At 58.0% G+C, this 41590-nt stretch carries 37 protein-coding genes; 15 read left to right on the top strand and 22 right to left on the bottom strand.

The genetic code is table 11. The features are described 5' to 3' along the window. Positions 1–309: 309 nt before the first annotated feature. On the bottom strand, positions 310–600 hold the full coding sequence (locus GEAM_RS23065) for a hypothetical protein (RefSeq protein ID WP_128124571.1): 291 nt from the start codon (positions 598–600) through the stop codon (positions 310–312). 78 nt (positions 601–678) lie between these two features. Here GEAM_RS23065 and GEAM_RS02960 point away from each other — a divergent pair, with 78 nt between their 5' ends. Together GEAM_RS02960 and GEAM_RS02955 are read left to right on the top strand one after the other, a co-directional pair. Beyond that, on the top strand, positions 679–1305 hold the full coding sequence (locus GEAM_RS02960; protein ID WP_034788026.1) for a response regulator transcription factor: 627 nt from the start codon (positions 679–681) through the stop codon (positions 1303–1305). Positions 1306–1416: 111 nt separating this feature from the next. Then, positions 1417–4899 (top strand): response regulator, encoded by a 3483-nt coding sequence (locus tag GEAM_RS02955; RefSeq protein WP_167333521.1) that lies wholly within the window; start codon positions 1417–1419, stop codon positions 4897–4899. Positions 4900–4916: 17 nt separating this feature from the next. Here the strand turns inward: GEAM_RS02955 and GEAM_RS02950 are convergent, their stop codons facing one another. Further along, entirely contained in the window at positions 4917–5207 is a 291-nt protein-coding gene (locus GEAM_RS02950) for a hypothetical protein (RefSeq protein WP_051899385.1), read from the bottom strand. 187 nt (positions 5208–5394) lie between these two features. On the opposite strand from GEAM_RS02950, the gene GEAM_RS02945 reads away from it, so the two are divergent. The 3 genes from GEAM_RS02945 to GEAM_RS02935 all read left to right on the top strand — a co-directional run bounded on the left by GEAM_RS02945 (position 5395) and on the right by GEAM_RS02935 (position 7319). Further along, complete coding sequence (locus GEAM_RS02945; protein ID WP_034788022.1) at positions 5395–5664, top strand: hypothetical protein; 270 nt, start codon at positions 5395–5397, stop codon at positions 5662–5664. 153 nt (positions 5665–5817) lie between these two features. Next, complete coding sequence (locus tag GEAM_RS02940; protein ID WP_034788020.1) at positions 5818–6444, top strand: YbhB/YbcL family Raf kinase inhibitor-like protein; 627 nt, start codon at positions 5818–5820, stop codon at positions 6442–6444. Between the two features lie 20 nt (positions 6445–6464). Beyond that, positions 6465–7319, top strand: a complete 855-nt coding sequence (locus tag GEAM_RS02935; RefSeq protein WP_034788017.1) for a helix-turn-helix transcriptional regulator — start codon at positions 6465–6467, stop codon at positions 7317–7319. Positions 7320–7421: 102 nt separating this feature from the next. Here GEAM_RS02935 and GEAM_RS02930 read toward each other — a convergent pair whose 3' ends face one another. Then, positions 7422–7649, bottom strand: coding sequence for a hexameric tyrosine-coordinated heme protein (locus GEAM_RS02930; protein WP_034788015.1), 228 nt, complete (start codon positions 7647–7649; stop codon positions 7422–7424). A gap of 144 nt (positions 7650–7793) precedes the next feature. On the opposite strand from GEAM_RS02930, the gene GEAM_RS02925 reads away from it, so the two are divergent. Then, on the top strand, positions 7794–8435 hold the full coding sequence (locus GEAM_RS02925; protein ID WP_210435869.1) for a hypothetical protein: 642 nt from the start codon (positions 7794–7796) through the stop codon (positions 8433–8435). A 104-nt stretch (positions 8436–8539) separates the two neighbouring features. Here GEAM_RS02925 and trpC read toward each other — a convergent pair whose 3' ends face one another. Continuing rightward, entirely contained in the window at positions 8540–9325 is a 786-nt protein-coding gene (gene trpC / locus GEAM_RS02920) for an indole-3-glycerol phosphate synthase TrpC (RefSeq protein WP_034788039.1), read from the bottom strand. A 318-nt stretch (positions 9326–9643) separates the two neighbouring features. On the opposite strand from trpC, the gene GEAM_RS02915 reads away from it, so the two are divergent. Continuing rightward, the gene (locus tag GEAM_RS02915) at positions 9644–10090 is read left to right on the top strand and encodes a cupin domain-containing protein (protein WP_229333761.1); all 447 of its coding nucleotides are present in this window, start codon (positions 9644–9646) and stop codon (positions 10088–10090) included. 163 nt (positions 10091–10253) lie between these two features. Continuing rightward, positions 10254–10985 (top strand): Type III secretion system effector HopBA1, encoded by a 732-nt coding sequence (locus GEAM_RS02910; protein WP_084674032.1) that lies wholly within the window; start codon positions 10254–10256, stop codon positions 10983–10985. Between the two features lie 57 nt (positions 10986–11042). Here the strand turns inward: GEAM_RS02910 and GEAM_RS02905 are convergent, their stop codons facing one another. Continuing rightward, on the bottom strand, positions 11043–12026 hold the full coding sequence (locus tag GEAM_RS02905) for a hypothetical protein (RefSeq protein WP_034788012.1): 984 nt from the start codon (positions 12024–12026) through the stop codon (positions 11043–11045). 36 nt (positions 12027–12062) lie between these two features. Next, entirely contained in the window at positions 12063–12515 is a 453-nt protein-coding gene (locus GEAM_RS02900) for a CesT family type III secretion system chaperone (protein WP_034788011.1), read from the bottom strand. Positions 12516–12830: 315 nt separating this feature from the next. Between GEAM_RS02900 and GEAM_RS02895 the strand changes: the two genes are divergently transcribed. Then, positions 12831–13247 (top strand): hypothetical protein, encoded by a 417-nt coding sequence (locus GEAM_RS02895; RefSeq protein ID WP_034788009.1) that lies wholly within the window; start codon positions 12831–12833, stop codon positions 13245–13247. On the opposite strand, the gene GEAM_RS02890 is transcribed toward GEAM_RS02895, so the two are convergent. The 13 genes from GEAM_RS02890 to ssuD all read right to left on the bottom strand — a co-directional run bounded on the left by GEAM_RS02890 (position 13244) and on the right by ssuD (position 28775). Further along, positions 13244–14584 carry an LLM class flavin-dependent oxidoreductase gene (locus GEAM_RS02890; protein ID WP_051899384.1) on the bottom strand — a complete coding sequence of 447 codons (1341 nt, stop codon included), beginning with the start codon at positions 14582–14584 and terminating at the stop codon, positions 13244–13246. The genes GEAM_RS02895 and GEAM_RS02890 overlap by 4 nt on opposite strands. Before the next feature lie 10 nt (positions 14585–14594). Next, on the bottom strand, positions 14595–15587 hold the full coding sequence (locus GEAM_RS02885) for an ABC transporter permease (protein ID WP_150385419.1): 993 nt from the start codon (positions 15585–15587) through the stop codon (positions 14595–14597). After that, positions 15580–16608 (bottom strand): ABC transporter permease, encoded by a 1029-nt coding sequence (locus GEAM_RS02880; RefSeq protein WP_034788007.1) that lies wholly within the window; start codon positions 16606–16608, stop codon positions 15580–15582. Before GEAM_RS02880 ends, GEAM_RS02885 begins: the two co-directional genes overlap by 8 nt. Next, positions 16605–18146, bottom strand: coding sequence for a sugar ABC transporter ATP-binding protein (locus tag GEAM_RS02875; RefSeq protein ID WP_034788006.1), 1542 nt, complete (start codon positions 18144–18146; stop codon positions 16605–16607). Before GEAM_RS02875 ends, GEAM_RS02880 begins: the two co-directional genes overlap by 4 nt. Next, positions 18136–19155, bottom strand: a complete 1020-nt coding sequence (locus GEAM_RS02870; RefSeq protein WP_051899383.1) for a sugar ABC transporter substrate-binding protein — start codon at positions 19153–19155, stop codon at positions 18136–18138. The genes GEAM_RS02875 and GEAM_RS02870 overlap by 11 nt, the downstream gene beginning before the upstream one ends. Before the next feature lie 79 nt (positions 19156–19234). Next, complete coding sequence (locus tag GEAM_RS02865) at positions 19235–20443, bottom strand: acyl-CoA dehydrogenase family protein (protein WP_034788005.1); 1209 nt, start codon at positions 20441–20443, stop codon at positions 19235–19237. Then, positions 20436–21899: an MFS transporter gene (locus GEAM_RS02860; protein WP_034788003.1), complete on the bottom strand. Its 1464-nt coding sequence runs from the start codon at positions 21897–21899 to the stop codon at positions 20436–20438. Before GEAM_RS02860 ends, GEAM_RS02865 begins: the two co-directional genes overlap by 8 nt. Before the next feature lie 185 nt (positions 21900–22084). Continuing rightward, complete coding sequence (locus tag GEAM_RS02855) at positions 22085–22960, bottom strand: MetQ/NlpA family ABC transporter substrate-binding protein (protein WP_034788001.1); 876 nt, start codon at positions 22958–22960, stop codon at positions 22085–22087. Beyond that, the gene (locus tag GEAM_RS02850; protein WP_034787998.1) at positions 22957–23664 is read right to left on the bottom strand and encodes a methionine ABC transporter permease; all 708 of its coding nucleotides are present in this window, start codon (positions 23662–23664) and stop codon (positions 22957–22959) included. Before GEAM_RS02850 ends, GEAM_RS02855 begins: the two co-directional genes overlap by 4 nt. After that, complete coding sequence (locus GEAM_RS02845; protein WP_034787995.1) at positions 23661–24677, bottom strand: methionine ABC transporter ATP-binding protein; 1017 nt, start codon at positions 24675–24677, stop codon at positions 23661–23663. The genes GEAM_RS02850 and GEAM_RS02845 overlap by 4 nt, the downstream gene beginning before the upstream one ends. Next, positions 24674–26083: an LLM class flavin-dependent oxidoreductase gene (locus tag GEAM_RS02840; protein ID WP_034787993.1), complete on the bottom strand. Its 1410-nt coding sequence runs from the start codon at positions 26081–26083 to the stop codon at positions 24674–24676. The genes GEAM_RS02845 and GEAM_RS02840 overlap by 4 nt, the downstream gene beginning before the upstream one ends. Positions 26084–26170: 87 nt before the next feature. Beyond that, on the bottom strand, positions 26171–27589 hold the full coding sequence (locus GEAM_RS02835) for an FAD/NAD(P)-binding protein (RefSeq protein ID WP_034787991.1): 1419 nt from the start codon (positions 27587–27589) through the stop codon (positions 26171–26173). A gap of 13 nt (positions 27590–27602) precedes the next feature. Continuing rightward, on the bottom strand, positions 27603–28775 hold the full coding sequence (gene ssuD / locus GEAM_RS02830; RefSeq protein ID WP_034787987.1) for an FMNH2-dependent alkanesulfonate monooxygenase: 1173 nt from the start codon (positions 28773–28775) through the stop codon (positions 27603–27605). A gap of 274 nt (positions 28776–29049) precedes the next feature. Here ssuD and GEAM_RS02825 point away from each other — a divergent pair, with 274 nt between their 5' ends. Further along, complete coding sequence (locus GEAM_RS02825) at positions 29050–30954, top strand: sigma-54-dependent Fis family transcriptional regulator (RefSeq protein WP_034787985.1); 1905 nt, start codon at positions 29050–29052, stop codon at positions 30952–30954. A 107-nt stretch (positions 30955–31061) separates the two neighbouring features. Then, positions 31062–32009, top strand: a complete 948-nt coding sequence (locus GEAM_RS02820) for a sulfonate ABC transporter substrate-binding protein (RefSeq protein WP_034787983.1) — start codon at positions 31062–31064, stop codon at positions 32007–32009. Between the two features lie 13 nt (positions 32010–32022). Here the strand turns inward: GEAM_RS02820 and GEAM_RS02815 are convergent, their stop codons facing one another. Then, positions 32023–32910: a helix-turn-helix domain-containing protein gene (locus GEAM_RS02815; RefSeq protein WP_084674030.1), complete on the bottom strand. Its 888-nt coding sequence runs from the start codon at positions 32908–32910 to the stop codon at positions 32023–32025. A gap of 271 nt (positions 32911–33181) precedes the next feature. On the opposite strand from GEAM_RS02815, the gene GEAM_RS02810 reads away from it, so the two are divergent. Genes GEAM_RS02810 through GEAM_RS02795 form a run of 4 tightly spaced genes read left to right on the top strand, consistent with a single transcriptional unit; the run spans position 33182 to position 39765 of the window. Beyond that, entirely contained in the window at positions 33182–35299 is a 2118-nt protein-coding gene (locus tag GEAM_RS02810) for a TonB-dependent siderophore receptor (RefSeq protein ID WP_072009854.1), read from the top strand. A gap of 10 nt (positions 35300–35309) precedes the next feature. Next, on the top strand, positions 35310–36401 hold the full coding sequence (locus GEAM_RS02805; RefSeq protein ID WP_034787977.1) for an ABC transporter substrate-binding protein: 1092 nt from the start codon (positions 35310–35312) through the stop codon (positions 36399–36401). Further along, the gene (locus GEAM_RS02800) at positions 36398–38113 is read left to right on the top strand and encodes an ABC transporter ATP-binding protein (protein ID WP_034787975.1); all 1716 of its coding nucleotides are present in this window, start codon (positions 36398–36400) and stop codon (positions 38111–38113) included. The genes GEAM_RS02805 and GEAM_RS02800 overlap by 4 nt, the downstream gene beginning before the upstream one ends. Beyond that, a complete protein-coding gene (locus GEAM_RS02795) occupies positions 38110–39765 on the top strand; it encodes an ABC transporter ATP-binding protein (protein ID WP_051899382.1) in 1656 nt (551 codons plus the stop codon). Before GEAM_RS02800 ends, GEAM_RS02795 begins: the two co-directional genes overlap by 4 nt. 3 nt (positions 39766–39768) lie before the next feature. Here the strand turns inward: GEAM_RS02795 and GEAM_RS02790 are convergent, their stop codons facing one another. Further along, positions 39769–40251 carry a RidA family protein gene (locus tag GEAM_RS02790; RefSeq protein WP_034787972.1) on the bottom strand — a complete coding sequence of 161 codons (483 nt, stop codon included), beginning with the start codon at positions 40249–40251 and terminating at the stop codon, positions 39769–39771. A gap of 296 nt (positions 40252–40547) precedes the next feature. Then, positions 40548–41590 (bottom strand): 2-oxoadipate dioxygenase/decarboxylase HglS (gene hglS / locus GEAM_RS02785; RefSeq protein WP_034787969.1); only part of this gene is annotated, 1043 nt, incomplete at its 5' end.

Below are 41590 nucleotides of genomic sequence, written 5' to 3'. Positions count from 1 at the left end.
AAACTATTTAATATAGATGGCTCATCAACCGCTGATAATTAATTTCAATCCGTGTCGATGTGCAACTATTAAAGTTTATTTAACGAGGCACGACAACTGCGGGAACCCTGATAGATTTGTAGGGGAATTCCGAAGGGCGATTTTAATGACGTAAATCAATGAGTATTTCTCATTATTTTTAAAAAAAATTAATCGTCAGAGTTTTCCTACAAATAATATTCAATCCCCCTACAAAATAAATTCTATTTCCTTTATTTTTTTCGAGAAGTTTCACTATTCAACAGTGACCTTTAATTACCTATAGTGTCGTCAGCAAAAATATTGACTAAGCGCCTCTCTAGGCTTTGCCTTTAATTCTCCATTTGAGCCAGTCAGTAAAAGACGCCAAAGCGCGTTGGGCCCAACAGGATGAGGCGCAGTCACAATGGAAGATGTAAAAACAGGGACGCCAACCGCAAGCTGCGCTTCATTAACCGCTTTTGCACCGAAATCCCCCTCTACAAGCAGGGTTATTACTGATTTTTGAAAGTAATAAAACTTCATAAAAGAGGGATATTTATCAAAATCTTGATCAGCGTTACTAATTATCCTAGTACGCAATTGCTTGCCTTTCGCAAAGCAAGGCTTCGTGGCATAGTTATTTCACTGACGATAACGGATAACTCCAAGTAGGATCCTATGGCCAGAGTACTTATTATTGACGATCACCCCGTAACCCGCCTTGCAATTCGCATACTGCTTGAGAAAGACGAGCACGAAATCGTAGGCGAAACCAGCGACGGCCATGAAGGCATCACGTTGGCTAAGACCTTAGCCCCCGATTTGATCATTGTTGATATAGACATTCCTTCGATCAACGGTATTGAGGTGATTAGCCGCCTGCGCCGCATTAATTTTAACGGGCATTTATTAGTATTAACCGGCAAAAAAGACGGTCACTTTATCAATCTGAGCATCAAAGCCGGTGCTAACGGCTATATTAGTAAAGAGAACAATCTCTCTGAATTAAATGACGCGCTGCGGGCCATTCAGTCTGGGTTCAGCTATTTCCCGATGCCGAATCTCAATAATAAACAGACCTCTTCCATTCCAGATTCCGAAGCCGATGTGGTTTCCCTGCTTTCAGCGCGCGAGTTGCAAATCTTAAAATATTTGGCCAGCGGCATGAAAAATATCGATATTTCAGAAATCATGAAATTAAGCGATAAAACCATCAGCACCTACAAAACTCGCCTGCTGAAAAAGCTGCGTATGACCAACCAGGTTGAACTGGCTAACTTCGCCCGCCGCCATAATCTGGACTAATCAATGCGCAAATATGGAATGTTGCTGCTTCTGCTGATGCTTTTCGGCCACCTCACGGCAGCTTGCGCTGCGCAACGAGTGCATTTGCAGACTAAAACGGAATTGGTGCCAGTGTCAGCCTCTCTTAGCGACCAAGAATGGCGCTGGTTGGGCAACCAGCGGGTGTTACGCGTGGCGGTGTGGTCTCCCGAACAGCCTCCTTTTGTCACCTTCCCAGAGAACGGCATTTTCGAAGGCATTGATGCAGATTACCTCCATATGCTGGCCAACAACCTGAGCATGCGCACTGAAATTCTGCGCTATGACTCCCGCCAAGAGGCGCTCAAGGCCTTGCGCCAAGGCAAGGTTGACGCCGTGCAGTACTCTGCGGGCTTTGCCAACCCTAGCGATACCGACTTTATTGAGTCAGATAATTTCAGTCCCAATTTTCCGACACTAGTCGCCACCGGCGCGCACAACTTCAGTAACACACCCCATAACCAAGTTAAACAATTGGCCGTTGCTGAAAATTACATGTCAGACGACTGGATAAAGCAACAATTCCCGGCGGCGACCATTACTCGTTTCACGTCGGACCAAAGTGCCCTTTCCTCCGTGCTTACCGGCCAACAGCAACTCTATTTAGGCAACCTGACCACCGCGAATTTCCTGATTGAGCGTAACTACAATAATACGCTGGTGATTGTCGATATTCTGCCGAAAGAGGAACAAGGGAACCGCCTGCTGCTGGCGAAGAACAGCAACCAATTGCAGTACGCCATTGATGCCGTGCTCAAGGTGACGACTCAGACGCAGCACCGCACCATCACCAATCAGTGGATAGCGGGTACTAACTATTTTTCTTTCAGCTCGCCTCTGGATCTTACCGAACAGGAGAAGCGTTGGATTGAAAAACACCCGCAACTCAAGGTGCTGGTGAATCCGTTCTATGCCCCTTTCACCTTCAATGACAGCCAACAAAAGCTCTACGGCATTAGCGCCGACGTGCTGCGCCAAATACACCTGCGCACCGGACTGAATTTCACGCCTATATACGATGATGAAATCCCTGATTTCACCGAAAAAGACGAGCCGGATGATGGCGACATGATTGCCTCACTCAGCCCAAGCGATCAGCGTGAATCCACCATGCTGTTCACCCGCCCTTACCTGCAAACGGCTTGGGTTCTGGTGGTCAAAGACAGCCCTGACGCCGAAGTCACGCTGCAACCGGGCATGCGCGTCGCGATGGCGTTAGGCAGTGAGATGGAAACCCTGATCCGCACTCGCTATCCGAGCATCACTATCGTGCCCGCTGGTAATGCCAGTTTGGCGATGCAGATGGTGATTGATGGCAAGGCCGATGCTGCGGTGAATAACCTGATCAGCGGCAACTATATGATTGGTCACTTCTTCGCGGGGAAATTAAAAATTGGCGAGCGTCTGAGCGAAAAACCGGCGCACGTCACTTTCGCCGTTCGCCGCGATGAACCTGAGCTGCAAAGCATTCTGAACAAAGCGCTGGCCAGCATCCCACCGCGCACCATGTCACAAATCGTCAATAAATGGCAGCAAGGCAGCAACGTCACGCTCAACACTTGGACGCTTTACAATCGGCCGTTCTACGGGGTGGTGGCGCTCTCCTGCTTCCTGATTGCGCTGGCCCTGCTGTGGATTTACACCATGCGCCGCGAAGTATCGCAGCGCCGCAAATCACAATCTAAGTTACTGGAAGAGCTGGCTTTCCGCGAAACCTTGCTCAACGGTTCTCCTTCACCGGTTTACGTGGTCAACGCTGACGGCCAGACGCTGAATCACAACAGCGCCTTCGCGGCGTTTTTCACCAAACCCCAGTTAGCGCTTACTACGCTGTCGCTCTATGACCAGCGCCACCCGCTGGCGGTGCTGGCTCCGCATATCTTGCCGTTGATGAAAGAGCAGGTACAGGCGCCGCAGAAGAACTTCACCCATCGCAGCATCCTAAATGACGGCCAGCGGGACAGAGTTATCGACCACTGGGCCACCGCCTATAACGACGCCAATGGCCAGACTGCCGGGCTGATTTGCGGCTGGCAGGATGTGACCGATACGGAAAAACTGCTGCATGAACTGTCTGACGCCAAAGATAACGCCGAGAAAGCCAGTAAGGCCAAAGGCTCGTTTTTAGCTACCATGAGCCACGAGATCCGCACGCCAATCAGCGCCATTATCGGCCTGCTCGAACTGTCGGTGACCGACGGCAAACAGCGCGAGAAAAATGACCCACTGATGCTGGCGTGGGAGTCAGCCCACTCGCTGCTGGGGCTGATTGGCGACATTTTGGATATGGCGAAGATTGAGTCCGGCCAGCTGCAACTGGAACCTGAATGGGTAGACCTCCAGCAGCTGGTTTCTCCAACCGTGCCGATTTTCAACGGTTTGGCTCGACTGAAGAATCTGACGTTGGAAGTCACCAGCAGTGGCGAAACCGACTATAAAGTGCTGATCGACCCACTGCGCTTCAAACAGATTCTGTACAACTTCATCAGCAATGCGCTGAAGTTTACTGAGCAAGGTGGTGTGACCGTCGCCATTAGCGCGGAGATTCTGGATGACGAAAACCTGCAGTTTGACGTCACCATCACCGATACCGGCAGCGGCATCGACAAGCGCGACCAGCAGAAACTGTTCCTGCCCTACTCCCAGTTAAGCGCGGGTAAACAACAGACCGGCAGCGGGCTGGGGCTGTTCATTGCTGCCGAACTGATTCAAAAAATGGAAGGCTTGGTGGATCTCACCAGCGAGCCGGGCAAAGGCACCACGGTAAGTATCAGCCTGATGCTGCCCGCCAAGCCGCTGATTCGGGAGGAAAGCCCGATCAGCAGCACGCCGATCATTACTCACCATGCGCCACTGAATATTCTGATTGTCGACGACCAGCCGACCAACCGCATGCTGCTGAAAAGCCAGTTGGCGCGGCTGTCGCACTATGTCGACGAAGCCGAAGACGGCGAGCAGGCGCTAGAACTTTGGGAAAAAAACAGTTATGACTTGATGATCACCGACTGCAACATGCCGGGTATCGACGGGCTGGAGCTGACGCGGCTGATCCGCGAAGAAGACAGGCAACTGCTGATCTATGGCCTGACCGCTAACGCCCAGCCGGAAGAGCGCGAACGCTGTTTGCAGGTCGGCATGAATGACTGCCTGTTTAAGCCGCTGCGACTGCATCAGTTGGAGAAAATCCTCGCCGAAGTGCAGATCCTTAAGCAACCCGAAGTGCCCGACGACGCACTGGCGAGCTTTATCAATATGCAGGGACTGGTCCAGCTGACCTCGAATAATCAATTGCTGATTGAGGCTCTTCTCACCCGGACTTGCGAGGAGAATCGCAAAGACCAAGTGCTGTTAAAGGAGTATGTCGTCGAGCAAAACTGGCGCATGGCGGCGAAGACGCTCCACCGGCTGGCGGGCTCTTCTCAAGTGGTTGGTTTGACCCACGCAGATTCACTGTGCAGAACGCTTGAAAGCCAGTGTCTGGACAGCCCGATAGCCCAAGATCTGCAAACTCCATTCAGGGAGCTGCATGACTATCTGGACGCGTTCCATCAGGCCGTGCGCCAGCATTTTAGCTAGCGGTTTGCTGCCAACGCTTACTGATAACCAACCTTGTTGGTACACAAGAACGCCAGATGCACGTCGTGGCCGTCATTGCTTTCGCCGGTGATGTCGTACTTACCGCCGCAGAAGTCGTGGATTTTCACAAAGGTGTCCTGTCGGCGGCTACGCTCGAGCGGCGGCAGGATTGACGTGGTGTAGCTGGCTTCGCCGGTAATGCCGCTGGCGTTCAGGGGCCGGTAAACCGACGCGCCCACTGGCTTATCAATGCTGGAACAGCCCGCTAGCAGGCAGGCGGCAATCACCAAAAGGCTGTGAGATTTCATAATCATTCCAAATAAAGTGAGCACTCTCTAAAGAGTAGATAACGGCAGCAATCAGATTAACTTGAATTCGCCTCTTCTATCACTCTGATAGCGAAGAAAGATGTTGCGCCCCATTCCCGTCTTTTTCATTCAGTGGCAATATAGTTACAAACGGGATTATTCAAATTAACAATGAGTCCAACTATCGATGCGCACCTTGCTGTTTTTGCTGAGTGGCTACCTGCTGCTGGCGCTGTTTTATCTGGTGGTTAAATTATTTTCGCGCCGCACTCCCGCCCTGAATAGCTGGGGGCTATGGACCTTTATTGTGGTGTGGCTGGGCGTTGCGCTGGCAAACATGCTGGGCGGTGTGTTGCAGGCGGGCTACGGCGTGGGCGAAGAACTGCCCATTATGCTGCTGATCTTCCTGCCTCCGGCGGCGCTGGCGTTCTATCTTTGGCGTAGATCGCTGGAATAAACCGAGTAAAATCACCTTTCCCGTCATATTGAGTGAAACGGTGAGTAATCTGACGGGTTAAGTGACTCGCGTCGGCGGCATTCTCTTTATACTCATGGCTCACAGTCACGCTTTGTCGGGAAAATCACGCCCCGGCTTATGAAGGATTTATCCATGAAATTGACCAGCCAAAGTTTTGCCAACGGTGCCACTATTCCCGGCGAATTTGCTTTTGCCGTGCAGGATGCCGCCACTCATCTGACACTCTCCAGCAATAAGAACCCGCACCTTCTCTGGAGCGACGTACCGGCCAACACCCAGTCATTCGCGCTGGTGTGCATTGACCCGCACGTGCCAACCAGCCTCGACAATGTGAATCAGGAAGGCAAAGTAGTACCAGCGTCCCTGCCACGCGCCGACCTGTTCCACTGGGTGTTAGTCAATATTCCTGTCGACGTACGTGAAATTGCCGCAGGCAGCCACAGCGACGCCGTTACGCCAAAAGGTAAACCGGCCCTGCCTGCTGAGTCGAAAATGCGTCACGGCATCAATGGCTACACCGCGTGGTTTGGTGATGACGAAAACATGGGTGGCGACTATCACGGCTACGACGGCCCTTGCCCACCGTGGAATGATGAAATCGTTCACGACTACGTTTTCACTCTTTACGCGCTGGATGTTGCTCATCTGGAACTGCCAACCAAGTTCTACGGCCCGGACGCACTGGCCGCGCTGGAAGGCCACGTTCTGGCCTCCGCCAGCCTGACCGGCACTTATAGTCTGAACCCGAACGTGCGCTAAGCCCCTAGGCAGGAGAGAGAATGCAGTCTTCAAATCAAGTAAATAGCAGCGCTCCCCTGCCCGTTCAGTGGCCGGCTGACCACAGTCGGCTATTTTCCATGGCTCAGCCCTACTTGCAGCACCCGCACCAAATCGCCGATTTTCGCTTTTTTGAACCGTCGATCCTGCTGGTACGTTCAGGGCAATTGACCCTGCGCCATCAGCACAACGCTTTTCTCCAGCTCGATAACGCCGAGCACTTGGTGGTGGTTGCCCAGCACACGCTAACCAACGTCAGCAAGCGCCCCGATGGCGAAAAAGGCTTTTTCTCCTCCCTCTATCTGGGATTTTCTCCCGCCGTGATCGCCGCATTTTACCGCGATCACTCGGCGCTGGTCGCAAGCCTCGCGCCACTGACTGGCTTCAAAACCGTGCCGCTGGATGACGAACTGCGCGACACCTTAGAGCACTGCCTGCGCGGCATCGGCCATGGCGAACAGCCTCTGCCCAGCCCCGCCGTGCAGCAGCATCGCCTGACCGGCATCTTGATTGCGCTGGCCGAACGCGGCGTGCTGTTTATGCCACGATCTTCAGAACCCTTGAGCAGCAAGCTGACCGCGCTGATGTCCGCCGCCCCCGAATTTGCCTGGACGGCGGCCAGTGCCAGCCAGCAGTTGGCGATGAGCGAAGCCACGCTGCGTCGGCGCTTGGTGGAGGAGCAAACCAGCTTCCGCACCCTGTTGCAGGATATCCGCATGCACCACGCCATGACCCTGCTGCAAACCACCCGCTGGAGCCTGTCGCAGATCGCCGATGCCTGCGGCTATCGCGCCAGTTCACGCTTTTCCCTGCGCTTTAAACAGCGTTTTGGCTGTTCACCGGCCGACATTCGCTAAGACCCAAACCAACTATTTCCTGCGGCCTGAAAAACGCATAAAAAAATGACTCCGCGCAGTGCGGAGCCATAGCCCTGTTTGCATAATTGTTAATTATTGTTTCTATTTCCAATAATTATTGGCTGCCGCCACTGTCTGGTAGTGAATGGCAATGACCTGCGAAGATGCAATCAATGCATCGGCATCATTGGCATACACCGGACGCAATTTCTTCAGGATTTCTGGGTCTGGCTGGGTCGTTTTCACGCCCCGACGGCTCAACATTACCGCCAACTCATACCCTTCTTGTGGACCTGTCGTTATCAACGTTGTTAACCATTTATCGCTCATATTGCCTCTTTATTTTATTGTTATGTTACAAGTTGCATTTTAGATGCATGTTTAATTTCTTGGCAATTAACATTTTTATTCTAAGATAGAAATACATGCATTTCTAATGCATGTATTAACAATAATGAGACAATAGAGAACCTAATGATGATGGATAAAATGGTTAAGAAAACTTTACTCTTAGCAGTGTTGGCGGGTTGCGCGATGAGCGCGCAGGCGGCGAAACAGGAAGAATACAAGGCACATCTGACCGCAGTAAACGCGGATAAAATCGGTACATCGCCGGTTGGCGACGCCACCTTCAAAGTTGAAGGCGACAAGCTGGTTGTCCATATTAAGATGAAAAACACCCCGCCGAGCATCATGCACTGGGAGCATTTCCACGGCTACCCTAACGGCCAAAACGCCAGTTGCGTGACTGCCGCACAGGACAAAAACGGAGATGGTTTCATTGACTTAGCTGAGACTGAAGCCGTTTCAGGTACCACTATGGTGCCGTTCGATGATGCGCCGCATAAGATGAATATCCCAACCGATAACTACCCGCACGCTGACAAAGACGGCAGCTACGAGTACACCAAAGTCGTCCCACTGGCCGCATTGGAGAAGAAATTCGGCGAGACCTTTAAAGGCGGCAAAATCGATTTGGATAAACGCGTGCTGTACGTTCACGGCGTACCAGACAGCCTGAAATTGCCAGCTACCGTGGCGGGTGAAGTGGGTCATTACACCACCAGCACCACCCTGCCAATCGCCTGCGGCAAGATTGAAAAAGTAAAATCATAAGAGTCCGTTTTGGCGTCAATCCCGTTTTCGCCACCGACTCCATAAAGCAAAAAACCAGCCGATTGGCTGGTTTTTTTGTCGCTGAAGGCGAGCTATTTTTTACATCAGAAGAACAATCTCGCCAGTTCTGCGCCCGGATCTTCGGCACGCATAAAGGCTTCGCCCACTAAGAAGCTGTTAACCTTGGCTTCGCGCAAGCGGATCACGTGTTCGCGAGTCGCGATGCCCGACTCGGTGACCACCATGCGGTCTGACGGCAGCTGAGTCAGCAGGTTAATGGTCGTTTCAATGGTGGTTTCGAAAGTGCGCAAATTGCGGTTATTCACGCCAATCAGCGGCGTGGTCAGCTTCAACGAACGCTCCAGCTCTTCGGCGTCGTGTACTTCCACCAGCACGGACATCCCCAGCTCGTGAGCCTGCGCTTCCAGCTCCTGCATCTGAGCATCTTCCAGCGCGGAGACAATCAGCAGGATACAGTCAGCGCCCATCGCACGGGCTTCCAGCACCTGATAAGGGTCAACCATAAAGTCCTTGCGCAGCACCGGCAGGCCACAGGCGGCACGGGCTTCGGCCAGATAAGCCGCGCTGCCTTGGAAGAACTGCTCATCGGTCAGCACGGACAGGCAGGCTGCGCCACCCTTCTCGTAAGAAGCCGCGATCTCTTTTGGAATGAAGTTCGGGCGAATCAAACCTTTCGAAGGGCTGGCCTTTTTAACTTCGGCAATCACCCCTGCCACGCCTTCATCGCGCTTATTACGCAGAGCCGCCACAAAGTCACGGTGATTTTGCTGGGCAGCCTGCTCGGTAAGCTGCGCCACGGAAACCGCTTTTTTGGCAGCGGCGACTTCTTCACGCTTCACGGCGATGATTTTGGCAAGGATGTCTGACACGGTACTCTCCAGATTCAGGTTATAGGTCTTAGAAATTCTGATTATGCGTAGGGTCGGCATCACGAATGCCTGCGCCGCAGTATATCAATCGACTGCTTGAGCGCCACTCCCCAGCTTACTGCCGATTTGTGACAAAAGTGTTCAAACTAAGCTGCTGATAAAACATTATTATTTGAATATTCTGCCCAAAAACTCCCACACCCTTTGTTGCAGATAATTACACTGCCGCCATAAGCCGTGAGTCCGGAACAGCGTAGAGTGGTTTGTTTTATACACAATTTCACGACCCACTCTACTTATTCATATAGGGCCACGACTTTGAACACATCCTCACACTCTGCCTCCCTCGAAGCTCAGCCGGAATGGCTGCAAACCCGTCCCGGCGAATCTTGTTTGATCCGCGTTTCTGCTGAAGAAACCGGCGGGCTTTACTCAGTAGTCGAAATTATTTCGCAGCCCGGCGACGGCACCCCGCTGCACGTGCATGCCAATGAAGATGAATACGCGCTGGTGCTGGAAGGCACCGCGCGCATTGCCTATGGCGATGAGGTGATTGATGCCAAAACCGGCGACAGCCTGCTGCTAAAACGAGGCATTCCGCACGCATGGGCTAACCGGACTGACCAGCCGATGCGCTTGTTGATGACCTGCACGCCGGGCGGCGTCGAAATTGCCCTGCGCCTGATCGCCGCGCAGGATTTCGAGCGTCTTGGCGCGATAGGCGAAAGCCTCGCCGTCACCGTACTTGGCCCAACACCGTTCTAATCCTTTCACGCCAGAGAGTGCCACCACGCATGACGTGGCGGCACTCTCTATTCATCAGACATCACAAAACCTCGATCCAAGTTACACATTCGACCCGCCAAAAAAAGGAACTAAATTCCTCCCCCGCCACTAACAAAGACACTCCCCTACAGGTGCAAGAACTATGTTTTCCTCCATCGGTCAATCGAACCGAATTCAGTACACTCCGCAGATCGTTCGCGGCGGCATTCACCCCTTTATCAAAATCAGGCCGCCGGTGAATGACCCAGTTAAAATGCTGGCGACGCTGTGTAAAGACAATAAAGTTACCTACTTGGGCGATGTCCACGGCCAGTGTTTTATTCCTGAGTTAGTGGGTAGATCCGCCAAAGAGCTGAAACAGGCTGGGGTCGATTTACTGGCCATAGAATTCGTTAAATTCAGCGACAACGCGGCGTTCCGCGAAGCACTGGCGGGCGGCAAAAACGCCATCAAAGACTTCATCCACAATGCTTGGGCACCGACACACGGCGAGGCTTGGGTTGAGAGCATTGCCAGCGCACTCGCTGAAGTGCATAACGCTGGGATTGCCGTGGCGGGGATTGACCGCCATATGGCGGGCGGCGCGCCGAAAAACCCACTGGAAGCCATCAATTACATGAACAGGCGCTTAGCCTTGAATATTGCGTGGAACGCCGCGGCGGAGAGGGAGGAGCGTGCGATTGGTGCGTCGAAAACCTTGGTGTGGGCAGGCACCGGGCACTTCGTCAATAGCTTCGAAAACGGCCCTAAAGACATGCGCCCCGGTCCTGTGGTGGCCTTTGCCAACACGCAAGTAGGCACAGGGTGCTCGCTCAATGACAAAGATGACAACAGCCACGTACTGATCCACTATCGGCGTCAGCACCGCACCTAGCCAGTGTGCACAATGCCGCCACGGGCGTGGCGGCACATTTGCTGCGATTAACGGCGTTTAGACATCTTTAAAACGGCCATACAGCCCCGGATTGCTGCTGACTTTTTGGTTGTACTCGCGCACTACCGACATTTTCCCCGCCAGTTGGCTGCTGCTCATGGCGTCGAAAGAGGTCGGCTGATGATAACCATCGGTATATTTCAGGCTCGGGTCAGCGGAGAGACTGCGCACGTCATACAGTTGTAAGCCTTGCTCTTGCAAACCTTCCGCCAGATCCTTCACCAGCGCGGGACCAATCGCCGGGAAGCCCTGCGCCATCATGCGTTGGTTGACCTCAGTGTTAGACATCGGCTGTATACCACTCAGCGCCCACTGTGCGTTCGGGTCACCAAGCTGACTGTTGAACTGCTTTTTGACCACCAGATCGTTAGGGTTGATGTGCGAGTTGCGCAGCGTGGTGGCGACCGGAACGTGCGGCCAGGCATCAACCAGCGCGATATCTCTGCTGCTTTCGCGCGGGTCACCCAGCATCACCAAAATATGGTCATTCTTATAAGAGACGTTGGACACCGGAGACTTGGCCCCGCGCGCCGCCAACAGGGTATAAGCCACGTCGGCAAACTCCTGACAGTTCCCCCCTTGCAGAGTCGCTGCCGTGCGCGCGCTGTTGTAGGTTCTGTCCAACTGCGGTGCCTGTTTGCGAAACTCCTTTTTATACTCACGGGCCAAGTGCCCACGGGCATAACTCTCCCCCTGCGAATGAACTACCGACAGCCATTGGTTGCCCGCGCCGTGTGGCAGATAGCGCTGAGTCTCTTTCTGGATCTGATCCGCCAGTTGCAGGTTCTGCAAGGTTTGCGGTTTGACCTGCGTCACCGCGTTGCTGTACTGGCCGCGCAGCCTCAGCGACGTTTCCGGCATGGAGCCATGCACGGTAGAAGGCTGGGGCGCGACAGGTGCGCTGGACGAGGCACTCTGATTTCCATAGTTACCATAATGGGAATAACTTCCGCCATAAGAAGGAATATTGCCGGGATTCATAATGTTAGAGCCTTAGAAATTGAATAAAAGAAGGGGTTACTGGGCGTCGGCGGTCTGGCGTGACGCATCCGTCTGCGGCTCAGGAATTTGCGCAGGGGTGGTCAGGCGCTTGTTTACCGTCTCGGCATAGTGGGCAAAACGCTCATACAGGTTGATCAACTGGTCCGCCGTCATCCCTTCCCACGGCAGGCGCGCCCACAGCACAATCTCATCACCCGCGCCGGTGGCGGCAATGATGATAGGTGGCGAAAGCAAGTTCATGATATTGACCTGCAACAGCTCCAGCAGCATGGCCTGAGCGCGCTCTTCCTCAACGGCAAAGGGCAGATTACAGCTCATGGTCAAATTTCCGGCGGGATAATCTTGCAGCGCAATGGTCAGCCCGGAGCGCATCATCAGCTCAAAAGCCTCTTCATGGCCGGTCACCGAGGGCTGACTTCCCAAATACTTAAACAGCGGAGTTAACACATCACTAAAGGTCGGTTGCATCACCCATCTCCTCTTCACAGGGTAAAAAGCCTTATCGCTGTGTGAGTAGCAATGCGTGGGGAGTTGGTTCCGCGATTTCCCGGTCAAAGGGCGGCAATGCGGTAAGCAAATATGTTGGAAGGCGAAGCCTGCGGCGCGCACTCGGAATAAGACGAATCTCTCAGATTATTTTCGACGGAAATTCCATAGTTCTGAACAACTTGGTGTTTCAATACCGAGATTTACATACTTTGATGATTCCATTACATCGTAGATTTTACATAAAGAGATAGCATCTGAAGCAGTGTGTTGAGGTTCATTGAGCAGAGGGAAGCTATGCGTTTCAAATCAATATTTCTAACCACCATATTCACGATGGGCGTGGCCAATGCCGCCTTCGCCGACAGCTGCCAGAAGAACATTTTCGACGGCTACGACTGCACCTATGACAACGGCACCACCTCCACCAGCCAGAAAAACATCTTTGGCGGATTAGACACTCGTTACAGCGACGGGCGCAGCTCCAGCAGCCAAGCCAACATCTTCGGCGGCCAAGACACCCGCTTCAGCGATGGCACCACCTCCAGCAGCCAGTCGAATATTTTTGGCGGGCAAGACACCCAAAACAGCGACGGCAGCAGCTCCACCAGCCAAGCCAATATCTTCGGCGGCCAAGACATCCGCTACAGCGACGGCCACTCCTCAATCAGCCAAGAGAACATTTTTGGCGGGCAGGATACGCGGAATGATTAAACCAATCCCCCAAACAACCTCCCCCGCAATGTCTCCGCCGTTGCGGGGCGGGGTTTCACCCGGCCTCGGGCGGTTAATTCTGGCATGACGAACTGTACGAAATCCACGAAACTGCCGGGGGTGATGGCGTAACCAAGGTTGAAACCATCGACGCCGGACTGGCTGGCGAAGCTCTCTAGCTGGTCGGCAATGGAGCTTGGGCCGCCGACCAAAGTGGGGTGCAATCCGCCAATGCCGATGTAGCGCGCGGCTTGTCGTAGGGTCCATTGGCGACCGGCGTCAATGCGCGTCAAGCTAGCGAGCGCGGAGCGGCAGGCGTCGGTTTCAATATATTCCAGCGGGCGATCGAGGTCGTACTGCGACCAGTCAATACCGGTCCATGCGGAAAATAGCGCCAGCGCCGCTTCTTCACTGATGTACTGCTGAAAATCCTCATACCGCGCCTCGGCCCGCTCATCCGTCGCGCCCGTCACCACGGTCACGGCGGCGATAAACCGCAGCGAGTTGGGGTCGCGGCCAATCTCTGCCGCCAGCGTGCGAATGGTGGCTATATCCTTGCGAATCGCCTCGGGCGTTAGCCCTGCCATAAACACCACTTCGGCATTGGCGGCGGCAAATTGGCTGCCGCGCGAAGAGGTTCCAGCCTGAAACAGCACCGGTGTGCGCTGCGGGCTGGGCTCACTCAGATGGGCGTCCGGCACCTGATAATAGCGCCCGTGATGGTGAATCGGATGCACCTTGGTGGGGTCGGTATAGACTCCGGCGGCTTTATCGCGCCGCACCGCGCCATCTTCCCACGACGACTCCCACAGCTTGCGCGCCACGTCGAGAAACTCCTTCGCGCGGTCATATCTTTCATCATGAGGAAGTTGCTGGGTCAGCCCCAAATTGCGCGCGGCGGAATCCAGCATAGACGTCACCACATTCCACGCCACCCGGCCATTGGTCAGATGGTCGAGGGTGGTGAATTTGCGCGCCAGCAGGTAAGGCTGCTCATAAGTGGTGGAGACCGTGATGCCGAAACCCAAGTGGCGAGTAGCCGCAGCCATGGCTGACACCAGCAGCATCGGGTCATTAACTGGCATCTGCGCGGCGTGGCGCAGAGCCGCGTTCGGCTGCTGCTGGTAAACGTCGAGCTGCCCGAGGGCGTCGGCGATAAACAGCGCGTCGAAGCCCGCGTCGTCCAGCAGTTTGGCCACCTCAACCCAGTAATGAATGTCGGTATAACGATGCGCCTGATCCTCAGGGTGCCGCCACAGTCCAGCGGAAATATGCCCCACCACATTCATCATAAAACCAAACAAAATAAAGGGCCGCGGGCCGCTTTGATTGCTCATGGCATGCTCCTCAATGTTTCTGGCGAGCACTGAGCGCGCCCGCCGCCAGCACCACGAAAATCAGCACGCCGGAGGCCACCTGCTGCCAGTAGAAGTTCCAGCCGATAAGCAGCAGTCCGTTGGCGACAAAGCTCAGCAGAATAACCCCGAGCAGCGTGCCCGGCACGTTGGCGCGGCGCGAGCTGGAGAAAGTGGTGCCGATAAACGCCGCACCGATGGCATTCAGCAGATAAGCATTCCCCGACAGCGGCACCCAAGCTTTAACGTTAGAAGCCAGCATCAGCCCGACCACTCCGGCAATCACCGCGCCGAGCACAAAGGCCACGGCGGTCAGCCGGCCGACGCCAATCCCCGAGTAGCGCGCAACGCTGGCCTGCGTGCCGATAAAGGTCAACGCCCGGCCATGTCGGGTGCGATGCAGCAATAAATGCAGCACTAGCGCCAGCACCAGCACGTACCACAGCGGCAGAGGAACGCCGAGCAGCGCGCCGTGGCTGATGGCCGAGAAGCCGTCCGGTAACACCTGACTTAACAGATAGATAGGCTGACCGCCGTTGGAAGACAACTGCTGCACGCTCTGACCGATAAACAGCGTGCCGAGGGTGGCGAGGAAAGGCTCGACGCCCAGAATCGCCACCAAAAAGGCGTTAAACAGCCCGACGCCGAGGGCCGCCAGCAGCGCCGCGAACAGCGCGACAGGCAGCGCCACCTGATGCAGAACCAGCGTCACCAGCACCAAACAGGCGAAGTCGATGGAAGTGCCAATCGACAAATCCACCGCGCCCATCGAGGTGACCAGCGTCATCGCCAGCGCGGCAATCGCCAGCGGCGCGACGTTATTGAGCAGCACGCTTTCGATATTGCTCAGAGTGAAAAAGCCCGGCGCGAACAGGCTGAAAAACACCAGCAGCGCGGTAAACGTCAGAATCAATAAGGTGCGCAGCAGGTTGCCGCGCCCTTTGCCGGTGGCGGAATTGGCGACAGGTGCAGATAGCTCAGACACGGACTTTTCTCCTCTGCTGGCGCTGGCGCAGCACGGCGGTCAGCGACACTACCAGCAGGATCAGCAAACCTTCGACCCCGTTTATCCAGTAGCTTGAAATGTTGATTAACTGAAAACCGTTGGCAATCAGGCTAAGAAACAGCGCGCTCACCAGCGTCCCGCCGATGGTCGGCACCAAGCGCCGTGAGAACACCACGCCGAGCAGCGCCGAGGCGATCACCATCAATAAGCTGTCATTGGCCCCCGGCGAACTGCCGCTGAGTAAAGTTACGGAAGCCAGAGAAGCAATACCCGCCGCCAACCCGCAAAGCACATAACTCGCCGCCACATAGCGCGACACCGACAGCCCCTGCGCCCGCGCGGCAATCGGGTGACTGCCTACCGCCTGTAGCCGCAGGCCAAATGAGGTGAAGTGCGCCAGCACGATGAACACCAGCGCCACGCCGGCGAAAATCCACGCCAGCCACGGCAGTGCCAGCGGACCCGCGCCAATTAAGGTGTCAAACAGCGGGCCGCTGACCGGCACGGTGGAGTTCTCGGTCAGCACCATTTCCAGCCCGATGGCGATGTTCATGGTGGTCAAGGTAGCCAGCAGCGGCAGGATGCGCAGCCAAACCACCGCCAGCGCGTTAAGTAGCCCCAACGCGCCGCCGCTGAGCAGGGCCAGCAGGATGGCGGAAGTAATGGGCGCGCCGTGGCTCAGTTGAGTGGCGAACACCGCGCCGCTCAGCCCCATATTGGCCGCCACCGACAGGTCAATGCCGCCGGTCAGCGAGTGACTGCCACCGCCGCTCAGTACCAACGTGAGCCCGAAGGCCAGCGTGCCGGTGACCACCGTCTGTTGCAGCACGTTGCCCAGATTGCCCGCCGTGAGAAATATCGGCGACAAAAACACAAACACCGCCAGCACGGCGATGATAATCAGCAGCGCGCCGCCCTGTAGCCAGTGGGCGCTGCGCTCAGATTTCGGCGCGAGCGGCGCGGCTTCGGCCAGCGTCTCGCGCGACGTTAATTCACTCATGTCACCTCTCCTTCAGAGGCTAAAACTGCGTCTTCCCGCACCGCGCCAGAGGCCCAAGCGAGGATTTCATGGTGGTCGGTGTCGGCTCCTTGCAAGGATTTCACCAGCCTGCCGCGCGCCATCACTAGCACCCGGTCGCACAGCGATTGCAGCTCCAGCAGGTCGGTAGAGAAAATCACCACCAGCGCCCCTTTGGCCGCCAGCCGTTGCAGTGCCTGATAGATTTCCGCTTTTGCGCCGATATCCACCCCGACCGTCGGCTCATCCAGCAAATAGACCTGCGCGTCGGTATTCAGCCACTTCGCCAGCACCACCTTTTGCTGATTGCCGCCCGACAGCGAACGCAGCGGCGCTTCTGGCCCCGGCGTGCGAATGCCTAAATCGGCAATGTTGGCCGCCACCAGCTTTTGCTCGCGGGCGCGGTCAACAAATAGCCCTTTGACCAGCGAGCCAAGGCTGGTCAGGGCGATGTTCTCCCGCACGCTGAGTTCCGGGGCGATGCCGTTGGCGCGGCGGTCCTCCGGCACAAAGGCAATGCCGCGTTTAACTGCGTCACGCGGCGAACGGGGTAAAAAGGCCTCTCCCGCCAGCTCAAGCCTGCCGCTGATGCCGCTCTCCAACCCAAACAGCGAGCGCACCAGCGCCTTGCCGCCGGAGCCTAGCAGGCCGGTGACGCCAAGAATTTCTCCGCGATGCGCCGCAAAGCTCACCGCCGAAAAACGCCCCGCCGCCGCCAGATTGCTCACCTTGAGCAGCACCTCATCGCGGCGATGCGCCTGCCGCTCGACCAGCGATTTTTGCTCGTCGCCTAACATGTCGGTGATCAGCCGCTGGGTGGTCACTTGGCTGACATCGTGACGCGCCACGTCCTGCCCGTCGCGCAGCACGGTTACGCGCTGGCACAGCTCGCTGATTTCATCGAGATAATGGGAGACGTAGAGAATGGCCAACCCGCGCTGGCGCAGGGTTTTAATGGCGCGAAACAGCGACGCCACCTCATGGCGGGCCAGCGCGGCGGTTGGTTCGTCAAACACCAGAATGCGCGGCGAGTGGCGCAGCGCGCGGGTGATCTGCACCACCTGCTGCTCCGCCACACTGAGGTCGCTAATCAGGCTGTCGGGGTTAATGTGCAGGCCGAAATGCTGCTCGATGGCGTCGCGGGCGATGCGCCGTAGGCGACGACGATTAACCAGCGGCAGGCCGCGAAACGCCGTTTCTTCCCCCAACAGCAGGGCTTCGGCGACGGTTAAGGTTGGGGCCAGTAGGCGCTCCTGATGAACAATTTCAATGCCGTGAGCCTGCGCCACGCGGGGGGAATCTATCCCCACCGCCTGCCCGGAGAGTGAGATCTGCCCTTGATCAGCGCGATGCAGGCCACCCAAGATCTTAATCAGCGTCGACTTGCCCGCACCGTTGTGACCAATCAGGCCGTGGATCTCTCCCGAGCGAAGCTCGAGGGAGACGTCACGCAGTGCCGGTACGCCGTCAAACGCCTTGCTGATATTAGTCAGCGCCAGCAGTGGCGACTCATTTTGCATCGGTCTGGCCCAAGGTTTTCTGCGCCTCGGCGGCGTTTTCTTTGGTCACTACCAGCGCAGGCACATAGGTGGCTGGCGGCAATGAGGTGTCACCCGCCAGATAGCGCGCGGCGTTCTGCACCGCCGTTTTACCAATCAGGTAAGGCTGCTGCGCAACCACGGCGGCGGCGCTGGATTTCGGATCTTTCACCAGCGAAACCACGTCCGGGCTGCCGTCCACGGCGTACGTTTTGATTTCAGAGCGCCCTGCGGCGTCTACCGCCTGCGTCGCGCCAATCTGCGGCACGTCCCACGCGGCCCAAATTGCCTGCACCGAGCCTTTCGGGTATTTGTTCAGCAGTTGGCTGATTTGCGCGTAGGCGTCCTGCACGGTGTTCGGGATCACGTCGCGCAGCTCAGGCTCGATGATTTTGATTTTCGGATACCACTTGAGCACCGCCTTCAACTGGTCATAGCGCATTGCCACCACCGGCACGCCGTAGAAGCCGTTGAACACCAGAATGTTGCCTTCGCCGCGCAGGTCATTCACCAGTTTCAGCGCCAGCTGCTCGCCGATGTAGAAGTTGTCCGAGGTAGTGACGTTGATGCTGGACGGGCTGGCGGTGTCCACGGTAAACAGTGGGATCCCGGCGGCGCGGATCTTCTTCAGCCACGGCTCAAGCACCGAAGCCGTGCCCAGCGTTTCAATAATGGCATCCGGCTTTTGGGCGATCAGCGTCTGAATTTGTGAGATTTGCTGGGCTTCTTTGCGACCACCGTCGAGCGCAATCGGAATACCGCCGAGGCGTTTGACTTCATCCACTTGCCCCTGATAAGCCTTCAAATCCCAGTAGTGGTCAGTGCCCGCCACGGTGATGCCGATGCGCTTCCCCTTCAACGACGGAACGTCTTTGTCATCGGCATGCGCAGGTAAAGTCAGCAGCAGCAAGGCGCTGGCGACCAGCGCCGCAGAGGTTTTTAAGCCGTGTTGCAGCCACGATTTTTTCTTGGTTTTTTGTGTTGCCATCATCTCGATTAACCCTGATTGGTGTTGTTGTTTTAAAAGTCGGCAGGTATTGGCCCGCCGACATTGCTAGAAAAAGTGCTGATCACTCGCCGTTGCCGATCTGCCAGATAAACGTCGGTTCGGCGCGGTTAACTTCCCAATCGCCGACGTTGCGCGTTTTATAGATAACCGGGTTGTGCGACGAGATAGTGCGCGCATTGCGCCAGTGGCGGTCCAGCGACTTGCTGATGCGCGTGTCGGAGGCCCCCAGCGCGTTAAACAGCTCGGTCGCCGCGCGCGGCACCAGCTCGGTGGCAATCACCTGCGCCTTGGCGGACTCCACTTCGGCAATGATATTGGCCTGTTTAACCAAGGCGTCGTCGCCGCTGGTGTGCAGCTCAAAGGCTTTTTGCAACGAGTAGCTGGCCTGCTGCACCGCCGCGTCGACCGCCCACGCCCAGCTGGAAAGCTGCCCCACCACTTGCAGCACCTGCGCGTCATGGCGCACCTGCTTGGCATTGCCGTGGCTGTAAATACGTTTGCGGTTGGCGACGGCCTGCGCCGCGTCGCGGGTAATAGCTCGGGCGATGCCCGCCAGCGTCACCAACAAGATTTGCTGGTAGTACGCCGTCTGGTAGGTGAAGCGGTCGCTGAAGTCGTAGACGTGCGGCGCTTCCACCTTGGCCTGCTTGAAACGGGTGCTGCCGCTGCCGGTCAGGCGCTGGCCGAAGCCGTCCCAGTCGTCGTCGCGCTCGACGCCGTCCTGATGAGTGTTGACCAGCACAATCACGTCGCGGCCGTTGTCGGAACGCTGTGCGTAGACGTCAATCCAGTCGGCGTACAGCGTGCCGGTGCTGTAGAACTTTTCGCCGTTGAGCGTCCAGCCGTTCTCCTCGGGGGTGACTTTGGTCAGCACTTCGCCCAGTTTCAGGTTGCCGATTTCAGTCCAGCCGCTGCCCACCAGTTCGCCATCGACAAAGCGGCGGAACCAGCCACGACGCTCCTCGGTATCGGGCTGATTTAGCCGGTCTTCGATAAACGCGAAGTGGGCACGCAGCGCCTGCGGCAGGTTGGAATCCGCCTCGGCCAGCTCGGTGAGCAGCAGGAACAGCTGGGGCAACGTGGCCCCTAAACCGCCGTCCGCCACCGGAATTCGCACGGTGCCGAAACCGGCCTCTTTCAGCCAGCGCAGCGGCTCCAGCGGCAGCGTGCGGCTGTTTTCACGTTCAACAACACCTTCGGCGATGCGGGCGAAAACCGGGCGGAAGCGTTCCGCCAGTGCGAGGTATTCAGGGGTGTAGGATTCAGACATGGTGTTCTCCGATTTCTGATTGTGAATCAATATCCTGACGGGTTGGCTCAAAGCGAATAACCAACAGGAAGACGATAGGAATGATGGCGCTCAGGGAAACTATCCAGAACATGTTGGTGCCGAAACGGGCTTGCAGGATCGGCAGGATAAACAGCGCCGCCGCGCTGCCAATGCCAGACAGCGAGCGGCCAAAGCCGACGCCGGTGGCGCGAATGTGGGTTGGGTAAGAGAGCGCCGGGTAGATCATCAACTGCGCGCCCGGCCCAAAGCCTTCGGCAAACAGCCACAGGCCGAGCATGGCGATGGCGAAAACCACGCCGAGCGCCGCCTGCGGGTGACCAATCAAGGCCAGCGCCACCAGCGCGACAAACTGCAAAGCAAAACCGGCGATGGCCACGTGGCGCGACGGGTATTTCCACGCCAGACGCATCCCCAGCAGGCCGCCGGTAAAGGCAAACAGCGCGTTCAGGCCGAGAGAGGCCGAGATGGTTTCGAACACGCCCGCGCCGAGGAACTGCGCCAGAATCGACGGCAGGAAGAAGGCAATGGCGGTGTATTCAAAGGAGATGCAGACGTTCATCACGCCGGTGACGATAGTGCGTTCGCGGTACGGCTTCTGGAACAGCACGCGGAAACTGACTTTTGGCGGTGCTTTTTTCTCGACTTCCGGCTGCTCCGGCTTGGCTTCGTGAGCCTGAATGCCGTAAGAGTCACGCAGAATGCGCACCGCACCGGTCAGGTCGCCTTGGTTGGCGGCCCACAGCGGAGACTCATTCATAAACTTGCTGCGCACGGCGATGATCAGCAGCGCCGGAACCGCGCCAAACAGCAACGAGGCGCGCCACAGCCAGTCGATATGCTCTTTTGGCAGCAGGAAGTAGAGCGCGAAGATAATGAAGAAGCAGGCCGACGAGGCGGCGTACCACATCGGGCACCATGCGGCTAACCGCGCGGCTTTATTGCCCTTGCCGGTGAACTTCGAAAACTCCGCCAGATAGGCCATCGCCACCGGCAGGTCAATCCCTACCCCGACGCCCATCAGGAAGCGCGCGCCAATCAGCACCCAGACGTTGGGCGCCAATCCGGCAGCAATCGCCGACACCACGAAGAACAGCATGTCGGCCATAAACACCGAGTAGCGGCCATATTTGTCAGTCAGCCAGCCGCCCAGCAGGTTGCCGACGATGGTGCCAATCATAATGGATGAGGTCACCAGACCGGTGAGCGTGGGCGTCAGGCCGAGGTCCTTCACCACGTCATCAATGCCATAGGACAAGGTGGTCAAGTCATAGGCATCAAGGAACACGCCACCGAGCGCCAAAAACACAATCCAGCGCGCGTAGCTGTTTTTGCTGGTACTGCTATTGATCAAATTCGCCACGTCGCTGACGGAACGAACTGGTGTTGAATGCGACAGCGAAGACGTTACGTCGCCGTCAAGATTTATCGTGCTCATCATACCCTCTTGTTTTTTATTGGCAGGTGATACGAGGATTTATAGAGGGAATAAAGGCGGAAAACAAACAACAAAAATGGCTATTAAAATTAACAAATTCAATAAGTTAAATGTTAATTACAACAAACACAAAAGCCGGATTAACCTAGGGCTAATCCGGTGAGCATCAACGTAAAATTCAGAATTTAATTGGCGGAAACGGGCACTAAAACATCCTTCACCAGTGGGTCAGTCGTCTCTTTCAGCCACTGCTGCAACCTTGGATCGGCAAAGGCTTTTTTTAGCTTCACGATATTCTCGTCATTCAAATAAGGCGTGCCGATAACCAGCTGTGAGGCGAAGGTTTTTGGCGCAGGCGGGAACAGAATGCCTTTGTCACGCGGCACCTTACCGGCATCGAATTCAGAGACATAGCCAATGGCGGCGTCCACCGAGTTCAACACGCGCGGCATGGTCAGCAGGTCCAGCTCTTTGAACTTGAAGTTGTGCGGGTTCTGCTTGATATCTTTCAGCTTGGCGGTGCGCGGCTCGACCGCCGGATCCAGTCCAATCAGGCCAATGCGTTGCAGCAACCACAGCGCCTGCCCCTGATTGGCGCCGTCGTCCGGCACCACGATCAGCGCGCCGTTTGGCAGGTCAGACACCGAACGGTAGCGGTCAGAGTAAATGCCAAACGCCCACTGGAAAATCGGCAGAGCCGAGGTCAGCTGGAACTTGTTGGCATCCACCACCTGCTTGAGCCACCACTGGTGCTGATACACCGTCGCGGCGTACTGGCCTTCTGCCACCGCGCGGTCAGACTGTACCGGATCCTGCAAGCCGACGGCCTCCAGCTTGATGCCATAATCCGGCGCGATGTGCTCACCCACGTACTGAATAATGTGTTCTTCGCCGGCCATCGCCGGTTCAAAATGCACTTTCAGCGTGGTACCGAAGGTCACGGCGCTGCTCTTCTGCGACGCGAAGTGCCAACCCAATCCGGCAATCACCACCACTGCGATGGCGGCCACTGGCCACGGCCAGCTTTTCTTCTTTTTAATTTCAAAATCGTGCTGTGTCATGATGCGTAAGATCCCTTGGAGTGTTGCAACGCGGTGACCAAACGATCACCAATAAATTGAACCAGTTGAATGGTGGCGATCAGCACCACGATGGTGGCGATCATGATGTGGTTGTCGAAACGCTGATAGCCGTAGACCACCGCCAGATAGCCAATACCGCCCGCGCCGATGGTGCCCGCGATGGCCGAGTACTCAATCATTGAAATCACGTTGAGCACGATGGCCGCGACGATGGCGGGCAAGGCTTCGCTTAGCTGGGCGTGGACGATGATTTGCCACGTTGAGCCGCCGGAGACCAGCCCGACCGCCGTGACTTCAGACGGCAGTTCGCGCAGGGCGTTTTCCAGCAGGCGAGCGAAGAACGGCGTCCCGGCCACCACCATGGGGATCACCGCCGCCGGAATGCCGATGGTGGTGCCGGTCAGCCAGAAGGTGAACGGAATGATCGCCGCCATCAGCACCAGAAACGGCAGAGACCGTCCCATATTGACTATCCAGCTCAGGGTGCGATTGATCCCCGGACGCGGAAACAGCCCGCGACGCGAAGTGTTAAACAGCACAATGCCCAGCAGCCCGCCGAGGGTGACCACGAACAGCATCACGATGCCGACCATCAGCCAAGTTTCCAAATAGGCCGGGAGCATCAGCGTATGCAGCTGGCTCCACGGCGTGTCCTGACTCATTACATCCACCGCGGGCTTCATACCGCCTCCTTGAATTCGCTTTGGCTTTCAATCAGTTCGGCATTAATTCCCAGTTGGTAGAGCTGCTGAATCAGCACCTGCAAGCCGACCGGGCGCTGGTTGAAGCGCACGCCAACTCGCATTCTTCCTGCCAGTCTCTCCCCCACCTGCTCGACGTGCGCCGCCAGCACGTCCACCTGAATCTGGTGCTGCTGGCTGACCTGACTAATCCAGTCAGTGGCAATCGCCCGGTCGCCGTAGGTCAGCTGCAATTGCAGGTCACCGTTGGCCGCCAGCGGCTGCAACGGGAACAGCTGCTGGCCGATGCGTGAACCCGGCGTCGCCAGCAGTTCGCGCAGTGAACCCTGCTGAAGCAGCTGGCCGTCGCGAATTTCCGCCACGGCGTCGGCGGCGCGGCGCACCACGTCCATCTCGTGAGTGATCAAAATGATCGACAAACCAAACTGATCGCGCAGCTGTTTCAGCAGTGTGAGAATCGAGGTGGTGGCATCAGGATCCAGCCCGGAAGTCGCTTCATCTGCCAGCAGCACCGAGGGCTTGAGCGCCAAGGCGCGGGCAATACCCACGCGCTGACGCTGGCCGCCGGAGAGCTGTGACGGGTAATAGTTCGCCTTTTCGCTCAGGCCGACGCTGTCCAGCAATTGGCCGACGTGGCGCTTGATGTCGCCCGGCACTACGCCCAGCCACTCCAGCGGCAGCGCGATATTTTCCCACGCGGTTTTGCGTTGCAGCAGCGCCGAGGACTGAAACACCGTGCCAATGGCGCGACGTTCGCGGCGCAGGGTTTCCCCGGAGAGCCGCGACAGGTCTTCGCCATTGACGCGAATGCTGCCGGAGGTCGGCTTTTCCAGCAGGCTGATGCACTTCGCCAGCGTGGATTTCCCCGCCCCGCTTGGACCAACCACGGCGGTGATTGAGGCGTTGGGCACGGTGAGTGAAATGCCTTTCAGCACTTCAACCACCTTGCCACCCGGCGCGCCGTACTGTTTATGCAGATTGTCGATTTCAATCATGACGCCACCTCGCCGCCGACCGGGATTTCGCTGTGAGAAGTGCGACGGTAGCTAGCGCCCGGATGCGGAGCCGCCAGACGCGGGCCTGCGCCGAACAGTTTTTCGCGCAGGGTGCCCGGCTGGTAATCCTTCTTGTAGACGCCGCGCTTTTGCAGCTCGGGGATCAGCAACTCAACCACGTCGGTGAAGCTTTCGTGGGTCACGGCGTAGGCCAGATTGAAGCCATCGACGTCGGTCTCTTCCACCCAGCTTTGCAGCTCGTCGGCCACGGTTTCCGGGCTGCCGACCAGCAGCGGGCCGAAGCCGCCAATGCCAACCCAGTCGGCCAGCGCCTGCACCGTCCACTGGCGATCGGGATCGGCGGTGGAGAAGGTTTCAACCGCAGACTGAATGGCATTGGTGTGGATGTGCTTGAGCACCTGATCCGGCTGATATTGGCTGAAGTCGATGCCGGTCCAGCCGGAGATCAGCGTCAGCGCGCCTTCATAGCTCACCCAACTTTTGTACTCATTCCATTTGGCCTGCGCGGCTTTGTCGGTTTCGCCGACGATCACCGTTTGCAGGTTGAAGATCTTGATGCTGTAAGGGTCGCGGCCCAGCGCGGCGGCGCGCTGGCGGATGTCCGCCACCAGCTTTTTCAGCAGCACTTTGGACGGCGCGGCGACAAATACGCACTCGGCGTGACCAGCGGCGAAGTCCTTACCCCGGCTTGACGCCCCAGCCTGATACAGCACCGGCGTGCGCTGCGGCGAAGGCTCGCACAGGTGAATGCCCGGCACTTGGAAGAAGGTGCCTTCGTGGTTAATCGGGTGGATTTTGCTCGGGTCGCTGAAGATGCGGCGCTCGCGGTCGCGCAGAATAGCGCCCTCTTCCCAGCTGCCTTCCAGCAGTTTGTACACCACTTGCAGGTATTCGTCGGCGTAGTCATAACGCGCGTCGTGGTCGGTTTGCGCCTTGTAGCCAATGTTGCGCGCGCCGCTTTCCAGATAAGAAGTGACGATATTCCAGCCCACGCGGCCCTTGGTCAGGTGATCCAGCGTCGAAAGGCGGCGAGCAAAAGGATACGGATGCTCGAACGACAGCGAGGCGGTCAGGCCAAAGCCAAGATGCTCGGTCACCAGCGCCATCGGCGTGACCAAGGCCAGCGGGTCATTGACCGGCACCTGTGTCGCATGGCGAATTGCCGCGTCGTTGCTGCCGTTGTAGACGTCATATACCCCGAGCACGTCGGCGATAAACAGGCCGTCGAACTTGCCGCGCTCCAGCAAACGCGCCAGATCTGTCCAATATTCCAAATCCTTGTATTGCCATGAACGGTCGCGCGGGTGGGCCCAAAGCCCCGGCGACTGGTGACCAACACAGTTCATATCAAATGCGTTAAGGCGAATTTCACGTTGCGATGACATAGCATTACTCCATAGGAGACGTGGTCCGGCCGAGCCGCCCGCGTCCTCATTTTTATGTTTAAAGGGATAGTTCGAAAATTCGGTAAATCAGCAGGTTTTAAGCGAAGCCGGACATCGCCCGTGGGCAGAAAGTGATTGCGGTTCAAGCAGTTGATTGGCCAGAGACTCGGCGTGTTCGGCCACCTGTGGCAGCCCCATCAGTTCACCAAAGCGGCCACGCGCCGCCGGGCCGACCACGTGCAGATGCGGGTTGGCTTCGCCAGTAAGATTCACCGTTTGCGAGCGCCCGTTGACCAGAATGCCCAGCGCCAGCGGGTCAGCCTGAATCAGGCCGTCGGCCGCCAGCTGTTGCAACAGCGCATCACTTTCCAGCAGCGCGCCATGAGCCGGGCCGGTGGTGACGATGATTTTATCGACCAGCAGGATTTGCGCCGCCGCGCCGCGCGGTTGCAGGGTCAGCCGCACCTGCTCCCCTTCGGCACTGACCTGTTGCAGCCTTGCCGCCAAGACCTGTAAGCGCCCGTCGGCCTGCGACTGAGCCAGCACCGCGCTGACCTGCGGCGCGATGCGATAGCGATGCACGTCCCACCACGGGCGCAGGTGGCGCAGAAAACGTTTTTGCTCTTTCAGCGACAGCCGCTGCCAGATGTGCTGGCCGTTGCCGCGAATATCATCCAACACCAACTGCCACGGCAGGTCGGAGGCCGCCGCCAGCGCCACTTCCTGACGAACGCGGTGCAGCCAGCCGCGAGCGGTGTCGGCCTGCGGGCGCTGATAGTCCAGCGTCCACAGCGGGAAATCGCCACTGAGATTAGGGCGTGGCAGCTGTCCACGGCGGGAGAACGCCAGCACCTTGCCGCGATGCCCCTGCCGGTAAAGCGAGGCCACCACGTCAGACATGGTCAAACCGGTGCCGATGATCGCCACGCTGTCGTGCGGCTTCACCGCCGCCAGCGCGTCGGCGCGCCACGGGTTGGCAATCAGCGCCGGGTGTTGGCCCAGTGCGCGAGCAACCGCCTGAGGCACTGCCGGTGGCGGATGGCTGATAGCCAGCACCACCTCATCAGCCTGATAAACCTCCCCCGACGCCGTCACCACGCCGCCGTGGCGCAGAGCCACCGCGTGGTCACGCACGTGAGTGAGCTTCACAGGAGAATGCTCGGCGGCTTTGGCGAACTGCTCGGCGATATAAGCCCCGAACTGCCCGCGCTGCGGATAGACTTTGCCATCCTCCCATTGGGCGTCTGGGTCAGCCGGAAAGGCCTGCGAGGCGCGATACCAGCGGTCAAACTCGCCCTCTTCGGCGGCAGAAAGCTGCATCCGCGAGGCGGGAACGTTGATGCGGTGCGCCGGGTCTTGGGTGCCATAGGCCACGCCGCGAGCCAGCGCGGGGCGCGGCTCAATCACCGTCACCTGCAAACCGGCCGCGCCGCGACGGGCCAGATGAATGGCTAACGCGGTGCCGGTAAACCCGCCGCCCACAATCACAATGTGTCGTTCAGCCATAATCTTGCTCCCCTTAACTGGCGCTGGAGTGCTTAACCGGGCGACGGTCGCCGCCGATGGTTTCGCCAAACGGGCCAGTATTTACCGTGCGCTGGCGCTTCTCCGCATTGGAGGCCAATGGCAGCAAAGGCATGACTAAATCGGCGAACTGGTGGGCTTCTTCCAGATGCGGATAGCCGGAAAGGATGAAGTTTTCGATGCCCAGCGCCTGATACTCGCGGATGCGCTCGGCCACCTGTTGCGGGTTGCCGACCAGCGCTGTGCCTGCGCCGCCGCGTACCAAGCCAACGCCTGCCCACAGGTTCGGACCAATCACTAAGCCCTCGCGCGAACCGCCGTGCAGCGCGCTCATGCGAGCCTGTCCGGTGGAGTCCATGCGGGCGAAAATCTTCTGCGCGGCGGCAATGGTGTCGTCATCAAGATGGGAGATCAGGCGATCAGCCGCGGCCCACGCCTCTTCTTCGGTTTCACGCACAATCACGTGTAGGCGAATGCCGAAGGTCAATTTGCGGCCCTGCGCTTCGGCGCGCTGGCGCACCACGGCCAGTTTTTCCGCCACCTGCTCTACCGGCTCGCCCCACGTCAGGTAGGTATCAATCTGGTTGGCCGCCACGTCGATGGCTTCTTCGGAAGAGCCACCAAAGTAGAGCGGCGGGCCATTTTCCTGCACCGGCGGGAACAGTACCTCAGCCCCTTCGACGCGAATATGCTCGCCGTCGAAATCAACCTTTTCGCCTTTCAGCAGGCGGGAATAGACTTCAAGAAATTCGCGAGTGACCTGATAACGCTCGGCGTGGCTGAGGAAAATGCCGTCGCCTTTGTTTTCTACCGGGTCGCCGCCGGTGACGACGTTAATCAGCAAGCGGCCTTCGGAAAGGCGATCCAGCGTGGCGGCCATGCGCGCGGCAAGGCTTGGCGGCTGGAGGCCGGGGCGAACCGCCACCAGATAGCGTAAACGTTTGGTGATCGGGGCCAGCGCCGAGGCCACCAGCCATGAGTCTTCGCAGCTTTTGCCGGTTGGGATCAACACGCCGTAGTAGCCCAGATTGTCGGCAGCAATGGCAACCTGCTGTAAATACGGCAAGTCTACTGCGCGCCCGCCTTCGGTGGTGCCGAGGTAGCGGCCGTCACCGTGAGTGGGCAAAAACCAGAATACGTTGATGTTGTCCTGTGTTGCGTCGCTCATTATCTCTTTCCTATATAACGATATCTAAATTTATTTGATAGAAAGTTACTGTTTGGTTATAACCCCATGAGCAGGAAGTGTGCCAATCGTGACAATTTAATTTCCTATTTATTATCAATAGGTTAAATTTTTTCACTGTTTGAAGTTTTGCTGCAAATGCAGCAGTTGTTGAACGCAAACTGGTGCATTTGCAACAACTCGCGGTTTTACCCCCTCGCCGACGCCCCGCGACAGCGGTATGGTTTTCTTCCCCTACCTCGCAGGAGTGATTCAGATGCAAAGCCACGGCCCAACCCTTGTCGATCCCGCATCGATAGCTTTTCAAAGCGTGCTTGACCGCCTTGCGCCCACTGACGCCACGGTGCTGATCGTCGGGGAAACCGGCACCGGGAAAGAGGTGGTGGCGCGCTATCTGCATCATCACAGCCTGCGGCGTCAGGAGCCTTTTTTGGCGGTGAACTGCGGGGCATTGACCGAAAGTCTGGCGGAGTCAGAGCTGTTCGGGCATGAGAAAGGGGCGTTTACCGGCGCGACGGAGCGCCATCAGGGCTGGTTCGAGGCGGCCGAGGGCGGCACGCTGCTGCTGGATGAAATTGGCGAGCTGAGCCTGCCGCTACAGGTCAAACTGCTGCGCGTGTTGCAGGAGCGCGAGGTGACGCGGGTCGGCTCACGCAGCCCGGTCAAAGTGAATGTGCGAGTGATTGCCGCCACCCACGTCGACTTAACCCACGCTATACGCGAGCGGCGCTTTCGCGAAGATCTCTATTACCGCCTCAACGTCGCCGCCGTCACCCTGCCACCGCTGCGCCAGCGCCGGGAAGATATTCCGCTGCTGGCCGAGCACTTTCTCACCCTTTACGCCCGCCGTCTGGGGCGACCACAGCTGCGGCTGGCCGACGACACCCTCGACCAATTGATGGAGTATCCGTGGCCCGGCAATGTCCGCGAGCTGGAAAACACCCTGCACAACGCGGTCCTGCTGAGCAGAGATCCGCTGATCACCCCGCGCCAGCTAAGGCTCGGCCCGGTGGGTATCGACCACCTGCCGATGGGGCAAGACGGGCTGGATGAGTTTATGCGCCAGCAACTCACCCGCCAGCAGGAGCAGAACAGCGATAACCCGCTGTACCAACGGGTGATTGACGCGCTGGTGCGCAACGCCTTTGAGCTGAGTAACAGCAATCAGCTGCAAACCGCCGCGCTGCTTGGCGTCAGCCGCAATACCCTGCGCACCCACCTCGGGCATCTCGGGCTGATTAAGGCCCGGCGCAGCGTTACCGGCCTTGGCCCGCGCGGCGTGAGCGAGCGCCCGCAGCACGAGCGCGAAGTGCGCATTGGTTATCAGAAATTTGGCAATCTCGGCATTCTAAAAGCCCGCCAGTCGCTGGAAGCGCAGTTCGCCGACCGCGATATCAGCGTGTTGTGGAGTGAGTTCCCGGCTGGCCCGCAGCTGCTGCACGCCCTGAACAACCGCGAGATAGATTTCGGCACCACTGGCGAAGTGCCGCCGGTGTTCGCCCAAGCCAATGGCAGCATGCTGACCTACGTGGCGTGGGAGCCCGCCGCGCCGCAGAGCGTGGCGCTGCTGGTCGCGCAGGACAGCCCGATTGTTTCTATTGAAGATTTACGCGGCAAGCGCATCGCGGTGAACAAAGGCTCTAACGTGCATTACCTGCTGGTGCAGATTTTGGATGAGGCCGGGCTGACGCTCGACGACGTGCGGGTGGTCTACGCGCCGCCGAAATATCCGCTGACGCCGAGCGACCACCACGCGGTGGACGCGTGGATGATGTGGGACCCGCTGCTGAGCGATGCCGAGCAAGGCGGCAAGCTGCGGGTGATCGCCAACGGCAGCGGGCGGGTCAATAATCACCAGTTTTATCTGGCGCACCGCGAGTTTGCGGCTCGCTCGGCGGACCTGCTGCACACCCTGATGCGCGCGCTGGAGCAGACCGGGCGCTATATCGACGCCAATCGCGAAGAGGCCGCCGCCCTGCTCTCAGACGAACTGGGGCTGGAACCCAGTTCGCTGCTGCACGCGCTGGCGCGACGCAGCCATCAGACCCAGCGCATGGACTTGGGGATCATTCGCGATCAGCAGGCCATCGCCGACCGTTTCTACGCGCTGGGCCTGCTGCCTCGCGCGATTAAAGTGCGCGACGCGGTGTGGAACGAGTAGCGCGGCGGTAAGCAAAAAATTCGCAAAGCTTAGGTTTTATTCTCATTAAGCACTTTTTTCAGCCTTTGCTATGTTCGCTGACATAATCCGGTTACCAGAGAAACCTCATGAAAAAATTACTGCTCAGCGGCCTGAGTGCCGCCATTCTGCTCGGCTCATTCAACGCAGCATGGGCCGAAGACGCCCCGAAAACCGTCAACATTGGCTATCAGAAAGCCAATATTTTCGCCTTACTCAAGTATCGCGGAACCCTCGACAGCGACTTCAGCAAACAGGGCATTACCGTGCGCTGGGTGGAATTCCCGGCGGGGCCGCAGATGCTCGAAGGGCTGAACGTTGGCAGCATCGACTTGGCCGCTACGGGCGACGCGCCGCCGACCTTCGCTCAGGCCGCCAAAGCGGATTTAGTCTATCTGGCGCACTCACCGGCCAACCAGCAAACCGAGGCCATCGTGGTGCCGGAAAATTCGCCGATCAAAACCGTGGCGGATTTGAAAGGCAAGCGCGTGGCGCTGAACAAGGGTTCTGACGTCAACTATCTGCTGGTCAGTGCGCTGGAAAATGCCGGTTTGAAATATAAAGACGTGACGCCGGTTTACCTGCCGCCAAGCGATGCTCGCGCAGCATTTCAGCGCGGCGCGGTGGATGCCTGGGTGATTTGGGACCCGTATCTGGCCGAAGTGGAAACGCATGAGAAAGCGCGTTTGGTGAAAAACGCCGAAGGGTTGGTGCCGCACTACACCTTCTATCTCGCCAGCCGTAAGTTTGCCGACACCTACCCGCAAACCGCCGAGAAAGTGGTGGATGAGCTGAAACAGCTGAGCGACTGGGCCAACAAAAACCCGGACGGCGCGGCGGATATTTTATCGACATCTACCGGTCTGGATAAAGCCATTTGGGCCAAAGCCGTGGCCCGCATGCCGTTTGGCGCCGAGCGCATGACGCCGGAAGTGTTCAAAGAGCAGCAGGCTCTGGCCGACAAATTCAGCGAAAACGGCCTGCTGCCGGTCAAGGTGAATGTCTCTAGCGCCACCTGGTCGCTGGATAAGAAGTAAGTTAAAGGCTAACTCAGCCCCTCAGCGATTTTGGCGACACGCCAAACTTCTTGCGAAACGCAACGGAGAAATGCGCGGGGCTGTAACCCACTTGATAAGCGGCGGTGGAGACGCTCACGTCCCCCGCCGTTAACATTTGCCACGCCGTTTCAAGGCGCAGCGATTGCAGATATTCAAACACGCTCTCGCCAAACAGGCGGCGAAAACCCACCGTCAGCTTGCGGGTGTTCATGCCGACGCTAAGCGCCAACTCGGCAAGGGTCGGCGGGTTAAGCATTCGCTCACTCAGCAGCTGTTTGGCGCGATTTAGCTTGTCGAGATCTGCCGAAGAGAGGCGCAACAGCGCGTTTTCCGTCGGCGCGGGAGGCGCGGCAATGCCGTCCAGCGTGTAGGCGATGATTTCCAGCGCTTTGCCAGACAGATACAGCGCCCGCGAAATCCCCTGCAGCGGGCAGCTGGCGACCTGAGCGCGCAGGGCTTTAATCGCCGGCGAGGACGCCATCACCATCAGCCTTGGGCCAGTGGATGTCTCCAGTTGAAAGGCTTGCTGAAGTTGCTGCTGCACTTCAACCGCCATGCGGCTGTCGATAGCCGACGGCGAGAGCGAGATCGCAGTGTGCTCCAGCACGCGTCCCGGCTCAAAGCGCTGCATCCCTTCACTCTCACCTTGGTTCCACACCGCGCAAATACAAGGGCCACTAATGCGCTGGCTGGCTGACGCACCGGGCAACTTACACTGCAACTCGCCGCGCTCGACAATAATGATTTTCAGCCCCTGCTGGAGGCGCTCGGTTTCCCACTTGGTGTTCTGCGGGCAAATAGAACCACTGCTGAAGGCAATCGAACCCTCAAAAATAGCCTCATTGACCGACTTCCCCACTTCGCCGCTGCTGTTTTTCATCTGACGACCTGTTGAAAAGGGCGGGAGACGCCGCCGCAAGTTATTGCTAATAATTCTTATTCTCACATTATCAGCCTTTATCATGCAGTTCCAGAGATCGCGCGCCAAGGCGCTACACGCAAGGTTCCCAAGGCTATTTATCGAAAGAAAGAGTCTCGCTAGCGAAAGCCTTCGCCATTGCCAGAAAAATCTTCAGGGTGAGAATAGCCAACGCTGAAATAATTCTCATTCGCTTTGGAGATTACCGGTGTTAAAGCATAAAAAACATAAAATGACTCTTTTGGCCGCGTGCGTTGGCGCAAGCTCGCTGGCGGTTTCTATACCAGGATGGGCACAAAATAACGGGGAAGAGGAGACGCTGACCGTGACCGCCGACGGCAGTTCGACCCACGGCGAAGGCTACGTGGCGAAACAGAGTAAAACCGGCAGCCGAACCAATGCGTCGGTGCTGGCAACCCCGCAGTCACTGAGCGTGATTGGTCGCGATGAGCTGACCGACCGCAACGTGCAGACCACCACCGAGGCGCTGCGCTACACGCCGGGCGTGTTCGCGTCGACCTCCGCCGTCAGTTCAAGATTTGACTACTTCAGCCTGCGCGGATTCGACGCCACGCTGAACGGCGCGCTGCTCGACGGGTTGCGCTCCACCACCGCGCAATCCTATGTGCGCTACCAGCCCTATGGATTGGAAAGCATCGACGTGCTGCGTGGCCCGAGCGGATTTCTCTACGGCGTCGGCTCGCCGGGCGGCGTAGTGAATGGTATCAGCAAGCACCCGACCGAGCAGCCGCTGCACGAGGTGGGCGTACAGCTGGGCAATCACGACAGATATCAGGGGCAGTTTGATTTCTCCGGGCCGGTGAATGATGACAAAACCCTGCTCTACCGGCTGGTCGGCGTGGGTCGCGACAGCAACACCCAGTTTAACAACGTGCCGGATGACACGGCCTATATCGCGCCTTCCCTGACGTGGCAGCCCGACGGCGATACCACACTGACCCTGCTGACCTCCTTTAGCCGCGACAAGTTTGGTCCGCCGCGCAACTTCACGCCGATTTACGGCACCCTGCTGAGCAACCCAAACGGCAAGCTACCGCGCGATGTCTATCTCGACAACAGCGGGCTGGACAACCACATGAACCAAACCAACATCGGCTATGAGTTCGATCATCGCTTCGACGACGTTTGGTCATTCCACTCCGCCAGTCGCTACACCTATAACGACTTGCTGACCCAAACCTGGTCGGGTACTCGACTGGCGGCGGATATGCGCACCCTGAACCGCGCGGCGTATCAGTTCGCCATTAAAGGCAAGGTGTGGGCCACGGACAACAATGTGAAAGCGCATTGGGACGCGGGCTCAGTAACGGGAACCACGGTGCTTGGCGTGGGCTATCGCCACACCGGAGAGGATTACTACCTGAATTACGGCGCGGCGCCGTCGGTGGATATTTATCGCCCGACCTACGGCGGCAGCTTCTCCGCCGCGACGCCTTTTACCTCGACTTACCAAAGCGCCGATGAAACCGGCGTCTATCTGGGTAATACGCTGGCGTTGGCCGAGCGCCTGATGCTTGACCTGTCGGCGCGCGAAGATTGGGCCTCGGTCAGCACCGATAACCGCCTGAAAAGCACTTCAACCAGTCAGGACGACCACCACTTCACGTGGCGAGCCGGGCTGACGTGGCTGACGGACAGCGGCGTCGCGCCTTATGTCAGCTACACCACCTCCTTCGCGCCGGTTCTTGGCACCAATTTCTATGGTGAAACCTTCAAGCCCACCACCGGTAAGCAGATTGAAACCGGCGTGAAATACCAGCCGGAGAGCTTTGACGGCCTGTTCACGCTGGCATGGTTCAACCTCGAGCAGAATAACGTTTCCACCACCGATCCCAATAACAACCTGAATACCGTGCAGACTGGGCAAGTGACGTCAAAAGGGATTGAAGCCTCGGCCGCCGCCAACCTCACTCCGGCCATGAAGGTTATCGCCAGCTATACATGGAATGATTTGGAAACCACCAAAAGCACGGTAGCAGGCGCGCAGGGCAAGACGCCGACCGGTATGCCGGAGCAGATGGCTTCTCTGTGGGCTGATTACAGTATCCAGCAGGGGCCGCTCACCAGCCTTGGACTCGGCGCGGGCGTGCGCTATGTCGGTAAAACCTGGGCTGATACCAATAACAGCATTCGCGTGCCGGACTACACCCTGTTCGATGCCGCCTTGCACTATGACCTTGGCGAACTGGACCGCTCACTGCGCGGGGTAAAACTGGCTGTTAACGCTAACAACCTGTTTAACAAGAATTATTACTCCAGTTGCAGCACCACCACCTGCTCACAGGGCTTCGACCGCACGCTGACGGCAACCGTCAGCTATCGCTGGTAAGGAACAGAAAATGACTCATTTGAAATCACTCATGGCGCTGGCGGCCTCGCTGCTGTTTATCGCCAGTTTCACCAGCGCCGCCGCGCCTATCACCGTGACCGACATGCTTAATCGCAGCGTGACGCTGCCCGCTCCGGCCAAGCGTATTGTGCTGGCGGAGAGCCGCCATATCATCACCTTGGCCTTGCTGGAAAAGGATCCGCTGGAGAATATCGTCGCGTGGGGCACCGACCTGCAACGCTACTCCCCTTCCACCTTCGACGCCCTGAAGCAGCGCTTTCCGCAGGCCGCAACAGTGCCGGAAATCGGTGATTTGAACAGCGGAACCTTTTCGATGGAAGCGGCCATCGCCGCCAAGCCGGATCTGGTGATTTTTACCCTGTATGGCCGCATTCCCGAGGGGCTGAATAAGCTCGACGCGGCGCATATTCCCTATGTTTTCGTCGACTTCTTCCGCCGTCCGTTGGTCAATACTGTCCCGAGCATGCTGATGCTCGGCAAGCTTCTCGACCACCAGCCAGAGGCCGAAGCCTTTGCCCAGTTCTACCAGCAGCATATGGATAACCTCACTCAGCGACTGGCCAACCTGCCGCGCCCGCTGGTGTTTTTCCATCTTAACCCCGGCGGCGATGATTGCTGCTTTACTTCCGGCACCGGCAACATGAGCGATTTTATCGCGGCGGCGGGCGGGCGTAATCTGGGCGCAGAAGCCCTGACCAGCGGCATTGGTAAGCTGAATCTGGAATACGTGCTGGCGAAAAAGCCTGACTTTTATCTGGCAGGCGGTGGCTCCACCGTCACCCGTAAAGGGCTGCTGGTCGGCCCCGACGTCACGCCGGAGCAGAGTGCGCGCTCGCTGCAAGCCATCATTGAGCAGCCTACCCTCGCCAGCCTGTCGGCTATTCGCAACCAGCGCGCGGCGGGGATCTGGCTGTTCTTCTTCGACAATCCGCTGTTCTTTGTGGGCGTTGAAGAGATGGCAAAAATGTTCCATCCAAGCGCCTTCGCCGAGCTGGATCCGGCTAAAACCTTGGATGAAGTCAACCAGCGTTTTCTGGCCTTCCCGCTGCGCGGCACCTTTTGGAGCGGACCGACACAATGAGAGCACCAGTTAAGGGATTAACCGCTTCGCTCCTCTCACTGCTGGCGCTTGCTGTCACCGCCAATGTGGCAGTGATCGCCTGTTATGTCGCCCAAGCCGTGTTGACGGCGCTGCTGCTGTTCCGGCTGATGATGGCTGGCAGCGCGGCAGAGATAACCACGCCCCTGCTGCAATTAGTTGCGCTGATAGCCTGCCGCGCCGCGCTGTTGTGGCTCAGTGCAGTCGCCGCCCAGCACATCGCGGCCAGCTGCAAAACGCTATTGCGCCAACGGCTGCTGCAACAGCTCACGCGCTTCGGGCCGGGGATCGGCCTGATGCATAAGGTCGGCGACTTACAGTCAGCGGTGATCGGCGGCGTCGAAGCCGTTGAGAGCTACTACAGCCGCTACCTGCCTGCCGTCGGATCCGCCCTGCTCGGCTGCGGGCTGGTGCTCGGCGTTATGCTGTGGATTGATTGGCCCTCGGGCCTGCTGCTGGCGGGCTTTGTACTGGCTTTCCCCTTGCTCGACCGAGTATGGATGCGCTGGCAGCGGCCGCAGGCAATCGGCGTTTTTGCCGCAATGCGCGGCTTTACCAACCGACTGATGGACGCCCTGCGCGGGCTGGCAACGCTGAAAGCCTTTGGCGCATCGCCGCGCTGGCGGGCAAAACTGGCGCAGGACGCCGCCGAACTGCGTCGTGCATCGATGGCGACACTCAACATCATGCTAATGCGCGGCGGCATCACTCGCTTAATCACTCTCAGCGGCATTGCGCTGGTGCTGGCGTTCAACGCGTGGCGCGTCGCCGAGCAGCAGCTTTCACCGCTGGTTTTACTGCTCACCTTGTTCCTCGCCCGCGAAGCGTTTCGCCCGCTGAGTAAGCTGGAAAGCGCCTTTCATATTGCATGGGCTGCCAGCGGCGCACAGCGATCCATCGCCAAGCTTTTGGCACTCAGTCCGCCGGTTGCAGAACCCAGTCAGCCTAAGGCGCTTCCCGACAGTTATTCGCTGCACGTCGATACGCTGTCATTCACTTATCCGCAGGGCCAGCCCGCGCTGACTGACGTCTCTTTTGGTATTGAAGAGCAGCAGTTCGTGGCGATCGTCGGGCCTTCGGGTGCCGGTAAATCTACCCTGATGGCCCTGCTACTGCGCAGCTTCGACCCGCAGCAGGGGGCAATTCGCCTTGGCGGCGTGGATATCCGCCAACTCGCGCTCCAGACCTTGCGGCAAAACATCAGCTTGGTGTCGCAAGAGGTGTTTCTGTTTCACGGTTCGATTGCCGACAACCTGCGCATTGCCAAACCCGATGCCAGCGACGAGGAGCTAGCCGCCGCCGCGCGCGCCGCGCAAATCGCCGACTTCATCGAACAGCTGCCGCAGGGTTACCAGACGCAGGTTGGCGAGCGCGGGGCGCAGCTCTCCGGCGGCCAGCGCCAGCGGCTGGCGATTGCCCGCGCACTGCTCAAAGACGCACCGATTTTGCTGCTCGATGAAGCCACCGCCAGCATTGATTGCGACAGCGAACTGGCCTTACAACAGGCACTGGCGCAGTTTCGCGGGCGGCGCACGGTGATTGCCATTGCCCATCGGCTGGAAAGCATTAAACACGCGGATCTGATTCTGGTGTTTGAAGAGGGGCGGCTGGTCGAGCAGGGTCAGCATCAACAACTCAGCGTCAACGGCGGCTGCTACGCCCGCCTACTCGCCGCACAGGAGGAGAAGGTATGAGCACCAAACAGAGCGGTTTTTTAGGGTTGGTCCGCCTGATGCACGGCCAGCGCGGCCTGCTGACCTTGACCATATTGGCGGGAATACTGGCACAAAGCGGCACGCTGGCAAGCATCGCGCTGGCAGCGTGGCTCACAGGCTGCGCCATCGTTACTCCTTCCGTCGAGGGCTTAGTGCCGATTATCGGCTGGATGTTGGTCTTGGTGCTGTTTACCGCCGTGGCGCACTGGGTGCAGAGCTGGTCATCACACGATTTAGCCTTCGCGCTGATTGAGAAGTTACAAATAGGGATTTTTGACGGGCTGGAGCGCGCCGCGCCGGGCAAACTGCTCGGCCAGCGGATTGGCGATCTGGCCTCGATTGCCACGCACGACGCCGAGCTAATGGAGCGATTTTATGCCCATATGCTGGCTGATTACGTCGGCGCGGTGGTAGTCCCGCTCGCCGCCGTGGCCGTGCTGTACAGCATTCATCCGCAACTGGCGCTGGTCGTCATCCCCTTCCTGCTGCTGTTAGCCAGCGTGCCGCTGTGGCTCTCACGGCTGGCGGCCCGTCAGGGAAAACAGGTGATGGACCAACTCGGGCAGCTTAATGCCGACACGGTGGAGTTTATTGCCGGGCAGCGCGAACTGGCGGTCTTCGGCCAAAGTGAAAATGTGGTTCAGCGGCTGGTGCAGCAGACTGAAAAACTCACCGAAGCCCAGTGCCGCTATGGCTCGCGCAGCGGACTGGAGCAGGCGGCGATTGACCTGCTGAGCGCCTTGACGTTGGTGGCGACGGTGTTATCAGCCAGCCATTTACTGGCACAGGGCCAGCTCGCGCCGGTGATGCTGCCGGTGGTGTTGGTGCTTGGGGTCGGCGCCCTGCTGCCTATCGTCGACGTTACCCAGACCGCCAGCCTGTGGGGCGAGTTGCGCGCGGGCGCAGCGCGGATTTTAACCATTATGCAGCAGTCGGCGCAGGTCCGCGATGACGGCACGGCAGCGGCTCCCGCCGAGCACTCCCTGCGCGTCGAGCAGGTGAGTTTTTCCTATGACAGCCGCCAAGAGGCCGTGGTGGATAAGCTAAGTTTCGAGATAAAAAGCGGAGAGATTGTCGCACTGAGCGGCGCGTCGGGCGCTGGGAAAAGCACCTTAACCCATCTGCTGTTGCGCTTTTGGGAGCCGGACAGCGGCGCGATTTACATTGGTGAAAGCGACATTCGCACCCTGCCGCTGGCGACGCTGCGCAAGCTTATCAGCTGGGTGCCGCAGGATGTGACGCTGTTCGCCGGAACCATTGACGAAAACATCCGCCTTGGTTGCCCGCAGGCCAGTCAAGCGCAGGTGGTTGCCGCCGCGAAATTGGCGCAGGCCGATGGTTTTATCCGCGCTTTGCCACAAGGCTATGAGAGCCAGTGCGGCGAAGCGGGAAACTCGCTTTCGGGCGGCCAGCGGCAGCGTATCGCCATTGCGCGCGCGCTGCTGACCGAAGCACCGATTTTGATCCTCGACGAGGCCTCTTCCAGCCTCGATAACCCTAACGAACTGGCCTTCCACCGGGCGCTTGAAGGCCTGCGCCACCAGCGTACTGTCCTTCTTATCGCCCATCGCCCGGCAACCCTTCGCCGGGCGGATCGAGTGGTAAAAATGGAAAACTCACGGGCCAGTTGAGGGTTAACGGATTTCGACTTCCGCCTCGATTTCTACCGGGATATCAAACGGCAATTCCGCCAGTCCCACGGCGCTGCGGCTGTGGGCACCAATCTCTGGGCCGAAGACGCGCAGGATGACGTCGGAGCAGCCGTTAATCACCGGCGGCAGGCGGTTGAAGCCCGGCGCGGCATTGACCATGCCGAACAGGCGATTCCACGCCACAATTCGGTCCAGAGAGCCAAGTTCACGGTGCAGGCTGCCAAAAATCGATAACGCGGTGAGCTGCGCCGCTTTGTAAGCCTGCTCCTCGCTCACTTCGCGCCCGACTTTGCCAAGGGTGGTGTACAGCGAACCATCGGCGTTTTGCGGCCCGTGCCCCGACACGTAGGCGCGGTTATTCACCACTCGCACCACTTTGAAGGGGAAAACCACGCCCGGAGGCGGAACCAGTGCTGGCGGTAAAACCCAGCCAGCGTCTTCTAATGCCTGATAAATTTTAGACATAATGATCCTTATGGTGGCTACATCTGGGGTTGATATTGCAAAGGCGAAGCGTGCTAAGTCAGATCAAGATAGCGCGTATTTCGCCGGAAAGAAGCCAGCGAGTGTGAAGAAATAATTGCCACAACTGTTCGTCAGTTTTTTTAATCCTCTGTTATAGCTGCTTTTTCCCCAGCCACTTTAGAATGCAGCCCATCGGCCCAAGAGCCGTATCTCAAGCAAGGACACTTGGCCCGCTAGCAGTGCGGGCTTTTTTTTGGGTTGGGTTTATCTTCCTAATGACTGAATGGCAATTCCAGTCAGAGCCTCAACACCCGCGCGCACTCCTGCAATGAGCGCTGCTGGGTGTCGGCATAAAGCTTCAGTTCGTCGATGGTTTCGCGACCTAGCGCCTTGTGGAATTCATGCTTGTTGGAGTGGGCTTCGTAGTGAGAACGGGCGCTATCTCCCAGATTTGATTGGAAAATCCCCGCCGCGCTGACCGGCAGGAAATCTTCATAGACCAAGGGTTCGAAGGAAACGGCTCCGGCGCGGATCGCCTGTTCCAGCGAGTCAAAATCCTGCCCCGGCGTCTGATTGACGAAGTAACGGAAATAAGCCAACTCCTGCTGGCGCAGCTCGGCGTAGTTGTCCGGGAAGGCGGCGAACACCTTCTCCAGAATCGCCACGTATTGTGCGGCATTGGCCTCATTGGGAAACGCGCCCAGCTCTTCGCGCGCTTGGTTGAGCAGCTCGTCGTACAGCGCCCGCCCCTTAGTGGTCAGCGCCACGCCGCGCTGTTCTATCTCACCAAAGCGCGCCGAGTGGCTACCAAACTCACCTGCCGCCTGACCTTTAAAAGTGATCTTTTCATCCAGCGCCTTGAAGCTGGTCTGGCGCAGCAAGATGGGGCATTGACGGCGCGGCGGCCCTTCAATCACTGCCTTGGGCGGAATGCCGCGTTTTGGCATCTCGGCCTGAACGTGATCGATATCCAGCGTGCGCGGTGTCAGGTGGTTAATGTGCGGCCCGCGAAAAGCCACCACGTCGGCAATCAGGCGATGCTGGGCGTTCAACTGCTGATACTCCTCCAGCGTGACCGTCGCCGTGTGGTGCCAGCGGAAAGTTTCCAGCGCCTGCTGCACAAACTCGTCGGCATGCTGCGGATTGAGGCCACCGTCGCGCTCGTGCTGCTCAATCAGTTCGAGCGCGCGCGGAGTGAAAATATTGCGTTTTGCCAGCACTGAGCTGGCGAAGTCGCGCAGCGCGGGGGCTTCGATAAGCTCAAGTCGGAGTAGAGAAGTAAAAACGCGGAACGGGCTGACTTGCAGCGAGGCTTCGTGGACCGCGCGAAAGGCGGTGG

This window comes from Ewingella americana ATCC 33852 (assembly GCF_000735345.1).
GTDB classification, from domain to species: domain Bacteria; phylum Pseudomonadota; class Gammaproteobacteria; order Enterobacterales; family Enterobacteriaceae; genus Ewingella; species Ewingella americana.
This window is presented reverse-complemented; position numbering and strand designations above follow the sequence as displayed.

What these genes read in the sequence shown, in the direction of transcription:
- GEAM_RS02895 (WP_034788009.1), top strand. Translation starts at nt 12,831, where the DNA reads ATGCGTTTCAAATCAATATTTCTAACCACCATATTCACGATGGGCGTG.
- GEAM_RS02925 (WP_210435869.1), top strand. Translation starts at nt 7,794, where the DNA reads ATGATGATGGATAAAATGGTTAAGAAAACTTTACTCTTAGCAGTGTTG.
- GEAM_RS02810 (WP_072009854.1), top strand. Translation starts at nt 33,182, where the DNA reads ATGACTCTTTTGGCCGCGTGCGTTGGCGCAAGCTCGCTGGCGGTTTCT.
- GEAM_RS02900 (WP_034788011.1), bottom strand. Translation starts at nt 12,515, where the DNA reads ATGCAACCGACCTTTAGTGATGTGTTAACTCCGCTGTTTAAGTATTTG.
- GEAM_RS02945 (WP_034788022.1), top strand. Translation starts at nt 5,395, where the DNA reads ATGCGCACCTTGCTGTTTTTGCTGAGTGGCTACCTGCTGCTGGCGCTG.
- GEAM_RS02815 (WP_084674030.1), bottom strand. Translation starts at nt 32,910, where the DNA reads ATGAAAAACAGCAGCGGCGAAGTGGGGAAGTCGGTCAATGAGGCTATT.
- GEAM_RS02790 (WP_034787972.1), bottom strand. Translation starts at nt 40,251, where the DNA reads ATGTCTAAAATTTATCAGGCATTAGAAGACGCTGGCTGGGTTTTACCG.
- GEAM_RS02835 (WP_034787991.1), bottom strand. Translation starts at nt 27,589, where the DNA reads ATGGCTGAACGACACATTGTGATTGTGGGCGGCGGGTTTACCGGCACC.
- GEAM_RS02940 (WP_034788020.1), top strand. Translation starts at nt 5,818, where the DNA reads ATGAAATTGACCAGCCAAAGTTTTGCCAACGGTGCCACTATTCCCGGC.
- ssuD (WP_034787987.1), bottom strand. Translation starts at nt 28,775, where the DNA reads ATGAGCGACGCAACACAGGACAACATCAACGTATTCTGGTTTTTGCCC.
- GEAM_RS02930 (WP_034788015.1), bottom strand. Translation starts at nt 7,649, where the DNA reads ATGAGCGATAAATGGTTAACAACGTTGATAACGACAGGTCCACAAGAA.
- GEAM_RS02950 (WP_051899385.1), bottom strand. Translation starts at nt 5,207, where the DNA reads ATGAAATCTCACAGCCTTTTGGTGATTGCCGCCTGCCTGCTAGCGGGC.
- GEAM_RS02805 (WP_034787977.1), top strand. Translation starts at nt 35,310, where the DNA reads ATGACTCATTTGAAATCACTCATGGCGCTGGCGGCCTCGCTGCTGTTT.
- GEAM_RS02905 (WP_034788012.1), bottom strand. Translation starts at nt 12,026, where the DNA reads ATGAATCCCGGCAATATTCCTTCTTATGGCGGAAGTTATTCCCATTAT.
- GEAM_RS02800 (WP_034787975.1), top strand. Translation starts at nt 36,398, where the DNA reads ATGAGAGCACCAGTTAAGGGATTAACCGCTTCGCTCCTCTCACTGCTG.
- GEAM_RS02795 (WP_051899382.1), top strand. Translation starts at nt 38,110, where the DNA reads ATGAGCACCAAACAGAGCGGTTTTTTAGGGTTGGTCCGCCTGATGCAC.
- GEAM_RS02935 (WP_034788017.1), top strand. Translation starts at nt 6,465, where the DNA reads ATGCAGTCTTCAAATCAAGTAAATAGCAGCGCTCCCCTGCCCGTTCAG.
- GEAM_RS02860 (WP_034788003.1), bottom strand. Translation starts at nt 21,899, where the DNA reads ATGAGCACGATAAATCTTGACGGCGACGTAACGTCTTCGCTGTCGCAT.
- GEAM_RS02910 (WP_084674032.1), top strand. Translation starts at nt 10,254, where the DNA reads ATGTTTTCCTCCATCGGTCAATCGAACCGAATTCAGTACACTCCGCAG.
- GEAM_RS02890 (WP_051899384.1), bottom strand. Translation starts at nt 14,584, where the DNA reads ATGAGCAATCAAAGCGGCCCGCGGCCCTTTATTTTGTTTGGTTTTATG.
- GEAM_RS02865 (WP_034788005.1), bottom strand. Translation starts at nt 20,443, where the DNA reads ATGTCTGAATCCTACACCCCTGAATACCTCGCACTGGCGGAACGCTTC.
- GEAM_RS02880 (WP_034788007.1), bottom strand. Translation starts at nt 16,608, where the DNA reads ATGAGTGAATTAACGTCGCGCGAGACGCTGGCCGAAGCCGCGCCGCTC.
- GEAM_RS02855 (WP_034788001.1), bottom strand. Translation starts at nt 22,960, where the DNA reads ATGACACAGCACGATTTTGAAATTAAAAAGAAGAAAAGCTGGCCGTGG.
- GEAM_RS02820 (WP_034787983.1), top strand. Translation starts at nt 31,062, where the DNA reads ATGAAAAAATTACTGCTCAGCGGCCTGAGTGCCGCCATTCTGCTCGGC.
- GEAM_RS02875 (WP_034788006.1), bottom strand. Translation starts at nt 18,146, where the DNA reads ATGCAAAATGAGTCGCCACTGCTGGCGCTGACTAATATCAGCAAGGCG.
- GEAM_RS02840 (WP_034787993.1), bottom strand. Translation starts at nt 26,083, where the DNA reads ATGTCATCGCAACGTGAAATTCGCCTTAACGCATTTGATATGAACTGT.
- GEAM_RS02870 (WP_051899383.1), bottom strand. Translation starts at nt 19,155, where the DNA reads ATGATGGCAACACAAAAAACCAAGAAAAAATCGTGGCTGCAACACGGC.
- GEAM_RS02825 (WP_034787985.1), top strand. Translation starts at nt 29,050, where the DNA reads ATGCAAAGCCACGGCCCAACCCTTGTCGATCCCGCATCGATAGCTTTT.
- GEAM_RS02845 (WP_034787995.1), bottom strand. Translation starts at nt 24,677, where the DNA reads ATGATTGAAATCGACAATCTGCATAAACAGTACGGCGCGCCGGGTGGC.
- GEAM_RS02850 (WP_034787998.1), bottom strand. Translation starts at nt 23,664, where the DNA reads ATGAAGCCCGCGGTGGATGTAATGAGTCAGGACACGCCGTGGAGCCAG.
- GEAM_RS02960 (WP_034788026.1), top strand. Translation starts at nt 679, where the DNA reads ATGGCCAGAGTACTTATTATTGACGATCACCCCGTAACCCGCCTTGCA.